Below are 57,671 nucleotides of genomic sequence, written 5' to 3' on the forward strand. Positions count from 1 at the left end.
CCTCGGCACCCGCCCTTGGACTCGCCACTGGCCTGATCACCGGCCCGTACCCGTCCTGGCGCGCAAGTCGAATCCAGCCCGTCGAGGCACTACTGCGCTGAGCTACCTGCTCCCCTCTCCCACTCCGACTGGCGGCCACAACCGATCGAAAGGATGCTCATGGCAGACGAAATGGTGCTTCGCGCACAGAAGTTCATCAACACGACCTACAACAACGGCGCAACACTCGGCATATCCAAGCTTGACGAGAACGGGCAGACCGGGTGGCCCGTGATGTACGCCCTGACCAGAGCCCTTCAGTACGAGATGGGCATCACAGCGCTGTCCGATGCCTTCGGCCCGACCACTCTCGGCAAGATCGGCGAGCTGTACGGGAAGATCGACGACACTACCGTCCCATCAGCGAATTTCTGCCGGATCGTCCAGTCCGCCCTGTATTGCAAGGGATACGACGGCGGTGAGATCGACGGCACGTACAACGACCGGGTCAAGGCCGCAGTCGCCAAGCTTCACCAGAACATGGGCGTCTCCACGATCTATCCGGGCGGCTCACTGTGGCCGAAGACGACCAAAGGGCTGTTCAACATGGACGCCTACGTCACTGTGAACGGTGGCTCGGACACCATCCGCTCCATCCAGCAGTGGCTGAACGGACGGTATTTGCTGCGCAAGGACTTCTACGTCATCCCCTGCGACGGCCACCACTCTCGAGACGTCGCCAAGTCGATGCTCTTCGCCATCCAGTACGAGTTGGGCATGGCGGACGGCACCGCCAACGGTGTCTTCGGCCCCGGCACCCAGTCCGGCCTGAAGTCGCACACAGTCTCCCTCGGCACCACCGGTGTCTGGGCGCAGCTCTTCACCGCCGCCATGATCCTGAACAAGCGGAGCGTCCCCTTCGGTGACTTCACCGCCACCGTGAAGAGCGGCGTGGAGACCTTCCAGTCCTTCTCCAAACTGTCAGTCACCGGCCAGGGCGACTTCCCGACCTGGGCCTCACTGCTCGTCTCCTACGGCGACCAGTCCCGCAAGGGCACCGCCTGTGACGGCGTCACCATGGTCACACCGCCCCGGGCCGCGGCCCTGAAATCGGCGGGCTACCAGTACATCGGGCGCTATCTCTTCAACCCTTCCAGCACCTCCCTGCCGGAAAAGCAGATCCAGCCGGGTGAGTTGGCCACCATCAAGGAGGCCGGGCTGCGCTGCTTCCCGATCTACCAGACCTGGAGCCGATCCGCCGACTACTTCAGCTACTCCCAGGGCTGCATCGACGCCACCAACGCCATCGAGTGGGCCAAGATGCACGGCTTCAAGGCCGGCGCCATCATCTACTTCGCGGTCGACTACGACGCCATGGACGGCGAGGTTACCGCCTACGTCATCCCGCACTTCCGCGGCGTGATGCGCACAATCGGCGAGAACTCGGCCTACGGAGTCGGGGTTTACGGCCCGCGCAACGTCTGTCAGCGGGTCGCCGATGCCGGCTACGCGGCGACCAGCTTCGTGTCCGACATGTCCTCCGGTTTCTCCGGCAACCTCGGCTACCCGCTTCCCACCAACTGGGCGTTCGATCAGATCTCCACCGTCACGGTCGGCTCCGGCAGCGGAGCCATCGAGATCGACAACAACATCGCCTCCGGGCGCGACACCGGGCAGGGCGACTTCGACCCTGGCATCCCGTTGGAGAGCAACCTGGACACCGACTTCGACAAGGCCGCCTACAAGTCGGCGATGCTCGGCGACGTCCAGACGTACCTGGAGTCCATCGGCGTCCCGGAGACCGGCGGAGAGGGCTGGACCGCGGACGACGACTGGGTCACGTATGACGTCATCTCCACGACCGAGGCGTTCAACATGGTCATGGACGCCGACTGGCTCTTCACCAACCTCGCCCGCACCCTCAAGATGCGCAAGGCGCTCATCCAGGCCCCGGTCCTGTGGGAGCTGCGCAAGTTGAACCCGCTGGACGCGATCGCCGACGAGGCCGTGAAGAACGGCCTGCGGGAGGACAGCAGCACCGGTTGGGGGCAGATCTTCGCCTGGGTGACCATCGAGGCCCGCAACTACTGCATTCAGCAGGGCATCATCAACGGCACCACGCTGACGAGCGGCGACAGGCGTGCGGTATGGGACAACCTCCAGGAGCCCGAGTACAACATCCCCTCCGTTGCCTACCTGACCCTCTACAACGCCCACCAGCTCGGCATCACCCGCCCCAACCTGACCACCGGCTCGGCCGACACGCAGGCCCTGCTGGCTCGCTACAACGGAACCGGCGATGACGCCGAACAGTACGGCCGTGAGCTGATCGGTCTGTACAACGTCCTGGAGAACTACAACAAGCTCAGCCGCGCCAGCTGAGACACGGAGCCCCATGAAGAACACACAGCCGCGGAAGTCGTTCGTCCCGGTGGCGGTCAACCTCCTGCTCGGCATCCCGGCGATCGTGCCGATCTTCCTGGTCTGGTATGTCCTGTCCAATGGCCCCCTGGCCCAGCTCGGCTGGACCAGCCGGGACCCGAACGAGGACGACGGGATGCTGCTCTGGCTGGTCGTCGTCGTCCCCGTAGTGGCCTGCTTCGGCGGACTCTGGGCACTGGTCAACATCTGGCTGCGACGCAAGATGCTCGACGCCCCGCCGCCGTACCCGTACTGGCTGGTGTGTGCAACGGCGACCCTTGCACCCTTCTTCGTGGGAATCGGAATCGGCTGAACGCTTACCCAGCGAGGACTACATGAACATCACCAGTGGAGAGGGAAGAAGCGTGGAGAACGGAATCGCACGGCGGACAGTCGTCAGGGGCGCAGCCATACTGGGCACGATGGCCTCCATCAGCCTCGCGGGCCCGACGGCGGCGTGGGCCGCTGACAAGGAGAGGGCCGCAGGAAAGAAGAGCACTGCGAAGCCGCGCAAGACCACGGCCAACGGCTGGCCAGTGCAGGACAACACCGACCACAACTCCCAGGTGTGGACCCGTGCGGTGGCCGGCTCCGGACTCAGCGTGCCGGTCTGGATCGGCGACCCTGAGACGATACTGCTCCACGTCGTGCGCCGCTTCCACTACGAGGTCGAACAGCTCCACAGTCCCGACCTGACCGGCTGGCAGACGGCCAACGGTCTGGGCATGGCGAAGCCGGAGTCGAATCTCGCCTCCGGCACCGCGGTCCGCATCCGCCCCGGTGCGGCAGCCCAGGGCAGTCTCTTCCCGCTCCAGGAGGTCGTAGTGCGCGACATACTCGCGGACTGCGAGGGAGTGGTCCGCTGGGGCGGCGACGACAAGCCGGTGGACGAGTCCCTGTTCTACCTCGACCGCGGACCTGATGACGCGCAGATCCGCGAGGTCGCAGCCAAGTTGCGAACAGAGGAAGCCACGCCTGGTCGCGGACCTGGTGCCGTCAACGTATGGGCCCGTTCGCGGCGCCCTCTGTGACAGCGTGGCGTGAGCCTAGGTGAGAGGCTGTTGTCCTTCCGTACTTGATCGCTGACTTTCTGCTGGTCAGGCGTGGTGTGGCGGGTTCTGTGGCGGACAGGACACGTCGTGTCGCAGCGTGTGCCGGCGAAGATCGAGGGGTGCGGTCGAAGGTGGCTCGGCCTCACCAGGCGACCGGCGTCACCGGAGAGGAGCGCCCGCCTGGGCGAGATCACAGTGGGTGATCGAGAACCGGCCGCACTTCATCCGCGATGTCACCTTCCACGAGGACCACTGGCAAGTCCGTACCGGACACGGCCCGGAGAACATGGCCACCCTGCGCAACCTCGGAGGAGAGAAGGGCGGCATGCTCGCGGGATCGGTGTTCTGGCGGGCCTGGACGAAGGCGCGTGAAGCGGTGCTCTCGGAGAGAGCGGAAGGCTCCGACCGGCAAGCGGGTGTACGACCTGCGTCATGCCAGTCTCATGGCCTGGCTCAACCGCGGCACTCCGCCGGCGCAGGTGGCGGAGTCGGCGGGCAATAGCAGGAGGGTGTGGCGGTGGCGCCCCCGGCAGGACTCGAACCTGCGGCCAAGCGCTTAGAAGGCGCCTGCTCTATCCACTGAGCTACGGGGGCCTGTGGTGACCGCCGTCGCGACCGCCCTCGGGCGGGGCTGATCCGCGACGCCGCCGGGACAAGGATAGGGCTCCGGGATCCCTGCCCCTGTCGCTTCACCTCCGTGGTTCTGTGTGGAGGTTCGGTGAAGCGGTCCCGATAATCGCAGGCAGGTGCGAATCACGCACTGATTTTCGTGCCGTGCGCATCGGGTGTTGTGCACTCGTTATCCCTCCACTCGAATCCCGTCCCACTCGCCCCGAGTGTCCCCATCTGTCAGATCGGCGCGCAGGGCGAGCCGACATGCTTCAGGATTCCCCAGAAATTGGGCATTCTTCGCATGTGGTGACCATGGACGTACGGCCTCAGCTGCTCGACGCACTCTCCGCCCTGCGCGACCGTGTATCGGCCGCACGCTTCCCCCTGCCCCTCGCCGGGGCCCCGCGCGCGCGTGCCAATCGCGACGAACTCCTGGCCCAGCTCGACGACTACCTGTTGCCCAGATTGCGGTCGCCCGAGGCACCGCTGCTCGCCGTCGTGGCCGGATCGACCGGGGCCGGCAAGTCCACGCTGGTGAACTCCCTGGTGGGACGTCGGGTGAGCGAGGCGGGCATTCTCCGCCCCACCACGCGTACGCCCGTGCTCGTCTGCAACCCGGGGGACCACCACTGGTTCAGCGGCAAGAGGGTCCTTCCCGACCTCACACGCGTCCGGGTGCCCCGTCAGGAACCCGGCGGCGACGACCCGGCACACCGCGAATCCCGGCCGGGACGGGTGATCCGGGTCGAGACGGCCGACAACCTGCCTCCCGGCCTCGCCCTCCTGGACGCCCCCGACATCGACTCGCTGGTCGCGGAGAACCGGGTCCTCGCCGCCGAACTGGTCTGCGCGGCGGACGTCTGGGTGATGGTGACCACCGCCGCCCGCTACGCCGACGCCGTGCCCTGGCACCTGCTGCGCACCGCGAAGGAGTACCGGGCCGGCCTGATCACCGTCCTCGACCGGGTGCCCCATCAGGTGCTCGCGGAGGTGTCCCGGCAGTACGAGGCGCTGCTCACCCGGGCCGGGCTCGGCGACGTCCCCCGCTTCACCGTGCCCGAACTGCCCGAGTCGGCCTGGGGTGGCGGACTGCTGCCGGCGACGGCGGTCGCTCCGCTGCGGAACTGGCTGACGCACCGGGCACAGGACCAGGTCGCACGGGAACGCGCCGTGGAGCGCACCGCGCGGGGCGCTCTCGACTCGCTTCGCTCGCGGATGCCCGAACTGGCCGGAGCCGCGGCCGCGCAGTACGCGGCGGTGCTGCGGCTCACCGCCGCCGTCGACCGGGCCTACGACGAGGCGGAGGCACGGGTGCGCGACCGGCTGCGCGCCGGGGCGGTACTGACCGGCGGCGCGTTGCGGCGATGGCGCGCCTTTCCGATGGACTGTGCCGCCGAGGAACTCCTCGACGCGCTGGTGGAGAGCCTGACCTCGGTGCTGCTGTGCGCGGTGGACGCCGCCGAGGAGAGGGTCGACGACGACTGGCGGCGCGACCCCGCCGGAGCCGCGCCGGCGCTCACGGAATCCGACGCCGGGGCGGACGGGGCGGAGCACGCCGCACACCGGGTCGGTATGGCGGTGCGGCGCTGGCGGCGCGAGATCGAGGAGTGCGCCGAGGACGAGGTACGCGAGCTGGACGGGCATCGGGCGCCGGACCCGGAGGCGGTCGCCGCGCTGGTCGCCGCCGCCCTGCTCGGCGGGCGCCGCGGGAGGTCCGCCGGGGAACGCCTCGCGGAGGAGGTCGGAGCCCGGCGCGCCCTGCGCCTGCGCGACGGGGCGGGACGCATGCTGACGGCGTGTGTGGAGCGGATCGTGCACCGGGAGCGGGAGCGCAGGCTGGCGCCGCTCGACAGGCTGGACCTGCGGCCCGAATCCCAGGCGGAACTCATCGCCGCCCTGTCCCTGTTGCGGAAGGAAGAGGTGAGCGGTGACCACCGTCACTGACGAGGACCCCGCCGAGTACCCGACGCGCGGCGGGTCGGTTCCTGCCGATCGTGTCCCGGGCGACCGCCGTGGGGAGGCCGAGGGTTCCTCGCGCGGGTCCGCCGCGCGGAGTCCGGCGTCGGAAGCGCCGCGCCGGGACCGCGAGGAGGGGCAGGGGTGCTCGGGGCGGGCGTCGGGGCGTGGCCACGACACCGTCCCGGCGGCCGGCTCGGGGAGCGGGGACACCGGTGCGGCCTGGAACGACGGGCTGATCGCCCGGCGGATGAGCGAGCCGTGCCCGGTGGACACCGTCGGCGCGCCCGAGGGGGGATCGGCCGACGGTGCTCGTGGCGCTCTCCCGGCGGCGGCGCCCGCGTCGTACTCGGGGCCGCTCGGGGTGCGGCTGGAGGCGTTGCGCGAGCTGGTCGGTCTCTCGCGGACCCGTCTGGACGCCGAGACCCTCGCCGAGGCGGGTCGGGTGCTCGACGAGGCGTCCGCGCGGCGCGGGCTGTCCGGCGAGCACACCGTCGTGGCCATCGCCGGTGCCACCGGCAGTGGCAAGTCCCAGTTGTTCAACGCGCTGGTCGGGGCGAGTGTTTCGGAGACGGGCGTTCGTCGCCCCACCACCGCCGCTCCTGTCGCGTGCGGTTGGAGTGACGGGGCGGCGGGCCTGCTGGACCGACTCGGCGTCCCCGGACGGCTGAGACGTCGGCCCGTCCCGCACCCGGACGCGGACTCCCGGCTTCGCGGGCTCGTGCTGGTGGATCTGCCCGACCACGACTCGGCGGCGGTGCGCCATCGCGAGCAGGTGGACCGTGTCCTGGCGTTGGTGGACGCCGTCATCTGGGTCGTCGACCCGGAGAAGTACGCCGACGCGGCCCTTCACGAGCGATATCTGCGGCCGATGGCCGATCACGCCGAGGTCACCTTCGTGGTCCTCAACCAGGTCGACAGGCTGCCAGGCGAGGCCGCCGAGCAGGTGCTGGACGATTTGCGGCGCCTCCTGGACGAGGACGGCGTCGCCTTGGGGGAGCACGGCGAGCGGGGGGCGACGGTGCTCGCGCTGTCCGCGCTCACCGGTGAGGGGCTGGGGGAGTTGCGCGAGGCGCTGGGGCAGTTCGTCGCCGAGCGAGGGGCGTCGGAACGTCGGCTCGCGGCCGACGTGGACGCCGCCGCCCGCGGGCTGCGACCGGCCTACGTCACGGGGCGCGGGACCGGCCTGACCGAGGAGGCGCGGGAGGAGTTCGCCGAGCGGCTTGCCGAGGCCGTGGGTGCCGAGGCGGTGGGTGTCGCGGCGGAGCGAGCGTGGCGGCGCCGGGCGAACCGGGCGTGCGGCACCCCGTGGCTTCGGTTCCGGCACGCGCGCGACGCCCACTGCGAAGAGCCGGCCGGGGAGCCGTCGGCGACAGCCGGTGTGGCCGGGGTGTCAACCGCCCGCCAGGGAGTGGAACAGGCGGTCCGTCGGGTGGTCGACAGGGCCGTCGTCGGGCTGCCCCCTCCCTGGGAGCGGGCGGTCCGCGACGCGGCGGCCCGGGGCGCGGAAGGGCTGCCCGAGGCACTGGACGAGATCGCCGATCGTGCGGAGACACCGGTGGCGCGACCACCTCGACCGGGGTGGTGGCCGTTGGCGGTCACGGCACAGGCGGCGACGACGCTGCTCCAGGTGGTCGGAGCGGTGTGGTTGTCGGGGTGGATTCTCGGAGTGTTCCCGCCCGGTCCCATGGCTCCGGTGCTCCTGATGGCGGTGGGTCTGCTCGGCGGGCCGCTGGTCGAGTGGGGGTGTCGGCTGGCGGCCCGCGGACCGGCCCGGCGTTACGGTGAGGCGGCCGAACGCCTGGTGCGGGACGCCGCGGCGGGCTGTGGCAGGGCTCGCGTCCTCGATCCGGTGGCGGCCGAGCTGTTGAGGTACCGGGAAGTCCGTGAGCGCTACGCGCGAGTCGTCGGTCAGGGGCCGGGGTGACGGTGAGCGGGGTCGTGACCGGGGCGCCGGTCCGCGGGATCGGAGAGTGACGGGGTTCTCCACGATCGGCGGCGCGTCCGCAGCGTCCGTCGGGACCGTGCGAGAACGGGCGGTCTCTGCGTGCGCCGCCGAGACGGAGGCGGGGCGCGCGCGGCGGCGGCCACGCGTGCGCTCGGTCGGTGGCACCGGCTCCGGGGAGTCCTCCCGGGCGGCGGCCCACTCGGAGCCCGCCGAGTCGCACAGGGCGGCACCTGCCCCGGTCGGGTGAGGCGAGTCGGTGTGTCGGGGCGGGCCCAGGTGGGGACGCGGATCGAAAACGTCCCGGGACACGGGGCTTTCCCCTCGTCCGTGCGGGTCCGTCCCATGGGAGACGTGTCGACAAGGCCACTTGTCACGCAGCCGCCGCGATAACGATTCCGATTCGGATCGAGCTGTGTCCGGTATCCCCCACAAGGCGGGTGCGGGGGATACCTAGGATGCCGGACAGGCTCTTGAGGCCGCTGATTCCGCCGGTGGGGCCGTGCCCCCGGCGCACGCCAACAGGCTTTGCCCGAAAGGGAAAAGGGTGTTCCTCTCGTTCTCCGTACGTTCCGCCGCCCGGCGGGCCGTGGTGCGGCTCGCGTCGGCCACGACCGTCTCCGTCCTGACCGTGACGGCGGTGGGGGCCGCCGGTGGCAAGGCCGTCGCCGACGGCGGGCCCGGCGGCGCCACCGCCGGGGGCGGGGCGACCGCCACGCTGGACGGCCTCAAGACGCACGGACGGGCGGTGATCCATGGGGAGTCGGGGGACCGGCGGGTGTCCGCGGGGCTGTTCGAGATGTCCGTCGCCGGAGGCGGGACGCTGCGGACGTACTGCGTCGACGCGCACAACCCCACCCAACAGGGGGCCGAATACCACGAGACTCCGTGGAGCGGTACCTCGCTCGGTGTCAACGAGCGAGCGGGGCGTGTCCGGTGGATCCTCCTGAACTCCTACCCGCAGGTCGACGATCTCGCCGCGCTCGCCGAGAAGGCGGGAGTCCGCGGTGCCTTCACCGAGGAGGACGCCGCCGCCGGGACCCAGGTGGCGCTCTGGCGACTCTCGGACGCGATCGACGTGGAGGCGGTCGACCCCCAGGCCGAGCGACTCGCCGACTATCTGGTGGGCGAGGCCCGCGACTCCGGCGAGCCGCGTGCGTCTCTCACCCTCGACCCACCCGCGGTGTCCGGGCGCGCCGGCGCGCCGATCGGCCCGGTCACCGTGCGCACGGACGCCGACCGCGTCACGGTCGCTCCGCCCTCCGACGCGGCCACGAGCGGCGTTCGCGTGGTGGACGAGGCCGGCGAACCGGTCACCTCCGCCGCCGATGGCAGTCGGCTCTTCTTCGACGTGCCCGAGGACGCGGTGGACGGGAGGACCACGCTCACGGTGCGGGCCTCCACCACGGTGCCCGTCGGTCGTGCCTTCGCCTCGGAGAGCGGCAGCCAGACCCAGATCCTGGCCGGCTCCAGCGAGTCGGCGGTCTCCGCCGCGGCCGAGGCGACCTGGGCCGGCGAGGGTGCGGTGCCCGCGATCTCCGCCACCGAGAACTGCGCGGAAGAGGGACTGGAGGTCACGGTGGCCAACGGGGGAGACGAGACGTTCTCCTTCGAACTGTCGGGGACGGAGTACAGCGTCGAGGCGGGCGCCGCCCGGACCGTTTCGGTGCCGCTCGCGGAGGACTCCTCCTACGACGTCACCGTGTACGGGCCCGACGGGTCGGAGCGACGCTTCACCGGCGTCCTCGACTGTCGGACCCAGGGCGACCCGACCGAGAGCGACCCGACCGACGGCGAGATGACGCGTACGCTCGGCGAGCCCGGCCCGGCCGCCGCCGGCGGCGGAGCGCTCCCCGACGCCGACCTCGCCGCGACGGGCGGTTCCGAGGTCACCCCGCTGATCGGTGCCATCGCCCTGGTCCTCCTGGTGCTCGGGGGCGGCACGCTCTTGGTCGTGCGGCGCCGAGGGCCGGCCGTCCGGGACTGATCGGCCCGGTCGTGGCTCCCGGGGCCTTTCGGCCGGTGGGTGTGGGTGACGTGCGTCGTCGCGGAGCCCGAGGGAGGCGCCCCGCGTGGCGGCGGAGCCGGACCGGTGGGCGCGATCCCGTCCGTGCGTCGGACGGGTCAGGACCGGGGCGTCTCGTGGTGTCCGTCCCCTCGGCGGACCGATCGTGGGGTGGGCGTCCGTCACGTCCCGTTCCCGTGGGGCCGGACGGCGACGGTCGGGTCGGAGCGCGATCCCGAAGGGAAGGGTGGGGCCGTCCGTGCGCGGAGGGGGAGCGCTTGACCTGAAGGTGAGTTGAGGTCGGAGGCTGCTCTTGTTCACGAAGAGCGCGTCACCTTCCTGGAGGAGAGATCATGTCGGAGAACCGGCTCCGTCTTGTCGTCATCGTGGGGAGCGTCCGTGAGGGACGCTTCGGTCTGCCCCTGTCCCGTTGGTTCGCCGGGCGGGCGCGTCGGCTGGGCCGGTTCGAGGTGGACGTCCTGGACCTGGCCGAGCACTCGCTGCCCATGGCGATGCCCGGTTTCGGCGATCGGCCGGATACCGCCACGGCCGACGTCCAGGCGGAGGTCGGCCGGCGGCTGGCGGCGGCCGACGCCTTCGTCCTCGTCACCCCCGAGTACAACCACAGCTACCCCGCCGCGCTGAAGAACGTCCTGGACTGGTTCCGCTCCGAGTGGGTCGCCAAGGCGTTCGGTCTCGTCTCGTACGGGGGGCAGGGCGGCGGCGTTCGGGCTGCCGAGCATCTGCGGCAGGTGGTCGCGGAACTGCACTCGGTGACCGTCCGGGACGCGATGAGCTTCCACAACGCCTTCGACCTCTTCGACGAGCGGGAGGAGATCGCCGACGAGGGCGAGTGCGCGGCGGCGGCGACGCGCATGCTGACCCAGCTCGAATGGTGGGCCACGGTGTTGCGGGAGGGGCGCGAGCGTCACGCCTACCCGGGCTAGGGTTCCAGTACCCGGGCAAGGGTTCTGGCGCGTCGCGAATCCGTCGGCCACGACGCCCCGCTCCGGAGCGCGGGCGTTGATGAGCATCGGATCCGCAGGTCAGCGGGTCGAGGGCGGACGGGTTTCCCCCGGGGGGCGGTGATCCGGCAAGATGGGGTGTATCTGCCCACTGCCAGATTCAAGCTGCCGGACGGTTTCTCTTGGCTGAGTTCATTTACACCATGCGCAAGGCGCGCAAAGCGCACGGCGACAAGGTGATCCTCGACGACGTCACCCTGAACTTCCTCCCCGGGGCGAAGATCGGCGTCGTCGGCCCGAACGGGGCCGGCAAGTCGACCGTTCTGAAGATCATGGCCGGGCTGGAGCAGCCCTCGAACGGCGACGCCTTTCTGAGCCCGGGCTACACGGTGGGCATCCTGCTGCAGGAGCCCCCGCTGAACGAGGAGAAGACGGTCCTGGAGAACGTCCAGGAGGGCGTCGCCGAGATCAAGGGCAAGCTCGACCGGTTCAACGAGATCGCCGAGCTGATGGCGACCGACTACTCCGACGCGCTCATGGACGAGATGGGCAAGCTCCAGGAGCAGCTCGACCACGCCAACGCCTGGGATCTGGAAGCCCAGTTGGATCAGGCGATGGACGCCCTGGGCTGCCCGCCCGGCGACTGGCCCGTCACCCGCCTCTCCGGCGGCGAGCGTCGTCGGGTCGCCCTGTGCAAGCTGTTGCTGGAACAGCCCGACCTGCTGCTGCTCGACGAGCCCACCAACCACCTCGACGCCGAGTCGGTGAACTGGCTGGAACAGCACCTGGCCAAGTACCCCGGCACCGTCGTCGCCGTCACCCACGACCGGTACTTCCTCGACAACGTCGCCGGTTGGATCTGCGAGGTGGACCGGGGCCGCTTGCACGGCTACGAGGGCAACTACTCCAAGTACCTGGAGACCAAGCAGACCCGGCTCAAGGTCGAGGGGCAGAAGGACGCCAAGCGCGCCAAACGCCTCAAGGACGAGTTGGAGTGGGTGCGCTCCAACGCCAAGGGTCGTCAGGCCAAGTCCAAGGCCCGACTCGCCCGTTACGAGGAGATGGCCGCCGAGGCCGACAAGATGCGGAAGCTGGACTTCGAGGAGATCCAGATCCCGCCGGGTCCGCGACTGGGCAACGTCGTCGTCGAGGTGAACAACCTCAGCAAGGCGTTCGGCGAGAAGGTGCTCATCGACGACCTCAGCTTCACTCTGCCGCGCAACGGCATCGTGGGTGTGATCGGTCCCAACGGCGCGGGCAAGACCACCCTGTTCAAGATGATCCAGGGGCTGGAGCATCCGGACGGCGGCAGCATCAAGGTCGGGGACACCGTCAAGATCTCCTACGTCGACCAGAGCCGCGAGAACATCGACCCGAAGAAGACGCTGTGGGCCGTCGTCTCCGACGAAATGGACTACATCAACGTCGGTCAGGTCGAGATGCCGTCGCGGGCGTACGTCTCCGCCTTCGGCTTCAAGGGCCCGGACCAGCAGAAGCCGGCCGGCGTCCTCTCGGGCGGCGAGCGCAACCGACTCAACCTCGCGCTCACCCTCAAGCAGGGCGGCAATCTCCTCCTCCTCGACGAGCCCACCAACGACCTCGACGTCGAGACGCTCTCCAGCCTGGAGAACGCGCTGCTGGAATTCCCGGGGTGCGCGGTGGTCGTCTCCCACGACCGGTGGTTCCTCGACCGCGTCGCCACGCACATCCTCGCCTACGAGGGCGAGTCGAAGTGGTTCTGGTTCGAGGGCAACTTCGAGTCCTACGAGAAGAACAAGATCGAGCGGCTGGGCCCGGACGCCGCCCGTCCGCACCGCGCCACCTACAAGAAGCTCACCCGAGGCTGAACGATCGTGCGCCACCTCTACCGCTGCCCGCTGCGCTGGGCGGACATGGACGCCTACGGGCACGTCAACAACGTCGTCTTCCTCCGCTACCTGGAGGAGGCGCGGATCGATTTCCTGTTCCGTCCGGACAAGGAGTTCCGGCAGGGGTCGGTGGTCGCACGCCACGAGATCGACTACAAGCGCCAGTTGGTGCACCGGCACGAACCGGTCGACATCGAGATGTGGGTCACGGAGATCAGGGCCGCCTCCTTCACCCTCGCCTACGAGGTGAAGGACGAAGCGGCGGTCTACGCGCGGGCCCTCACGGTCATCGTCCCCTTCGACTTCGAGGCCGGACGACCCCGCCGGATCACCGAGGAGGAGCGGGAGTTCCTCCAGGACTACCTGCGAGTCCCGGAGCCCGGGGGCACGCGGGACGAGGAGGGGGCCGTCACGGTATGACGGCGCTCCACCTCGCCGACGCGGGGGAGGCGGCGGATCTCGGCGCCTTCCTCTCGCGATTGCTGCACTACGACCGGGGGGCCGCCGTCCGTCTTCAGGCCACCGGCGTCGCGGTCGCGGTCTTCGGCCGGCCGCCCTCCTTCGAGGTGCTGGCGGTGCGGGGGGCGCGGCTCGCCCAACCCCACGGGGACGGTGGGGGCGTGACGCTGGACGTGACCGTATCGGCGGGCGAGTTGCTCGAATCCCTGGACGAGGCGGGTGCCACGGCGCCGGTGCCGGCCGGGGTGACCGGGCCACCGTGGGTGGGGGTGTTGCCGCCTCGTGGCGGATGGCGTCCCGAGCCGGGGCTGCCCGCCTCGGAGTCGCTGCGCGAGCTGGTCGCCGCAGGGGTCGCCGAGTTCCGTCGCCGCACGGGGGAGTTGGACGCCGAAGAGCGGAGCGGCCCCATGCCCGACGCGATCGGGCGGGAGATCTGGTCGCGGCCGGTCGGCTCGACCGCACTTCCGGTGCGTGCCGTGCACGCCGCGCAGTCGATGGGCTTCCTGGGCCGCGGAGGGGAAACCCCGCGAGGGGCGGAGGGGCCCGTCGGCCCCGTGCTCCTCGCCGCCGGGGCCTGGCTGAGGCTGCGCACGTCCCATGGCTCCGTCGCCGTCCGCCGGACCGGGCTGGGGCCGCCGGCCACCGTCTGACGGCGAGCGCCGGGACGGGTGACCGGGGCCGCCGGCCGACTTCGAAGGCTCGCCACCGCCGGACCCGAGACGCTTCCGCCGCTGTCGGGTCGCGCGCTCGGGCCCCGTCGAGCGGGCGGTGAGGCCACGCGCTCTCGCGCCGAGCCGCGGTCGTTTCGGGCCGACCCTCCCGGCGGGTGTGGAGGCCTGCCGGGCGGGACGTGGTCAGCCGGGGGTGTTCACCATCGATGCCGCGGCGTAGGTGAGGTACTTCCAGAGCGTCCGCTCGTGTTCCTCGGACAGGCCCAGCTCGTCGACGGCCGCCCGCATGTGCCGAAGCCAGGCGTCGTGCGCCGCCTGGTCCACGGTGAACGGTGCGTGACGCATCCGCAGCCGAGGGTGGCCCCGGTTGGTGCTGTAGGTGTTCGGACCGCCCCAGTACTGGATCAGGAACAGGGTCAGGCGCTCCTCCGCCGGGCCCAGATCCTCCTCCGGGTACATGGGCCGCAGCAGTGGATCCTCGGCCACACCCCGGTAGAAGTGGTGGACGAGCCGGCGGAAGGTCTCCTCCCCGCCGACCTGCTCGTAGAACGTCTGCTCCCGCAGTGTGCCGCGCCGAATCTCATTCACCCCTCCATGGTCTCAGACGGTGGAAGAGCGGAGTCGAGTCCGGCGGATCGTCGCTCCCGACGCCCGACGCCCGACGCCCGACGCCCGACGGCAGCGAGGCGCCCCCCGGCAGCCCGACCGCGCGGGCCGGGCGCCCGGGACCGCGAGCGGTCCCCGGTCCGGATCGCCGGCCGGGAAGGGCGAGGCCGCCACGGCGCTCCGGGCGTCGGTCGGTCAGCCCCGGCGTACCGTGATCGTCGTCCAGGCTCCGACGTGCACGCGGTCGCCGTCGCGCAACGGCACCGGCACGTACGGCTGGATCGGCTCCTCGCCGCCGTTGACCGTGGTGCCGTTGGTGGAGTTCTGGTCGACGACGGCCCACCCCCCGCCCGGCTGAGGGATCAGGAGCGCGTGCTGGTGGGAGACGCCCGGGTCCTCCGGAGGCACGGACAGGTCGATGTCGGGGGTGTCGCCGGTGGAGTGGCGCCGCCGTCCGATGGTCACCTGGTCGCCGGAGAGCGTGCGGTGTTGTTCCGGGGAGTACGCGGGGAGGTCGAGACCGGCGGCCTCGGGTCCCGAACGTCGCATCATCGCGACGAAGTAGTCGCGGTCCGGACCGATGGTCGCCGTCCACGTCGCCGTCCGCCCCATGGCGTGCGGGGGCTGGGAGTAGCCGTACCCGTCGGGCTCGCCCGGGGCGAGGCCCGGCGAGGTGGGAGGGGGGAGCGTCCAGTCGTCGCCCCGGTGGGGGGCGCCCGAGGGCGCGCCTCCGTCCGCCGGCCGGGGGAAACCCGGCGCCGGCGGGCTCTGGTGGTGTGGTCCCCGAGGCACCCGATCCGCCGGCTCGAACCCGTACGGTCCGCCGCCGGGGCCCTCGGGAGGCGGGGGCGAGGTGTAGAGGGACGGCCCGTCGTCGAAGCCGGTCCGGCCCGGGGGTATCGGCTCGGCGGGACGGTTCGTGCGTGAGGGGCGGGAGCCGGGATAGTCGTAGCCGTCGCCGTAGTGGGACGCGGGGTCGGGCGTCGGCTCGTAGTGGGACGACGGTCCCGGGGCGGGCCGGTGGTCGGCGGCGGGGGCGTAGGGGATGGCGCCCTCGGCGGGGAAGTTCCACCGGCAACCCTGGCAGAAGGGCGCGGCTCCCTCACGGGGCGTGCCGCACCGCGGGCACGCCCCGGAGGGCGCGCCGTGTCCTTCGGGGCCGTCTCCCGCCGGGGGTGGGAAGCCGTAGCCTCCGACGACCGGGGGCGGCGGTGGCGGCGGTGGGACGGAACCGGCCATGCGGTGACCGCAGACCTCGCACCAGTCGTCGGAACCCGACTGGTGTCCGTTCGGGCAGGTCGGCATGTCCGTGCTTCCCCCTCATGCGGCGCTGATCGCGGATGGGTGTCCGTGTCACTTCCTGACCCGGACCGTCTTGGTCGAGCGGGTTTCGAGAGCCATCTCGTCCGCCTGCCCGACCGTCGTCTTCAGTCGCACAGTACCTGCCGCGGCGTCGACCACGTCCACCACCTTCACGAGCAGGCGCGCGGTGTCCTCGTTCCCCGACGCGTCGGCGAGGCGCACCGCGTGTCCCAGCATGACGGTGGCGCCGTCGACATCTCCCCTTCTGCGGAGTTCCAGTCCCTGTCGGACGACTTGTGCCAGTTCCGCCTGTCCGTCGTAGTGCGCGACGTGGGGGTCCGACGCGGTGGCGGCGGCGAGGTCGTCGGTCCACAGCGCGCGCACCAGGCCCTGGGCGCCGAGGTCCCGCGACGCTTCTCCGGGGCGCGGCACGACCAGCGAGACGCGCGCGGCGAGCATCTCCCGGCCGATGCCCGCGGCCGGCACCTCGAGGCGCAGGTGGTAGACGCGGGACTCCTCGCCCCAGGACCCGGTGGGGTAGTCCGTGTGTCGCGTGTCGACCGGTGTGTGTCGGTCGGTCAGGTCCACCACGGAAGGGGCCACTTGTGCGACGCGGGTCACGCTGGTGCCGACCGGGGTCCACAGGCGCATCGACACCGTCCCCAACTCCTTGCCCATGGCCGTCGCCATCAGCCGCGCGAAGTCCGCCGCCAGGTCGGCCGGGTCCGCCACGATGTCGGCGTTCCCCAGAAGCGCGGAGGCCACCCCGGTGAGCTCCGCGACGTCCCAGTCGGTGCCCACGCCCCGCACGTCGCAGGTGAACCGTCCCGCGCAGGCGGCCAGGGCGTCCCGGAGGGCCCCCGGGGTCTCGTGCTCGTTGCGGCCGTCGGTGAGCAGGATGCCGTGGCGGACGCGGACGTCCTCGGAGGACAGCAGGCGGTCCGCGAGCCGCAGCCAGGTGCCGAGGGCGGTGCCACCGCCCGCCTTCATACCCCGCAGAGCCCGCTTGGCCAAGGCCCGGCTGTGGGCGTCGGCCGTCGCGAGCCGGCCGGCGCCGGGGTAGACCTCCGCGGCCTCGTGGGTACCGGCGATCACCGCGAAGCGCACCCCGTCGCGGAGCGTGTCGATCGCGGCGGCCGTCGCCTGGCGGGCCTCGCGCATCTTGAGCGGTGGGTGGGCCATGGAGCCCGAACAGTCGACCATGAGCGCCACGGCCGCGGAGGCGCCCGACCCGGCAGGGCGTCGGGCGCGGCCCGCGTCACCGGGGATCCGTCCGCCGACGGTCCCCCCACCCGACGCGGTCACCGCGGCGATCGCGTCGACCTGTCGACCGCCCTCGGGCAGGTACGGGTTCTGATGGATTTCCACCGAGAACCGCGGCTCGTTCGGCTTGGTGAAAACGACCATGGCGATCGGCTCCCCCTCCGCTCCCCGCCGCCGGGACGACGGTGACGCGGGCCGCCCCCTGCGGCCCACGAGGCGCGCGCCCCCGGGCACACGACCTCAGGCCCGCATACCTACCCCCACGGCGTGGCGGGGAACGGCACGACGGCCACTGTTACGTTGTCGTGCCCCCCACCGTCCAGTGCGTGGCCCACCAGTACCCGGGCCGCGTGCAGGGGGCGTTCGGCCGCGTCGTGGGGGACGATGGCGGCCATCTCCCCGGCCGTCTCGGCGTAGTTCCACAGACCGTCGGTGCAGACCACGACCACACCGGGGCGATCCGGGGCGAAGGACGCGGTGTGCGGCTCCAGTTCGTAGGCGTCCGCACCCAGCCAGCCGGTGATGGCGTGGGCGCGCTCGTCGGCGAACGCCTCCGCCTCGTCCATCAGACCGGCGGCGACCATCTGTGCCGCCCAGGAGTCGTCCTCGGTCAGGCGCGCCGCCGGTGCCGCGCGGTCCTGGGGCACCCAGTAGACGCGACTGTCGCCCACCCATCCCACGACGAGCGCCGTGGCGGTCACCACGGCGCCGACCAGGGTGCACGCGGGGGCGTTGCGGTGCGGGTCCCCGCCGGCCACGTCGGGCCCGGCGGCGAGGGCGTCGACGGCCCGCGCGGCGGCGACGACGGCGTCGTGCATGGCCCCTTGCGGAGGGGCGCCGTGCGCGAGGGCCGCCAGCAGCGTCCGGCCGGCGGTGTCCGACGCGGTGAGCGAGGCCTCGTCGGGTCGGGTGGCCGACGAGACCCCGTCGCACACCACGGCCACCCGGGCGGCGGAGCCGTCCGGCAGTGCCGTCCGACCGATCGCGAAGGCGTCCTCGTTGCGGCGGTGACGCAGACCCCGGTCGCTGACCGCCGCGAGGGAGCCGGACTCCTGTTCCACACGGTCTCGTTCGCGGGGCTGGGCGTGGCCGCAGGTCTCGCAGTGGCCGTCGTGGTCCACGCGTCCCGCCCGGCAGGCGACGCACGCCCGCTCGCCCGCGCGGGGTGTGGACGCCGAGTGTCCGGGGGGTGTGGGGGGCGGCGCGGGGTCCAGGCGGGGATCCGGGGGCCGGGGAGGGTGGGCCTCCGCCCCCCGGGGGCGGTCGAACCGGACCCCGGGGCCGCCGACATCGGGCCGCGCGGCCGGCTGGGGTGGTACGGCCGGGTGCGGCGCCGCCTCGGGAAGCGGCCCGGCCCCCGGGTGCGGCGCCGCACCCGGCCCCGCCGGGTCGCCGGGGGGGAACGGGCCCGCCGCGTCGGAGAGCGTGGGGGAGGGGCCGCCGGGCCACGGCCGCGCGGTCCCCGGGTGTGGGCCGCCGGCCGGAGGGGTCGGGAGGGGCGAACCCTCCGGTACGGCGGACTCCCCGGCCGGCGCGGGCCACGCGGGCGCCGACGGACCGAGGCGGCCGGGCGCGGGCGCGCCGGGCGGGATTCCCTCACCGGTGTACTCGGACCAGGGGGGAGGGGGGGCGGGGGACGCCGACTCGACGCGGCCCGACGGCCCGTCGGGCCGCCAGGGGGACGGGCCCGGCCCGTCCAGGGCGATCGTCGGTTCGTCCCTCGGGCGCGCGGGAACGACCGACAGGTCGTAGCCGCACGCTCCGCAGAATCGGTCACCCGACGAGAGGGCCTCCGCGCAGTTCGGGCAGGCGGACAACCGGGGCTGCTGCGACATCGATTACACCCACGTCCGAGGGCGATAGCGGTTGGCACGTTCCACCAGGTCGTTCCTCTCCTCGCCGCCCTCGGCCGGCCGGGCCGGCGCGCGGTGCGCGCGCTCCGGTCCGAAGCGCGAGCCCCGCTCGCCCAGCGTGCTGCCGAGCGACGTCCTTGCCCCGGCGGCGGAGGCGGTGGAGGCCCGGCCCCCGGACAGTATCCAGTCCAGGGCGGATACGAGGACCTCGGTGGCCGACCGCTCGCGTCGGGCCGGGTCCAGACCGTACTCCGTCAGGGCTTCCACCTGCTCCGCCGCCGCCTTCAGGTCCTCCGCGAAGCCTACGTCGGTCCGCGTCGCCGCGTCTCGCCGGATACCCGCCCGCACCGCCACCACACGTGCCGCCGCATGCCGGAGCGGATCGCGCGGCACCGACGTCAGGGTGGCCCCGGCGCCCCGACGGGTGCTTTCGGACACCTGGACCCGGGCGAGGACGCCCTGGGCCGTCATCGCCGGCCGGCACAACGCCTGTCTTCGGGTTCGTGACTTGGCCGGTCCGGTCGGCGACGACGTGCTCCCTCGGGGCACCGCCGGCACCCCTCTCGTCGGTCAACCGCCGGGTCGGGACCCGCCGTACTGCTCGGCCGCGGCCTGTCGATAGCGCAGTACGGCCCGCGCCGCCACCCGCAGGTCGCAGGGGGCGCTCCACAGCATCCGCCGGGCCCTCTCGTATCGTTCGACCAACTCGGGGTCCTCCGCCCACCCGTGCCGGGCGACCTCGGCGCGGCAGGCGTCGAGGCGGCCTCGTAGCTCGGCCCGCACGGCGAGCGGCGCGGTCACCGCCGTCAGCGAGGCGCGGGCCCGCCGCAACTCGTCCTCCGCGCGACGTTCCAGTGACTCCAGCAGCGGGGACAGCAGGTGCCACCGTCCGTGCGCGCGATGCTCGGCGGCCTGCGTCAACTCCTCACGCAGACGGGTGGGAGACCCGCCGACCACGGGCACCTCGGTCGCCGCGATCTTCGCCAGCACCTCCCCGCGCGCGGTCCGCGCCTCCGCCAGGGTGCGCTCCGCCCGCGAGAGCACGTCCCGCAGCCGGATGAGCCGCCGCTCGGCGTCCTGTCGGACCGTCAGCACGGCCTCGACCTCCCGGCGCGCGTCCTCCAGACGGCGCGCCTGGCGGTCGTACTCGGTGGTGTCCGGCCGGCCGCAGCCGGGGGCCGAACTCCCCTCGTTCGCGGTCCAGAAGGCGAGCGGGTCGGACACGATCCGCTCGCGCAGCCGGTCCAACGCCCGGGTGATCCGCTCCAGGTCGTCGCCGGTCGGGTGCTCGCCGGGGCGGACTCGGGCGGAGTGGGCCAGTTGCCGGGTACGCCGCAGCTCGGCCGCCAGCAGATCCACGCGCGCGGGCAGTGTCGACCAGACCGCGTCGGCGGCCACCACCGTGTCCAGCGCCACGGCGTGGAGTTCGTTCATCCGGTCCACCACAGCGGCCAGCGTGTACCGTTCGCCGACCGACGGTCCAGGGGCGGCCACCTCGTGTGGCGGCGTCCCTCCGTTGGCGTTGCCCCCGGCCACCGTCACGCACGGCCCGCGGAGCAGCTCGGTCAGCTCGGCGAGATCCTCCGGGCTGGACCGGCGGCGACGGGCGCGGATCTGACGCGCGGTCCGCACCGCCTCGCCGTACGCGTCGAAGCACGCCCACAGCAGGGAGATCGACTCCTCCGCGACGGCCCGGCGTTCCGCGGTGGTGCCGGTGAGGCGCGCTCCCTCCAGGAGCCTGCGGCCCGCGTGGTCCTGGAGGGCCAGGAGGGAGGTCTCGACGGCCTCGTGCTCGGCGTCCAGCCGGTTCAGCGCACGGTCCACCGCGTCCCGGTCCATCACCTGCCCGGCAATTCCCACGCTGCCCATCGATCGCCTCTCGCCGTGTCGGACGTGTGTCGCCGCCGTGCCGCTCGTCGCGCCCGCCGTCGTGTCCGGACGGACGCCCGTCCACGCCCGCCCCATCAGCGGACGGTCGCCGTGCCGATAGTCGTACCCATCGGAGGCCGTCGCCAACGGCGCTCAGGCGCAGTGCCGTCGGCCGCCTCGGGGGCGGGTGCGCAGGCGCGGGCGGCGCGTCCCGTCCGCCACGCCCCCTGCCCGCCCCCGTACCTGCCCGCCCGTCGTTCCCCGCGCTTGCTCTCGGCGGGACTCCGACAACCCGCGCCCGGCGACGACCACCGTGCCGTCCGCGCCCACCGTGCCGAGGACGGCGGTGCCTTCGGGGAGGCCCGCCGGGGCTTCCCGACATGTGAGCGTCCGCGTGGCCGCGAGCCCCGGAGCCGCCCGGCGCCGGGCGCGACCGAGCGGGTCCGCCGGCTCCCGCGGGTCCTCGGCCCGGGGACCGGGGCTACGCGCCGCCGCCGGCGTGGGCCGAGGGCGCGGCCACCTCGACCGCCGGATCGGAGCCCTCCGCCTCCGGCGCGGGTGCCCCTCCCGTCATGCTGATGCCCTCGGCGTCGAACCGGCGTTTGACGCGCCACCGCAGCTCGCGTTCGACGCCGAGCGCCGCGCCCGGCATCGTCCGCGCCGAGACCCGCAGGACCATCGAGTCGGGAAGCACGCTGTCCAGACCGAGGACCTCCACCGGCCCCCAGAGCTGTTCGTTCCAGGGACTCTCCCGAGCCAGGACCGCGCCGACCTCGGTGAGGACGTCCCTCACCCGGTCCAGGTCCTCCGAGGGGTGCACGGTGACGTCGACGCCCGCCGTGGCCCAGCCCTGGGAGTGGTTGCCGATCCGCTTGACCTCACCGTTGCGCACGTACCAGATGGCGCCGTTCTCGCCGCGCAGCTTGGTCACGCGCAGCCCCACCTCGACGACCTCGCCGCGCGCCACGCCCGCGTCGACGCTGTCGCCCACCCCGTACTGGTCCTCCAGGATCATGAACACGCCGGAGAGGAAGTCCGTCACCAGGTTGCGCGCGCCGAAGCCGATCGCCACGCCGGCGACGCCGGCCGAGGCGAGCAGCGGGGCCAGGTTGATCTGGAACGTGCCGAGGACCATCAACGCGGCGGTGCCGACGATCAGGAAACTCGCCACCGAGCGCAGTACCGAGCCGATCGCCGCCGATCGCTGCCGGCGGCGTTCGGCGTTGACCAACAAGCCGCCCAGGGTGCCGCCCGTGGCTGGCGCGGTCCGGTTCATCCGGTCTATCAGCTGGGTGATCGCCCGCCGCACCAGGGCTCGGAGCACCGTCGCCACCACGACGATCAGCAGCACCCGCAGGCCGATCGCCAGCCAGGTCGACCAGTTCTCCTCGATCCAGCCGGCCGCGTTCGCCGCGCCCTCCTGTGCGTCGCGCACCGAGGGCACCGCCGGAACCGGCGGCTCCGTCGGCTCCGGCGGGGGAGTGGTCGGCGAAGGCGTGGGGGAGGGGTCGGAGTCGGCGGCCGGCAGGAGCGCGGCGGACGGGGACACGGCGGTTACCTCCAGGTGCGACGCCCTCCGGCACGGCGGGGACGGCCCCCCGAGGCTCGAACGCGATCCAAGGTCACGAAAAGGTCACCGGAGTGCGGAGGCACCACACTAACGGGGCACACGGCCGCCATCGGCGCGAACTCCCGGCCAGATGGGGCACCGGCCGGCGCCTGACCAGCGCGCGCTCCCCCGAACGCCCCGGGTGTGGTCGAAAACACCCCCGGCCCGTTACTCGGACATGGTGGCGTTTCCACCAGCCATGAGGGGAGACTGGCGGTGAATCGTCCCGGCGCGAGCCACGCGCCGCCGGCGTACAAGGAGGCATCGGTGCCGCACGTCCTGGTCCTCAACGCGTCGTACGAGCCACTCGGCGTCGTACCGCTCCGCCGCGCGCTCGTCCTCGTACTGGAGAACAAGGCCGTGTGCCTTGAGGAATCCGGCGCCCACCTGCACAGTGCCGCCCTCACCGTCCCCGCGCCCAGCGTGGTGCGCCTCAAGCGTTTCGTGCGGGTCCCCTATCGAGGCCCCGTCCCGCTCACCCGGCGGGCGCTCTTCGCCCGGGACGGGGGCCGCTGCATGTACTGCGGTGGGGTCGCGACCAGCGTCGACCACGTCGTTCCGCGAAGCCGGGGCGGCCGGCACGTCTGGGACAACGTGGTCGCCTCCTGCCGTCGCTGCAACCACGTGAAGGCCGACCGCCACCTCGGCGAGATCGGTTGGCGCCTCAGACACAAACCCGCCCCGCCCTCCGGCCTGGCCTGGCGCATCATCGGCACCGGGCACCGAGACCCTCGCTGGCTGCCCTACTTGCAGCCCTACGGCGCGGACGACGCCCTGGCCCGGATCGACGGCATCTCCGCCTGAGGTCCGGGCCTTCGCATGGCCGGGAGTGCGGGGCGGTCCCGGGGAACCCACTCCGCGTACACCACCTTCCCCACCGTTCGAGGCTCCCAGCCCCACCGGTCCGTCAGGGCGCCCACCAGGAGCAGGCCGCGACCGAACCGCCCGCTGTCCTCCCCGGGCGGTCGCGGGCGGGGCAGGCGCTTGCCTCGGGGGTCGCCGACCTCCAGGCGCAGCACGCCGCCGTCGCGGAGGCTGAGGTGCACCCGGACGAGCCGACCGCTCGGGGTTCCGTGCAGCAGGGCGTTGGTCATCAGCTCCGACACGACCAGGGCGATGTCGCCGGCGAGTTCCGGCGCCCCCCAGTCGACGACGAGCCGGGCCACTCTGCGTCGGGCCGACGGCACGCTCCGGGAGACGGGTGTGTAGTCCAACCTGTCCTCCCTGAGCACGACGGGCGCGGGGGTGAGCGTGGGGGCCGGGGCGGGGGAGCCGGCGGTTTCGGCCATGGGCTGTCGCTCTCTCGTGTGGGGGTGCGGGGCGGCCACGTCGGGCCGGTGCCCGCGGCGGGTGGGGTGTCGGGGGGCGTCCCCGCACGGCCCGCGGAGCCGACGGGAGTAACGATCGAGGACCGAGGGTGGACATCGGCGAAGGGCAGGGGCACCCGCCTCACGTGGGACCCTCGCCCGAGGAGTTCTCCCCCTTTCGGGCGATATCCGTTCATCCCCTCGTCTTCACCGGGCGGGGGAGGCGCGGGGCCGCGTCGCCAGGTCACCCTGTAATCGGCACGAGGGCCGCGGCGACTGGGCCGGCCGATGTTCGGGCCGGGCCTTGGACCCCGGTGAGTCCCTCGCTTGGCTGTGCTTCCACATCGCACCGGAGGAGTGGGCATGAAACGCGTGGAAAGGGCTGACGTGGCGGATGTGTTCGACGCCCCGCTGACCGAGGATCAGGCCGGATGGCCGGGCGGCGACAAGGGGCCCGTCGCGGCGGCCCTGACGGTCGGCCTGGCCTTCGTGTCGGGCCTGGGCATCAGCTGCGTCGGAGTCGTCGGTGCCGCCACGACCTTCGGGTGAGGACGGACTCCGAGATGCCCGAGATCGCCACCGGACGGTCGGTGGCCGGCGGCCCGGGGACGGGCGTAGGAAGAGAGCGGAACATGGAAGACGTACGGGCGTCGCTGTCGGCCCAAGGCCCCCTGGACGAGGGGAGCCGCGGAGACATCCTTCCCGAACAGCACGGGCCGGTCACTCTCGCCGCCGCGGCGGTGGCGTTCACGGTGGGGATCTGTGTCTCCGCCGTGGTCTCGGGGGTGGTGGAAATCGCCGTCGGCGGCTGAGCCGGGCTGCCCGCGGAGGAGTCGGGGCGTGGAGAGCCGCGGCCCCGGCCTGGCACACGCCGGCCGGTACGAGGGAATCGAGGTGACCATGTCCCTCCTGGCGAGAATCGACGAGGAGGTTCGGGAGCGACTGACGGAGCGCGCCGAGGGCACGCACCGGCGGCACGCGCTGCCCGTGGCGCTGGCCCATCCGGCGGCCGCCGCCGCCGTCATCACGACCCAGGTGGTGCTCTTGGCTATCACCGCCGCCCTGGGCTGACGGCCCCCCGACGGCGCGGGGGACGACCGTCTCGGCGGTCGCCTCGCGGGCGCGTTCCGGACAGGCCGGGCGTGCCCGGACCGAAAAAGACCAAGAGCAGGAAGCCCCAGCAGAACAACGCCGGCGACAATCCGCCGTTCTCCAAGGGGAACAGCCCGTCCGGCTGATGCTCGGTGAAGTAGGCGAAGGCCATGATCCCGGAGCTCAGGAACGCCGCCGGGCGTGTCGCCGCGCCCAGCAGGACGAGAACGCCGCAGACCAGTTCGATCACCCCCGCGTACCAGTACGGCCAGTCCCCGACGGGGCTGCTGTCGCGGCCCAGAACCCCGAACACGGTGGCCGCGCCCTCGCTGGCGAACAGCAGTCCGAGGACGATGCGGAACAGTCCGAGGACGATCGGCCTGCCGGCCGTCAACCGGTCGTCCAGCGTCGGCTTGGCGCTCATCGGGGCTCCTTCGTGGCGTCTGTCGGCTCCGGCGGGAGGCGGCTCGGGAGTGGGTCGACGATCGCCGAGCCGCTCCACGCACCTCATGACGTGTCGCGTGCGCGGATGGTTCAACGCCCCGCCGATCCGACGGGCCGGGAGCCTCGGGTGGTATGGCGCGCGTGTCGGCTCGATGGCTAGGCTGCGGGTGTGAGACACGACGCGGTCCGCGGCCACCTGGACGGACTTCTCCTCGCCGCCCTCGAGACCGGGCCCCTGCACGGCTACGCGATCATCACCGCCGTGCAGCGTCGCAGCGGCGGCGTCCTGGAACTGCGCACCGGGACGATCTATCCCGCGCTGGATCGTCTGGAGCGGCTGGGGTTGTTGCGCAGCAGTTGGCAGACCTCCGGCGAGCGCCGAAGGCGCTGCTACGAGTTGACGGAGGCCGGGCGGCGGTCGTTGGCCGGTGAACGGACGGCCTGGCAGGAGTTCACGGCCGCCATCGGCGCGGTTCTCGATCCGGCGCCGCCGGAGGCGGCCACATGAGCGAGGGCGCTCCCTCGGTCGACCCGATCGGGGACCACGCCCGCGCTCTGGCGTCCGCCGTGCGTGGCCCGGCCGGGGTGAAGGCCCGCATGATCGAGGCGCTGCGGCTCGATCTGGAGGACGCGGCGTCGGACCACGGTCGGGAAGGGGTGCCGTATCGGACGGCGGCCCGGCGGGCGGTGCGGGAATCGGGGACGGTGGCGGAGCTGGCGGACAGCTGGCAGCGGGAGTTGACGATCGCCCAGACCCGGCGCACCGCGCGTGCCGTGGCCGCCACCGTGCCGCTGCTTGTCGCCTGTCGATACCTCGTTCACCGGACCGATTCGGGCCGTGGCCCGGAACTGGCTTTCTTCGCACAGGCCTTGGCCTCGCACCTGACCTGTCTGGCGGGGGTCGCCGCCGTTCTCGCCGGGGCGGCGCTGATCGTCACCGGGCCGGTCGCCCGGCGGTTTCCCACTCCGGGCGGGCTTCCGTCGGGCGTGGCCTGGTCGGCCACCGTGGCGGGCGCGTCCACGGCACTCGCCGCCCTGGCGCTCGCGGTCGCCGTCGTGTCGGGGGCGGATCGGCCGCCGCTCTTCGCGGCGGGCGTCTTCGCCGCCGCCTCCCACGCCGTCGTGGCCGGCTCGGCCCGCGCCTGTCGGCGCTGCCGCGCCGTTCCGGCCTCCTGATTCGGCTCGGCCCGGCCGGTGGCGGCCCGCGCGCCGTGCTCCGTGGGGTGCCGCACTCACGCGCCGGTGGTGGAGCCCGGTCGGACGATCATCAGGACCACGACGGTCGCCCACAGCAGGTTGAAGACCCCGGTGGTCATGGCGAGTCGTGCCGACGAATGGGTCGCCGCCCTCGATGAGAGCGCCGCGCCCGTCGTCGCGTCGTCCCCCGACGCGTCCGCGTCCGTCACCGCGAGGAGGCGTTCCTGGGCGGGGAGGATCGAGAGGAGCAGCAGGGCCGCCGCGACGGCCGTGAGGACGATCGACGCGATGAGCCAGGCGTCGCCGAGCACGCCCATCCGCGCGCCGGTGGCCACGCCGAGAACGGGCACGGCGGCGGCGACGACCGTGTACCCGCGGCAGATCCGATGCAGCAACGCGGCCCCGGCGGCAGTGCGCGCCCCGCCCTCCCGGGGGGCCGGTCGGACGAAGCGGGGGAACATCGACGCCGCGACCGTGATCGGGCCGATCGCCACGATCGACGCCAGGACGTGGAGCGAGAGCAGGAGTTTGGTCACGACCGAACCCTTCCGAGGATGAATAGTTGGCAGCCAATGCATTGGCTGCCAAGGCAGTCGTATCATCCGCGAGCACGGGGCGCCAGGGCCCGTTCGGCGCACCCCTCCCGAACGCGTCGCGCCGAAGCGGGAGTTCGTGGCGACGGAGGCGACCGGCCGAAGTGCCGGGACCGGAGGGCGGCGAGCGCCCGTGCGGACCGGGCCCCCGCCCCGGTGGCGGCGTCCGAGGATCACCTCAGGTGTTCCAGTGCATCGGCAAAGAACGTTTGAGCGGTCACCGACTTCTGACGAACAGTGGGGCCAGGTGATCCGGACGAGTCCCCCGTGCCGCTGTGAGGAAGAGATATGTCAGCCGAGGCCAGTTCACGCAGCATCCACGAGATCAGGGACTTCACGCTCGCCCGGCTCCAGGAGCTGCTGGACGTCTCCCGTCACGAGGTGGACCGCCGCGCGCCGCTCCACCGGTACGGGCTGGACTCCGCCAAGGCCGTGCGCCTGGTCGCCGCCCTGTCCGAGTACCTGGGTCGTCCGATCCCGTTCACCCTGGTCTGGGACCATCCCACCGTGGAGGGCCTGAGCGTCGCCCTCGCCCGGGGAACGGGGGGTGGGCCCACCGCGCCGCGCTCCCTCCCCGGGAGGTCGCGGACCACGCGCGGCGCCCCCGAGCCGGTCGCGCTGGTCGGCATCGGATGCCGACTGCCCGGAGCCCCCGACCCCGCGTCCTTCTGGCGGCTGCTGACGGAGGGCCGGGAGGCGGTCGGCCCGACCCCGCCCTCCCGCCGGGACCTGGCGGGGGACGGAGGCGCGCCTCGGTGGGGAGGTCACCTGGACGACATCGATCTCTTCGACCCGCTCTTCTTCGGCATCTCGCCCCGCGAGGCCACCGCCATGGACCCGCAACAGCGGCTGATCCTCGAATTGGCCTGGGAGGCCCTGGAGGACGCCGGGGTGCCGCCGCGCGGACTCGTCGGGAGCGACACCGGCGTCTTCATGGGCGCCAGTTGGAGCGACTACATGGGGCTGGCGCACCGCGCCGGCACCCGGGGGCCGATCGGCCCCCACACCGCGACCGGCACCCACGACAGCGTCATCGCCAACCGCGTCTCCTACGTCCTGGGACTCCAGGGACCCAGCATGGCGCTGGACACGGCCTGCTCCTCCTCGCTCGTCGCCGTCCACCTCGCCTGCCAGTCCATCCGGTCCGGCGAAAGCGATCTGGCCCTGGCCGGCGGGGTCAACCTTGCCTTCCTGGGCGATCACTTCGCGGCCATGGACCAGTTGGGCGCGCTCTCCCCGGACGGCCGTTGCAAGACCTTCGACGCCCGCGCCGACGGGTACGTCCGGGGCGAGGGCGCGGCGGTGGTCGTCCTGGCGCCGTTGCGCACCGCGCTGGAGCGAGGGCTCCCCGTGTACTGCGTGATCCGCGGCGGCGCGGTCAACAACGACGGCCACAGCAACGGCCTCACCGCCCCCAACCCGCTGGCCCAGGAAGCCCTGCTGCGGACCGCCTACGACCGTGCCGGCGTGTCCCCCTCGCGGGTGGACTACGTGGAGTGCCACGGCACCGGGACGCCGCTGGGCGACCCCATCGAGGCGAAGGCGCTGGCCGCCGTCCTGGGCCCCGACCGCGACCCCGGGGACCCGCTGCGGATCGGTTCGGTGAAGACCAACATCGGCCACCTGGAACCGGCCGCGGGCATCGCCGGCCTCGTGAAGGTGGCGCTCTCGCTGCGCAACGGCGTCCTGCCGGCCAGCCTGCACTACGACATCCCCAACCCTCGGATTCCCTTCGAGAGCGCCGGGCTGCGGGTGCAGGACCGCACCACGCCGTGGCCGCGCCGTCCGGAGGGGCGGTCGGCCGGCGTCAGCGCGTTCGGTTTCGGCGGCACCAGTTGCCACGTGGTCGCCGAGGAACTGCCGCATCCCGAACACGCGCTGCTGCTGCTGGCCGAGGACTCGCGGGAGGCGCTCGATCGACGCGTCTCGGAACTGCGGACCCTCCTCGTGGAGGACCCCGGGGCGGCGCTCCCGGCCCTCTGCTCCCAGGCGCTGCGCGCGCTGGGGAACGGCCCGCACCGGCTCGCGGCGGTCGCTCGCGACCGTGCCGAACTCCTCTCCGAACTCACGGCGTTCGAGGAGGGACGCCCTCACGACGGGCTGACGGTCGGGGAATCGGGCCGGCGGAGGCCGCGGGTGGCGTTCCTCTGCTCCGGCACCGGCTCGCAGTGGCTCGGAATGGGACGCCGACTGGCCGTCGGGTCGCCCGCGTTCCGCCGGTCCCTGACGCGGGTCGACGAACGCGTGCGGGAGCTGTCCGGCCTCTCCGTGGCGGACCTGCTCTTCGCGGCGGAGGAGGACGCCCGGCTCGACGACATGGAGGCCGCCCAGCCGCTGCTCTTCGCAGTCCAGGTCGCACTGGCGGACACCTGGCGGTCCCTGGGGGTGGAGCCGGACGTCGTCCTCGGCCAGAGTGTCGGGGAGTTCACCGCCGCGTACCTGTCGGGCGCGCTCGGCTTCGACGACGCCACACTGTTGGCCACGCACCACGCCCGCCTGGTGCAACAGTTGGCCGTGGGCGGCGGCGACAGCGTGGTGGCGGCCTGTGCCGCGGAGCGCGTCCTGCCCCTGATCGCCGCGGAGGGCGACCGTGTGACCCTGTCGGGCCGGCTGGGCCCGGAGTCCACGCTGCTCTCCGGTGCGACGGACGACCTGGACGCGCTGACCGGACGTCTCGCCGCCGAGGGCGTCGCCGTGCACCGTGTGCGGATGGGGTACGCCGCGCACTCCCCGCAGGTGGAGCCGGTCCTGGCGCCGCTGACCACCGCCCTGCGCCCGATCGCGCCCACCGCGAGCCGCATCCCGATGATCTCCACGGTCACCGGTGCGGAGATCGCCGGGGAGGAGCTGGGGCCGGCCTACTGGGCGGACAACGTGCGCCGGGAGAGCAGGCTGACCGATGCCGTGGCGACCCTCGGCGAGCGCGGGGTCGACGCGGTGATCGAACTCAGCCCGCACCCGGTGCTGCTCAGGCCGGTTGCGGAGACCCTGGCCGGACGGGGTGTGACCTGCCTGCCCTCCCTGCGGCGCGGGGTCGACGACGATCGGAGCCTGCTCGCCGCGCTGGGCGCGCTGCACGTGGCGGGGCACCCGGTCGCGGCGGACGCCCTCGTGACCGGCGCCCGGGGCCGCCACGCGCCCCCCGGCCCCCGGGGGGCGACCGGCCCGGCCGTCACCGACCCGGTCGAGGGAGACGACACGTGTCGCCCCCGGCCCTGGCCCACCCTGGTGCCGGTCACCGCGCACTCCCCCGAGGCCCTTCGGGACACCTGCCGCGAGTTGGCCGGTCACGTCGAGCGCGATCCCGACCTGCGCACGTCCGACCTCGGCCACACGCTCGCCACCCGGCGGACGCCGCTCGCCCACCGCGCCGTCCTGTTGGCGAGCGACCGGCGGGAGGTCCTGCGGTGCCTGGCGCGCGCGGGCGCCGAGGAGCCCCACCCGGACGTGGTGCGCGGACGGGACACCGGGGGAGGCGACCGGCGCGTCGCGTTCGTCTTCTCCGGAAGTGGCGCCCACTGGGTCGGCATGGGCCGTGAGTTGCTCCGGTGGCACGAGGGCTTTCGGGAGTGGATGGCGGAGTGCGACCGGGCGGTGGCCGAGGTGGCCGGCTGGTCGGTGCTCGACGCGCTGGCGGCGCCGCTCGAGTCCTCCCGGCTGGACGAGATGGACATCCAGCAGCCGGTGCTCTTCGCCCTCCAGGTCTGTCTGGCGCGCCTGTGGAGGAGCCTTGGCGTGGAGCCGTCGGCGGTGGTGGGGCACAGCATCGGCGAGGTGGCCGCGGCCGTCGCGGGCGGGGCGCTGTCGCTCGCCGACGGGGCCAGGGTCACCGTCGTCCGTTCCCACCTGATGCAGCACAAGGCCGTCGAGGGCGCCATGATCGCCGTGGAGGCGTCCGAGGAGGAGTTGGCACCCCACCTCGCGGGCCACGAGGCCCGGTTGGGTGTCGCGGCGCTCAACAGCCCGACCAGCACGGTGGTCTCCGGTGCCCCCGACGCCGTCCGCGTCCTCACCGCGGACCTGGAGCGGGCCGGTGTCCCGGTCCGGACCGTCCGGGTCGAGCGGCCGGCGCACAGCGTGCTGATGGACCCCGTACTCCCGCCGCTCCGGGAGGAGCTGAGGGACGTCGAACCCCGACCGTTCGCCATCCCCTTCCACTCCACGGCCGTCCCGGACGCGGTGAGCCCGCGGGTCGATGCCGACTACTGGGTGAGCAACTTCCGCCGAGCCGTCCGGTTGGCCCCCGCCATCTCGGCACTGGTCGCCGACGGCATCGACACCTTCGTCGAGATCGGCCCGCACGGCGTGCTGCGCGGCGCCGTCGAGGAGACGGCGCTCGCCCACGGCGTCCAGGCGCGCGTCGTGGAGTCGCTGCGACGGGGCGAGAGCGACACGCGCAGCCTGCTGGGGTCCGTCGCCATCCTCTACGCCGACGGCGTGCCCATGGACCTGGAGTCGCTCTTCCCCCGTGACGCGCGCGTCGTGGAGACGCCCCTCGTTCGGTGGCAGAAGGACCGCTACTGGCTGGACGCCCCGCCGCCGGCGCCCGATTCGAGGGATGCCGGCGCGGAGACGGCCTCCCGGCGGTCGGCGGAGCCGGTGCGCGACACCCCGGAGGCGGGCGCCCCGGTGCCCGACGCGGCCGACGAGTCGACTCCGACCCGCGAGGCTCTCCTCGGCGAGATCGCCGAGACGCTCGGGCTGGCCCCCGCCGTCCTGTCCGCCGGATCCCGACTGGTCGACTTCGGGCTGGACTCCATGCTGGCCATCCGGCTGAGCAACCGGATGCAGACGCTTGTGGGCCATCGGATGTCACCGGTGGAGTTCGTCGGGGAACGGACCGTGGGCGAGCTGCTCGACCACCTGCTCGGTCTCGTGGTCGGGCCCCGGCCGACGGCGGTCGCGGCGCCCCCGGCGCGGGCCGGAACGGACCGGCGCACCCCGTTCGTCGAGACGTTGACGGAGCCCGACGCCGAGGAGCTGCTCGACGAGCTGGTGGCCCGGGGGCTTCTGCCCGCCCCCGACGACACCACCCCGGCCCTGGACGCCCTGCGGGCCGCCGGCGAGGACGACGACGCGGCCTTCCGCGTGGCGCCCGCCGGGCACGGACAGTCCGCGCTGTGGTTCATGCAGCAACTGTCGCCCGACGGCGTCGCCTACAACCTGATGTTCGGAGCCCGCGTCACCACACCTCTCGACCCGCGCGTGCTGGAGCGGGCGGTGCGTGCCCTGGTGGAGCGCCACCCGGCGCTGCGCACGGTCTTCGTGGAAGCCGGAGGACGGCCCTACCAGCTCGTCCTGGAGGAACCCGTCCACGAGTTCCTGGCCGTCGACGCCTCCGGCCTCGACGACGACGAGGTCCGCCGGGCGCTCATCGAGCACGGACACCGCCCGCTCGACCTGGACGAGGGGCCCATTCTCCGTGCCGTGTTGATGTCACGGGGTCCGCGGGACCATCATCTGCTGCTGGTCGTCCACCACGTCGCCTCCGACGCCGAGACCATCGACATCGTCGTCCGCGACCTCCAGGAGCTCTACGGTCTGATGGCCGGGGGGGCTTCCACCCTCCTGGGACCCGCCCCCGCGTACACGGACTTCGTGGAGTGGGAGAGGGACTGGCTGGAGGGCCCCGAGGCGAAGGCCGCGCTCGACTGGTGGGCGGGACGGCTGGAGAACCCGCCGCCCCACCTCGACCTGCCCCGCGCGGACGGGTCCACGCGCGCCGGGCCCCGCGCCGGCGGAGTCGGCTACACCGGGGAGGACCTGACGTTCCGCTGGGACGCGGAGGCCGGTCGCGCGCTGAAGGACTTCGCGGTCCGCGAAGGGGTCTCGATGAGCACCCTGCTGCTGGCGGGCTTCTTCGCGGCGCTGAATCGCCTCGCCGGCGTCGAGGACGCCGTGGTCGCGACCGCCGTGGCCCAGCGCGGCGCGGCGGGAAGGGAATCGGCGGTCGGGTACTACCTCAACACCGTCCCGGTACGGGCCAGGCCGTCCGCCGACCGGGACTTCCGCGAGCTGCTGGCCGAGGTGCACGCCTACGCGCTCGGTCTGCTGGAGCACATGGACTACCCGTTCGACCTGCTGGTGTCGGAGCTCAACCCGCCGCGCCCGGAGGGTCGTCCGCCGTGGTTCGACTTCGCCGTCAACTGGCTGTCCGGAGACGCCTTCACGAGCGTCAACACCCTCTTCCACGGAATCGGCGACCCGGTGGGGCCCACCGGCGCGCTGCCCCTCGTTCCGCTGCCGTTGGAACGCCACTTCGCCAAGTTCGACCTGGAGATCACGATGACCGACGTCGCCGGCGAGGTGATCGGCCAGGTCCAGTACAAGCCCGACTTCCTGGAAAGGGAGACCGTGACGACACTCCTGGAGCACTTCCGCTCCGTCCTGCTGGAGGCGATCGACTCGCCGGACGGGCCGCTCGCGCGTCCGGCCGCCGCACCGCCGAAGGAGGAGAACCGATGAACCCCACGAACGGCACCCTGCACGGAGGGTTCCTGGAGCACGCGGCCGACCACCCGGACGCACCGGCCGTCCTCTTCGACGAGGGGGTCGTGACCTACGGCGAACTCGACCGGCGATCGGCCCTCCTGGCCGAACGGCTCACCTCCGAGGGGGCGCGACCGGGTGTCCCCGTCGGCGTCTGCGCCGAGCGTTCCCCGGAACTGCTCGTCGCCATCCTGGGCATCCTGCGCTCGGGAGCCTGCTACGTGCCGCTGGATCCGAAGTACCCCGCCGAGCGCCTGCGCTTCATGGTGGAGGACAGCGGTGTCCGACTGACCGTCACCACTACTGCCTCCAAGGGAAGCTGCCCGCCCGGCTCGGCCGTCCTGATGGCCGACGGCACGGCCGACGCCGCGTCCGCCGGCGCCCCGGTCCCGTGCGTGCCGGCGGACACCGCGTACGTGATCTACACCTCCGGATCGACCGGCAGGCCGAAGGGGGTGCCGATCCGGCACGCCAGTTGCGCGGCGATGCTGGAGGAGACCGACCGGATCTTCGCGGGCTGCGACATGAGCGGCGTGGCCGCCGTCAGCTCCGTCTGCTTCGACCTGTCCGTCATGGAGATCTTCGCGCCCCTCACCCGGGGCGGGGCGGTGGTCCTGCTGGAGAGCGCGGTCCACCTCCCCGAGAGCCCGCATCTGGATCGGGTCACCCACCTGAACACCGTGCCCTCCGTGATGACCGGGCTGCTGGACGCCGGCGGGGCCCCGCCCAATCTGCGCACCGTGGTCCTGGGGGGCGAGGCGGTGCGACGCGGACTCGTCGACCGCGTCTACCGCGAGACCGGCGCGGACCGGGTGTTCAACGGATACGGTCCCACCGAGGGGACGGTGTTCTGCGCCTTCAAGCTGGTCGCCCGGGACGGGACGGGAGAGCCCTCGATCGGCGTCCCCTCCTCGACGGCGCGCCTGTACGTCCTGGACGGCCTGCTGCGCCCGGTGCCGATCGGCACGGCCGGCGAACTCTACCTCGGGGGTGCCGGTTTGGCCCGGGGCTATCTGAACCGCCCGCGCACCACCGCGGAGCGGTTCGTTCCCGATCCGCACCTCACCGGCGAGCGCATGTACCGGACGGGCGACCTCGCCCGCTACACCGCCGACGGGGAACTGGAGTTCGTCGGCCGGGTCGACCACCAGGTCAAGGTGCGGGGCCACCGCATCGAGCCCGAGGAGGTGGAGGCACGGCTGGCGGAGTGCCCCGAGGTGCGTGAGGCCGCGGCCGTGGTGCGCCCGGACGGCGGGGGACGGGGCGCCGGGACGCTGGTCGCCTACGTGGTTCCCAAGGACGGCGGGTCCCGCGCGGGAGCGGACGGCGGCGAGCCCTGGCTCGACGCAGACCTCCAGACGCGGATCACCGACCGGCTGGCGGGCGTCCTGCCCGACCACATGGTCCCGGAGACCGTCGTCTTCCTCGCCGCGCTCCCGCTCTCCCCGAACGCCAAGACCGATCGGGCCGCCCTGCCGGAACCCCCGAGCCCCGCGGCCTCCCCGGTCTCGGAGCCGGCGGGCACCCCCACGGAGACGGCGCTGACCGAGATCTGGGGAGACCTCCTGAAGCGGGACCCCGCGACGATCGGAGTGCGGGACGCCTTCTACGACCTCGGCGGCAACTCCCTGCTGTTGGTCCGGCTGGCCAAGCAGATGACCCGCCGGTTCGGCCGGCGAGTGGGGGTCTCCGACCTCTTCCGGTTCCGCGACATCGCCTCGCTCGGCCGCTGGCTGGACGACGACGGCGACACCGTCCCCGACGCCATCGAGGAGGCGCGGCGGCGGGCCGCCGCCCGACGGTCCGCGGTACGGGGCCGAGGCCGCCCGGCCGCCGACTGACACCCTCCCGTACCCCACCGTCCTCGCCCGATGGAGGCCCTGAGGCAGATGAGCGACAACCCCGAGCAGGAATACGATCCGAGCGACATCGCGGTCATCGGCATGGCGTGCCGCTTCCCCGGCGCGCGGAACAAGGAGCGGTACTGGGACAACCTCGTCCACGGGCGGGAGTCCATCACCTTCCTCCGCCCGGAGGAGATCGAGGTCGACCAGGCGATCGTCAACAACCCCGCGTACGTGCGGGCCTGCGCCAGTCTCGACGGCTACGACGAGTTCGACCCCGAGGTCTTCGGGATCTCCGATCGCACGGCACGGCTGATGACGCCGGAACACCGGATCTACCTGGAGAGCGTCTGGGAGGCGCTGGAGGACGCCGGTTACGACCCCGAGCGCGTCCGGGGCGAGGTCGGCGTCTACGCGGGGGCCAACCCGATGACCCCGGCGCAGTACATCTCCCCACCGGACTGGGCCTCCGTCGGCCCCGAGGTGATGGACCGCAGCAACGCCTGGTTCACCGACACGATGACCTCCAACGCCCTCTTCTACACCGGCCTGACCGGCGAGGCGATCACCGTGACGGCGGTGTGCTCCGGGTTCCACTACTCCGTGCACCTGGCCTGCCAGTCCCTGTTGCTCGGTCAGACCGACATGGCCCTGGCCAGCGGCGTCATGGTCCGGTTGCCACACCGACGCGGCTACCTCTGGGAGGAGGGCCGCATCATGTCCCGGGACGGGCGCTGCCGCCCGTTCGACGCCAACGGCACCGGGACCAGGCTGGCCAGCGGCGTCGCCACGTTCCTGCTCAAGCCCCTCCAGGAGGCCGTCGCCGACCGCGACCACGTCTACGCCACCGTGAAGGGCACCGCCATCAACAACAACGGCGCCAGCGCCGTGTCGTACGGATTCGCCCAGCCCGAGCGCCTCAGCGCCTGCGTCGCCGGTGCCATGCACGCCGGCGGGGTGACCCCCGACACCGTCTCCATGTACGAGGCGAACGGTTTCGGCCTGCCCATCACCGACGGTCTGGAGGTCCGGGCGGCGCAGATGGCCTTCGGCAAGCAGACCGCCACCTGCTCCATCGGCTCGGTCAAGGGGAACATCGGTCACGCGGGCGTGGCCGCCGGTGGATCCGGCGCCGTCAAGGCGGCGTTGGCCCTGTACCACCGCACCCTGGCCCCCACGATCAACCTCACCGAGGTCAACGAGGACCTGGACTTCCCCAGCACCCCGTTCGTCCCGCAGATCGAGGCCGCCGACTGGGAGCCGGAGTCCGGAATCCGCAGGGCCGGTGTCACCGCCCTGGGCGGCGGCGGATACAACGCGCATCTCGTCCTGGAGGAGCCGCCCGCCCCGCCCGTCCGGGAACCGGAGTCCGGCGCCCCGCGCCTGGCGACCCTCTCGGCCCTCGACGACCGGGCCCTGGCCGAACGGCGGGCCGCGCTGCGTGAGTGGATCCTCGACCGCCCCGACGCGCGGCTCGACGACATCTGCTTCAGCCTCAACCTCGGCCGCAAGGTCATGCCCCGACGCTGGGCGGCCGTGGTCAGCGACGTGGCCGAGCTGGTCACGGCGCTCGCCGAAGGTCCCGGCGTCGAACCCGCCGACGGCGAGGGTGCCGCGGCCGGGTTCCGCCAGACCGACGACGGCTTCGCGCCCGCCACCACCGGTGAGACCCGCGACCGGGAGACGTTGCGCCGGCTGGCCGCCGTCTGGACCGGCGGCCGGCGCGTCGACTTCGCCGCCCTGCACCGTGGCGAGCGCAGCCATCGCGTCCCCCTGCCCGGCTACCCGTTCCGCCGACGACGGTTCTGGCGGACCGACTGGTGAACGCCGACCGGACCGCCCCCGCCCCCGCCCCGACCGCCGGAGCCCCGCGATGAACCCCACCGAGACCGCCCCGACCGGCCCCGCGAAGGTCGACTCCGCCCGCCCCGCCCCCGACCCGAACGACCCGGACACCATCGATCTCGCCGACCCCGCCACGTTCGCCGAGCACGACCTGAACGGCTTCTGGCGGACGTTGCGCGACACCCGGCCCGTCCACTGGAACCATCCGACCCGAGACCACCCCGGCTTCTGGGTGCTGTCCCGCCACGCGGACATCATGGACGTCTACCGCGACGACGAGAACTTCACCTCCGAGCGTGGGAACGTGCTGGTGACCCTGTTGGAAGGCGGAGACGCGGGCGCCGGTCGGATGCTCGCCGTCACCGACGGGCCACGCCACGAGCAGCTGCGCAAGATCCTGCTGCGGTCGTTGGGGCCGCGGGTCCTGCGTCCCGTCGCCGCCGCCGTCCGGGCCAACACCCGGGCGCTGGTGAGGGAAGCCGTCGCCCGAGACAGCTGCGACTTCGCCCTGGACATCGCCAGCCGCATCCCCATGACCACCATCTCGGACCTGCTCGCCGTCCCGAAGTCCGACCGTGACTTCCTGCTGACCCAGACCAAGCTGGCACTGAGCGCGGACGAACCGGACACCGACGAGACGGAGTCGGCGATGGCGCGCAACGAGATCCTGCTCTACTTCCAGGACCTGGTGGAACAGCGCCGCGAGACGCCGGGCGAGGACCTGGTGAGCGTCCTCGCGGGCAGCACCGTCGACGACGCGCCCCTCACCGACGAGGACATCGTCCTCAACTGCTACAGCCTGATCATCGGCGGGGACGAGACCAGCCGACTCACCATGATCGACAGCGTGTACACCCTCGCCGCCCACCCGGACCAGTGGCGCCGGCTGAAGGGCGGCGACTGCGAGATCGCCACCGCCGTCGACGAGGTGCTGCGCTGGGCCTCCCCCTCGATGCACTTCGGCCGGAGCGCGGTGCGCGACACCGAGATCCACGGAGTCCGTGTCGGCGAGGGCGACATCGTGACGCTCTGGCACGCCTCCGCCAACCGCGACGAGCGCGTCTTCGACCGACCGGACACCTTCGACCTGGGGCGCGCCCCCAACAAGCAGATCTCCTTCGGATACGGGCCGCACTTTTGTGTCGGCTCCTACCTCGCCAAGGTGGAGATATCCGAACTGCTCATGGCGCTAAGGGACTTCACCACGGGCTTCGAGCGCACCGGGGACGCCCCCCGAGTGCGGTCCAACCTGCTCACCGGGTTCTCCAGCCTGCCGGTGCGGTTCTTCCCCGATCACGCGGGGCTCGCCCGCGACGACAGCTGACCCCCAGACGGCGATACGAGGAAAGGTGACGAGATGTCCGCGAACAGCGGCAGTGGCGCGACGGCGGCGGTGGCCTCCGACACGGTGTCGGGCAGCCCCTTCGAGGAAGGCGAGGGGGACTGGCTGGTCGTGACCGACGGGGAGGGGCAGCACGCGTTGTGGCGGCCGTTCCTGCCGTCGCCCGCCGGGTGGCGCACCGTCTTCTCCGGGCCCGACCGGGAGGGCGCCCTGGACTACGTCGAGTCGCACGCGGCCCGTCTGGGGCCCGCCGGGGCCGGGCGCTGATGCCGTTCGTCACCGTCGACGGGGTACGTCTGCGCTGGGAGCGGCACGGCTCGGGCGAACCGGTCTTCCTCGTCGGCGGGGCGGGCACCTCCGGCCGAGCCTGGCTCATGCACCAGGTGCCGGCCCTGGTGGAGGCCGGCTACACGGCCTACGTCTACGACAGCAGGGGCATCCCGCCGAGCGACGAGTGCGCCGAGGGCTTCGGCGTCGACGACCTCGTGGCCGACCTGGCGGGGCTGATCGAGCGTCTGGAGCCCGGCCCGGTGCGGCTGGTGGGCACGTCCATGGGCGCCTACGTGGTGCAGGAACTCGCCCTGGCCCGACCCGAACTGGTGCGAAGCGCCGTGCTCATGGCGAGCCGCGCCCACCCCGACGTGCTCCGGGCGCGGTTGGCGATGGCCGAGGTCGAACTCGGCTACTCGGAGCCGGCGTTGCCGGCGCACTACCGGGCGACGGTCCGGGCGATGCAGATGCTCTCGCCCGCCACTCTGGACGACGAGGAGGCGATCACCGACTGGCTCGCGCTGCTCGAACTCGCCGGCCCCGACGGCCCGGGCGTCCGCGCCCAACTCGCTCTCCAGCCGATGCCCGACCGCCGCGCCGCCTACGCGGGCGTCACCGCGCCCTGCCACGTGATCGCCTTCGCGGACGACCTGATCACACCGCCGCGACACGGCCGGGCCCTCGCCGACTCCATCCCCGGCGCCGGTTTCGATCTCGTGGAGGACGCCGGGCACTTCGGCTACCTGGAGCGCCCGGACGTCGTCAACGCCATCATCCTGCGCCACCTCGCGGGCGCCGGCGGCTCGGCGGACACGGCTCCCGCCACCACGGCGGCGCGACGCGTGTAACGCCGGCGACCCCCGCGGCACCGCCCCCGTCACCGACCGGGCAGGCGGTCCGGCGGTGGCACGCGTCCTCCGCCGCACCCGCACGCCGGGACCCGGGAGGGCGCGGCGTCAGGTGTACCGCAGCTCCGCCGGTCGCACCGATCGTCCCAGCGCCGGCAGGGTCGTCGCGGCGGCCGACACGCAGGCCACGTACACCGCCGCCGGCACCAGGAGGGACTCGGCGGGCACCGAGAGGACCCCCGTCACCGAGCTGTACCAGGCGCCGATCGCCACGCCCCCGAGCCCGGCCGACAGCAGCGTCGGGGCGAGGGGGAGGGCGGTCTCCAGGAACCCCGTCCCATGTCGCGCTCGCATGGCCCCTCCCCGCCCTCTCGCTCTCCGTCCCCCGGGTCAAGGCCGGATAACAGCCTCATCACAATGGCGTCCAGCCCACCGCTTCCCGGACGGGCGTGTCACCGGTGCTGGTCCGTTCGACGGAATCGCACCGGTCCGTCCGGCGCTTTGGGAGGCACAATGTGAAGAGGAGCACGTCGCCCCCTCCGGGGCGTCTGTCCGGGCGTCGGCTGGGTAGGGCTGCACTGGACCGCAGAAGCCGTGCTCGACAAGGAGACCCCGTGGCCGCAACGGCATACAGTCCGCTTCACGCTCCGTCCAAACCCCTGGCGGAGCCGTCCGCCGACACCTGCACCCACCCGGACACGGACGGCCTCGACCCGTGCGCCTTCGGTTCCGAGGCCCTCTGCGTGGAGGCCCCGCTGACCAGCGAACCGCCCCTCCCCGAGGCCGAGCCGCTCACCAGCGAGTCGCCCTTCGCCGACGCGATGCCGCTGACCAGCGAATCCTCGCCCGAACTGACCGCGGTGGTGCCCGAGCAAGGCGTCCCCTCCTTCGAGGTCCCGGAAGTTCCGAGGTCGTAGATGACAGCCGCCGGGTCGGCCGAGCCGGAAGCCGGGGACCTGTCCCGGCTCGCCGCCCTGTACGGCGTCGACACCTCCTACCGACCCGCTCCCGACCGCACGGTGCCCGCCTCGGCGACCGCCGTCGCCTCGGCCCTGGCGGCCCTCGGCGTCGACGCCGGCGATCCGGACGCGATCCGCGCCTCGATCGCCGCCCGCGAGGCGGAGCTGGCGGCCCGACTCCTGCCTCCCACCCTGGTCCGTTGGGGCGGCGGCGAGACGCCGACGCCGCTGAAGGCCCTGCCCGAGGGCACCCGCCTGCGGGTCGACACCGAGCAGGGCGACATCCGCACCGGAGTCCGCGCCGGCCCCCGCGCCGACATCGGCGACCTGCCCCCCGGCGTACACCGACTCACCGCCACGGCGCCCGACGGCCGAACCGCGCGCTGCCACCTCGTCGTCGCCCCGTCGCGACTCCCCACCCCGACCGGACGGACCTACGGACTGTTGGTGCAGCTCTACTCGCTGCTCTCGGCCAACTCCTGGGGCATGGGGGACCTAGGCGACCTCGCCGAGCTGGCATCCTGGGCCGGACGGACCCTCGGCGCCGGATTCGTGCAGGTCAATCCCCTTCACGCGATGGTCCCGGGCAGCCCCTCCGATCATTCCCCCTACCGCCCCTCCTCCCGGCGCTTCCCCGACCCCGTCCATCTGCGGATCGAGTACGTCCCCGAGTTCGCCCACCTCGAAGAGTCCGGCCGCGCCAGACTGCGCCCCCTGCTGGAGCAGGCCGAGCGGCTGCGCGCCTCGGTTCTGGAGGGCGGCGCCCTGATCGACCGGGACTCGGTGTGGGCGCTGAAACGCCAGGCGCTGGAAGTGCTGCGACCCGTGCCGCTCGGCCCCGGTCGCAACGCCGCCTACCACGACTACCTCGCCGACCGAGGCAGGGATCTGGAGGACCACGCCACCTGGTGCGCCCTCGCCGAGGCCCACGGCCCCGACTGGCGTCGCTGGCCCGAGGCCCTGCGCGACCCGCGCTCGCGGGCCACGGCCCGGGCCAGGGCCCGGCTCATGGAGCGCGTCGACTTCCATTCCTGGCTCGCCTGGCTCACCGAGTGCCAGCTCGCGGAAGCCCAGCTCACCGCGCGTGCCGCCGGGATGTCGGTCGGCGTCGTGCACGACCTCGCCGTCGGTGTCCACCCGGGTGGCTCCGACGTCTGGGCACACCCGGAGCGGTACGCCACCGGGATGGCGGCGGGCGCCCCACCGGACGCCTTCGACTCCCGAGGCCAGGACTGGGGACTGCCACCCTTGCGACCGGACCGGCTCGCCGAGTCGGGGTACGCGCCCTTCCGTGACCTGTTGCGCGGCCTCTTCCGTCACGCGGGCGCCGTACGCGTGGACCACGTGATGGGCCTCTTCCGCCTCTGGTGGGTCCCCCGCGGCCGTCCGCCCTCCGAAGGTGTCTACGTCCGCTACGACGCCGAGGCCATGCTGGCCGTCCTGGTGCTGGAGGCGGCCCGCGCGGGGGTCGTGGTGATCGGCGAGGACCTCGGCACCGTGGAACCCCACATGCGCGAGGCGCTGCGCGAACGCGGAGTGCTCGGCACGTCGGTGCTGTGGTTCGAGCGGGATCACGAGGGCGACGGCGGACCACTTCACCCGGTCCGCTGGCGCGCGGACACGCTGGCCGCCGCCACCACGCACGATCTGCCTCCGGTCGCCTCCCGCCTCACCGGCGGCCATGTCGAGCTGCGTGCGGGGCTCGGGCTGCTGGACCGCTCGGTCGAGACGGAACGGGCGGCGGCGGAGGCCGACACCCGGGAGTGGGTCGCGCTCTTCTCCGAACTCGGCCTCCTGCCCGAGGCGGAGAGCGGCTCCCTCTCGGAGGAGGCCGCCATCCGGGCCGTCTACCGGTGCCTGTTGGCCACCCCCGCCCGTTTGGTCGGCATCTGGCTGCCCGACGCGATCGGCGACCGCCGGCCGCAGAACCTGCCCGGCACCCGCGACCAGTACCCGAACTGGCGGCTCCCGATCGCCGACGCCTCGGGCCGGCCGGTCACCTTGGAGGAGCTGGCCGAATCGCCTCGGTTGCACGCGCTGCTGGAGGCGGTCCGGGCCGGCACGGGCCGCTGACCGGGGCGCGTCGGCGTGGATCGGCGTCGACCGCGTGGCGGCGCGGGCGGCCCGCCGCGCGGTCGGGGTGCCCCACCGCCCCGGCGGGAGGTGTGGCGGTGGGGCACCCCGAGCGCGCGCGGCCCCCGAGCGTTCGCTACCTTGTGGACCGTGGACAACTTGTGGACCGTGGAGAAGAAGAACGCCCTGCGCGCCGGCGTCCTGGGCGCCGGTACGACGCTGATGCTGCTGCTCGTGTCGTCCCCCGCGTCGGCACTGACCCGCGACGACGGCGACGACCCCGGCCCCGGCCTGAGCGTCGTCGAGACGCTGGGGTTGTTCGTCTTCACCCCGATCGTCCTCTTCCTGGTCATCGCCGGCATCACCATGGCCCTGGACCGGTCCAAGCCCGAGCACCTGGTCAAGGCCCGCCCCTCCGGGGCCGAGGCCGCCGCGGCGGACACCAAGTCCTGACGGCGCGCGTCGCACCGTCTGGTCCCGTTCGCGTCGTGGCAGGCGCCGGTGACCGTGCCGACCGGCAGGGGCGGGTACGTGGCGATGGGTCGGTGCCTCCCTCGCTGTCGGGGCGGGACGCGGCCGCGGAAGTCGCCGATCGGGGCGTTTCGGTGTAGCGGCCCGGACGACGTGTGGTCGCGGTGCCGGTGCCTTCGGTGGAAGGCGGGCGGGTCCCCTCCGGGGGCCTGGCGGGCAGGGGACGGCGGCGGGGGCGTGGCTCGGACCCGGCACGAGCCGGTGTCCCGGCCCGGTCAGGGGCTCGGCGCCGTTAGATAGCGCTGGAGCGTGGGGGCCAGCCACGCCACGATCTCCTCGGGGGGCATGGCCGCGGCCGGCGGAAGACGCAGCACATACCGGGTCAGGGCGAGCCCGAGCAGTTGGGAGGCGGCCAACGCGGCCCGCGTCGGTACCTGCTCGGGGTCCGGGCAGATCCGGGCGACCAGGGGCAGCAGTTGGTCTCTGAACACGCCCTGGGTGCGCTCGGCCCCCGCCTGATTCGCGGCGGCGACCCTCAGGAGGGCCGTCGGGACCTCGTTCTCCTCCCAGAGGTCGAGGAAGTGGCGCACCAGGGCCTCTCCGACGGTGTCGCGGGGCAGGGTCGAGGGGTCGGGGAGACCGAGGTCCACGGTGGCCGCCGCCGCGAACAGGCCCTCCTTGCTGCCGTAGTAGCGCATCACCATCGAGGGGTCGATGCGGGCGTCCCGGGCGACGGCCCTGATGGTGGTCCGTTCGTATCCGTCCAAGGCGAAGCGCTCGCGCGCGGCTTCGAGAATGGCGGCTCGGGTGGTGTCCGAGCGCCGAGAGGTCGGTGGGGGCATGCCGCCAGAATATGTCAACGTTCGTTGGCCGGAATTCGTCGGTGAGTCCCCTCGGTGTCTGCTTTCCGGCCTCCGGTCCGCGATGTCAACACGCGTTTGCCAACACATGTTGACGTCCCTTCGTGCCCGCCCTAGCCTGGCAACAGGCTCCGGCTCGACTGTCGCCCCGTGTGGGCGGTCGGACGAGGCGGACGGGTCCGCCGGCCCACGCTTGTCGTTCCACGCTCGTCGGCCCACCGTTCTCCGCTCCGGCGCGGGCCCCGCCGGTGCGACCGACCCACCGGAGGAGACCCATGAACGAGACGCTCGACGACGGCCCTCGCCCCTCCGTCGTTGTCGTGGGCTCCGGCCCGACCGGTCTGTTGCTGGCGGGAGACCTGGCCGACGCCGGCATCCCCGTCACCGTCGTCGAGAAGCGCCCGCCGGGGATCGACAACCTCACCCGTGCCTTCGCCGTGCACGCCCGCACCCTGGAACAGTTCGACGTCCGCGGCCTCCTCGACGAACTGGAGCCGATGGGGCGTCCGCTGGAGCGGCTGCGCGTCTTCGGCCGACTCACCCTCGATCTGGGCGAGCTGCCCTCCCGCCACCGCCACCTCCTCGTGGTCCCGCAGTACGAAGTGGAGCGCGCCCTGGAGCGGCGAGCCGTCGCCCGCGGAGCGGCATTCCGGTACGAGACGGAGGTGACCGGTGTCCGCCAGGACCGGGACGGCGTCACCGTCGACGTCCGTGACCCCGACGGATCCCCGGGGACGCTGCGGGCCGCCTACGTCGTCGGCGCCGACGGCCTCCGCAGTACCGTGCGCGGCTCGCTCGGCCTGCCCTTCCCCGGGCACACCGTCATCCGGTCCGTCGTCCTGGCCGACGTGCGCCTCGGCGAGGACCCCGAAGCCCTGCTGACGGTCGACGGCTCTCGTGGTGCCTTCGCGCTCCTCGTGCCGTTCGGAGACGGCTACCACCGGGTCGTGTGCTGGCACCGGGAGCGGAACGAGCCCGACGGCCGGCCGGTGAGCCTGGCCGAGGTCAGGGAGATCACCCGCCTGGCCCTCGGCCGTGACCTCGGGATACGCGACGCCCGCTGGATGTCGCGGTTCCACAGCGACGAGCGTCAGGCGCCCGCCTACCGTGTCGGTCGGGTCTTCCTCGCGGGCGACGCGGCCCACGTCCACACTCCGGCGGGGGGACAGGGCATGAACACCGGGCTCCAGGACGCGGCCAACCTGTCCTGGAAGCTGGCCGCCGTGCTTCGCGGACACGCCGCGCCCGAACTCCTCGACACCTACCAGGCCGAACGACACCCGGTGGGGCGTGCGGCGCTGCGCAGCAGCGGGGCCATCGTGCGGCTGGTGACCGCCGACCGCCCCTGGACTCGGACGGCGCGGGCCGTCGCCACCGCCGTCCTCTCTCGGGTGGGTCCCGTCCGCCGGCGGGTGATCGGTCAGATCTCCGGGATCGGCTACCGCTACCCCGCGCCCCGAGGCGCCCACCCTCTGGTCGGCGTGCGCGTCCCCGACGTGGCCCTCGCCGGTGGCGGTCGGCTCTTCGAGGCGCTGCGCGGCGGCAGGTTCGTGCTCGTCACGCCGGACGGTGGCGCGACCCCGGACCGCCCGGACGAGGGCCGACTCGCCGTGACCCGCTGGGCGGGCGACCGCCGGACGACGCTGCTGGTCAGGCCCGACGGGTACGTGGCGTGGGCCGCGACCGAGGCCGGCCCGCGCGAGATCGAGTCCGCCCTCGCCGCGCACGTCGGCTGAGCCTCGGCGGGCAGGGCGTCAAGGGTGCGTCGGTCAGGCGACCGCGGCCTCCACCGCCAGGACGGTGACGATGGCCACCCACGCGCACACACCGAGGGCGGCCGAGAGGGCGGCGCCTACGGGCATGCCCCGCTCAGGCGTCTTCCCCGTGTCGGTCTCCCGCAGGAACGGGTCGGCGGAGGCGTCGGCGACGCCGAGGAGCGCGTACTCGGTCATGATGGACGTTCTCCCTGGTCAAGAGATGGGCCTCGACCATCGAGCCTCGCAGAGTGGCCGGCGACGTCGCGTCCCCCCGCCGGCCCGAGAGTCGGGGGGACGCGCCTCCGCCACTCGGTGGAGGGGGCCACCCGGCGAACTCCGCGCGTGGCCACCGGGCGCCCGGCGGTTCGCCGGACGCCCGCGCTCGGTCGGTCAGTGGGCCGCCGCGTCCGCGGCGCGGGCCCGCAGCGCCCGCTCGACGCCGGACCGGGACTCCGACACCAGGCGCCGCAGGGCCGCGCTCGGCTCGGCCTCCGAAAGCCAGGCGTCCGTCCGCTCCAGGGTGTCCCGGGACACCTGGACCGCGGGGTAGAGGCCGATGGCGATCTGCTGGGCCATCTCGTGCGAGCGGGTCTCCCACGCGCCCTTGAGCACCTCGAAGTACCGCTCGGTGTAGGGGGCGAGCAGCTCCCGCTGGTCGGTCTGGACAAACCCCGCGATCACCGCCGCCTGCACGGCGTTCGGCAGCTTGTCCGACTCGACCACCGAGGCCCAGGCCTCCGCCTTCGCTTCCGCCGTCGGCCGCGCCGCGCGCGCGGTGGCGGCGTGCCGGTCGCCCGCCGCGGTCCGGTCCCGGGCGTGCTCGGCGTCGATCTCCGTCTCGGCGAACCGACCCGTCGCCGCCAGCCGTTGGACGAACGCCCAGCGCAGCTCGGTGTCGACGGCCAGACCCTCGATCTCCCCAGAGCCGTCCAACAGACCCCGCAGGAGGTCGAGCTGCTCCGACGTCCGGGCGGTCTCGGCGAACGCGCGCGCCCAGGCCAGTTGGTGGTCGCCGCCCGGGGTCGCCGTGTGGAGGTGGTCTAGCGTGGCCTCCGTCCAGCGGGTGAGCAGTTCCTCCCGGGCGGTCGGGGCCGCGTAGAGGTCGATCGCGAGTTTCACCTGGCGTTGCAGCGACTGCACCACGCCGATGTCCGACTCCTTGGCGATGCCGGACAGCACCAGGGAGAGGTAGTCCCGAGCGGGTAGCTCCGCGTCGCGCGTCATGTCCCAGGCGGACGCCCAGCACAGGGCACGGGGCAGGGACTGCTCGAAGTCGCCCAGGCGCGCGGTGACGAAGGCCAGGGACTCCTCGTCGAGCCGGACCTTGGCGTAGGAGAGGTCGTCGTCGTTCAGCAGCACGACCGCCGGGCGCTTGGCGCCGACGAGCTGAGGCACGTCCGTCAACTCGCCGTCCACGTCCAGCTCCACGCGCTCGCCACGCACCAGCTTTCCTGACGCGTCCGGCTCGTAGCAGCCGATGGCGATGCGATGCGGGCGCAACGTCGGCTCGCCCGTGGCGCCCGCCGGCAGCGCGGGGGCCTCCTGCCGGACGGCGAAGGAGACGATGCGTCCCTCGGCGTCGACATCGACGACGGGCCGAAGGACGTTGATCCCGGCCGTCTCCAACCAGGCCCGGGACCAGGCCGACAGGTCCCGGCCAGAGGTCTCCTCCAGCGCGCCGAGCAGGTCCGTCAATCGGGTGTTGCCGAACGCGTGGCGCTCGAAGTAGGCCTGCACGCCCCGGAAGAACTCGTCCTCGCCGACGTAGGCGACCAGTTGCTTCAGGACGGAGGCGCCCTTGGCGTAGGTGATGCCGTCGAAGTTGACGAGAACGTCGTCCAGGTCGCCGATGTCCGCCATGATCGGGTGGGTGGAGGGCAACTGGTCCTGTCGGTAGGCCCAGGTCTTCATCGAGTTGGCGAACGTCGTCCAGGAGTGCGGCCACCGGGATCCGGGCGCCGCGGCCTGGCAGGCGATCGAGGTGTAGGTGGCGAACGACTCGTTCAACCAGAGGTCGTTCCACCACTCCATGGTGACCAGGTCGCCGAACCACATGTGGGCCAGCTCGTGCAGGATGGTCTCGGCGCGCACCTCGTACGCGGCGTCCGTCACCTTCGACCGGAAGATGTACTGGTCGCGGATGGTGACCGCGCCCGCGTTCTCCATCGCCCCCGCGTTGAACTCCGGCACGAACAACTGGTCGTACTTCTCGAACGGGTAGGGGTAGTGGAACTTCTCCTGGAACCAGTCGAAGCCCTGTCGGGTGACCTCGAAGATGGCGTCGGAGTCGAGGTGTTCGGCGAGCGAGGGCCGGCAGTAGATGCCGAGCGGCACGCTCTGGCCGTCCTTCTCGTAGACGCTGTGCACCGAGTGGTAGGGGCCGACGACGAGGGCGGTGATGTAGGTCGAGATCCGCGGGGTCGGCGCGAAGGCCCACACGTTGTCCCGAGGTTCCGGCGTGGGGGAGTTGGAGACGACCGTCCAGCCCTCGGGTGCCTTCACGGTGAAGCGGAAGGTCGCCTTGAGGTCGGGCTGCTCGAAGCTCGCGAACACCCGGCGGGCGTCCGGCACCTCGAACTGGGTGTACAAGTAAACCTGTTCGTCCACCGGATCGACGAACTTGTGCAGTCCCTCACCCGTGTTGGTGTACGCGCAGTCGGCGACCACCCTCAGGACGTTGCGGCCGGGCAACAGGCCCGGCAGGGCGATCCGCGCGTTGGCGAACACCTCGCCCGGCACCAGCGCGTCGCCGTTCAGAGTGACCTCGTGGACGGTGGGGGCCACCAGGTCGATGAACGACGCCGCCTCCCCGTCCGCGTCGGCGGCGACGTCGAAGCGCACCGTGGTAACGGACCGGAAGGTGTCGTCTCCCTGGGCCCCGGACAGATCCAGGTCGATCTCGTAGGAGTCGACGGTGAGCAGCTTCGCCCGCCGCCGTGCCTCTTCGCGAGTCAGGTTTGTGCCAGGCACGCGGTCATCTCCTCGTTTCGTGTGCGTCGCGTCATCCTTCCACGCCCGACGCGCCGGGCGCGATGTCCGGTTCTCGTCGGTCGGAGCCTGCCCGCTCCGAGTGCCGCCCTGGCCTCGACGGGTGGACGCGGGGAGGCCCGCCGGCCCCCGGTGACACCGGGAACGGCGGGCCTCTCACCCGAGGGTGCCGGTGCGCCGGAGGGCTAGCCGGCGCGCTCGGCCGCCACCAGCTCGGCCACCTGCACCGCGTTCAGGGCCGCCCCCTTGCGCAGGTTGTCCCCGGAGACGAAGAGGGCCAGGCCGTTGTCCACGGTCTCGTCCACGCGGATGCGGCCCACGTAGGAGGAGTCCCGACCCGCGGCGCGCAGCGGGGTGGGCACGTCGGTGACGACGACGCCCGGTGCCCCGGCGAGCAGCTCGGTGGCGCGCTCCACGCCGAGAGGTCGGGCGAAACGGGCGTGGATCTGCAGCGAGTGGCCCGTGAAGACGGGGACGCGGACGCAGGTGCCGGAGACCTTCAACTCGGGGATCCCCAGGATCTTGCGGGACTCGTGGCGGAGCTTCTGCTCCTCGTCGGTCTCGCGCAGACCGTCGTCCACCAGGGAGCCGGCCATCGGCAGCACGTTGTAGGCGATGGGCGCGACGTAGGTCTCGGGCTTGGGGAAGACGGCCGCGGATCCGTCGTGGGTGAGCTTGGGCGCGTCCTCACCGACCTTCCTGACCTGGTCGTACAGCTCGTCGACGCCGGCGAGGCCGGAACCGGAGACGGCCTGGTAGGTGGCGACGACCAGGGCTTCGAGGCCCGCCTCGGCGTGCAGCGGGCGCAGTACCGGCATCGCGGCCATCGTGGTGCAGTTCGGGTTGGCGATGATGCCCTTGGGGCGATCGGCGACCGCGTGCGGGTTCACCTCGGAGACCACCAGCGGCACCTCCGGGTGGCGCCGCCAGGCCGAGGAGTTGTCGATGACGACGGCGCCCTGGGCCGCCACCTTCTCGGCGAGGGCGCGGGAGGTGGCCCCGCCCGCGGAGAACAACACGATGTCCAGTCCGGAGTAGTCGGCCGTCGCGGCGTCCTCCACCGTCACCCCGTCCAGCACGCGGCCGGCGCTCCGCGCGGACGCGAACAGCCGCAGCTCGTCGAGCGGGAAGGAACGCTCGACGAGAATCCCGCGCATGACCGTGCCGACCTGACCGGTGGCTCCGACGATTCCGACCCTCACGACGACTCCCTTTCGTGACACGCGTGCGCCCGCCGGTACCGCGCGGGCCTCTCCATCATGCGACCATCCCCGGTCCGCCTTCCACTCCTCCGCCCGGTGGGTCCGGATACCGGACGGCGCCGATCCGCCCGCACGGGCGGGTGGCGACGGTCCCGCCCGGCGGCTGTCGGAGGGACGGGGCGGCCGGTGACCCCGATCCGGGGCCGCCGCCCTGCTCTTCCGCCCGCCTGCCCCCGGGACGCCGGTCCACACCGGGTGTGAGATAAGACTCGCCCGGCGCTCCGGAGCGCACGAAGGGCGGGCCCTGTCGGCCCCGAGGGGCGGAGAGGGCCCGCCCGAGGCGGAGCGGGTCCCGACGCCCCGGCGCAACGGCCGCCGGGGCGTCGGGTAGGTCGCCGTCGATCAGGGCGACGACCTATTCGACGACCTTCTCGATGGCCACGCTGCCGGAGCCCGCGACCGTGCCGTTCTCGTTCTCCAGCCGGACCTGGCCGAAGAAGGCCCGGCCCTCCGGAGCGGCGGCCCGGACCGTGACGCCGGCCGAGACCGTCGCGGACGCGCCCGTCTCCAGCCGGAGCGGAGCGGAGTCGGCGACGGTGACCGCCCCGAGGGCCTCGGAGAAGTACACGTCCCGGTAGTCGTACTCGGTGGAGCCGGACGGCACCGAGTAGCCGTAGACCTCGACGCGGTAGGTGCCGGCGGCGGGTTCGGAGACGGAGACGGACTCCTCCGAGTCACCGTCGGCGGACTGCCCGACGACCGCGCCGTCCTGGTCGTACACCGTGAGGTCCAGGTCGGCGGCGGTGTCCGAGACGCCGCCGATGGCGACGTCCAGCGACTCGGCGCCCTCGGGAACCTCGACGGTCGTCGTCAGGGCCTCGCCCTGGGCGATCGACGGACGGTCCGACGCGGCGGAACCGAGGGGGCCGCCGGCGAGCAGGGCGTCGATGGCGTCCAGGTCGTTGGTCACCGTCCAGGACGCCTCCACGGGCGTGCCCACCCGGGCCTCGGGCACCGTGACGGACTCGGGCTCGAAGGTGGCACCGAAGACGGCCATGTCCAGGGTGTACGGGTTGTTCAGCACCGGCGAGGTGCGCCGGGCCTCGACCTCGATCTCCCAGACACCGGGCTGCGGGTCGGCGTACGAGCGCACGTCGGGGCGGCAACCGTTCCCGTCGAGGTAGTTGTTGTAGCAGTAGGGCGTGGAGGTGGTGTCCACCGGCACGCCGTACGGGTGAATGGAGATGAACCGGGTCTGGCTCGCGTCGGTCAGACCCCCCATCGCCACCTCCAGCGCCTTCGTGCCCTCGGGCACGGTCACGAAGTGCGACTCGGGGGCGTTGCGCTGGACGGAGCCGGAGACGGACAGGCCGCCCTCCAGCGGCTGGGCGACCACGACCGTGGCGAGCATCAGCGTGTCGGTGCCCTGGGTGCGAGGGTCGTCGATCTCCAGGATGGCGCTCTTGATGCCCTCCGTGCGGGGCCTGGCCTCCACGGTGACGGTCACCGGCTCGTCCAGCGGCAGACGCACCTCGTCGGAGCCGACGACGCGGAAGGTCCGCTCCTCGTTGTTCGCGAAGCGCAGCTCGTGCCGGATCGCCCGGTCCTCGCCCGAGGTCCTGGTCAGGGTGATGTCGTACGTCCTGCGCTCGCCGGCCTCCAGACCGCCCTCGCGGTCGTACAGGCCCGTGCCGTACCCCGGCGTTTCGAGGTACTCGTCGATGGCGGTGTCGACCGGGGCCTGGACCGTGTACGTGTGGGCCGTCGCGCCCGCGCGGATGGAGCGCCAGGCGTCGGGCACGTTGATCAGGCCCGCGCCCTCCTCGTACGCCTGCACCCCGCGGATGTGGTCCGCGGTCGAGGTGAGTGCCGTGCGCAGGGTCGCGGGCGTCAGCTCGACGCCGTCCCGCTTCGCCGCCGACAGCAGCAGTGCCGCCGCGCCGGCGGCCTGCGGGGAGGCCATCGAGGTGCCCTGCAACATGCCGTAGCCCGCGGGCAGCTCGTAGCCGGCCTCGGCGACTGAGGAACCGGGCGACCAGGTCTGGATCGTGTTGATCGAGGCGCCGGGCGCGACCAGGGTCGGGGTGAATCCGCCGTCCTCGCGCGGACCGCGCGAGGAGAACGGCATCATCTGGTACTTGGTGCGCACCTCGGAGCCGTAGTTCGCGGCCCACGTCTCGCGGGAGACCGAAGCACCCACGGAGATCACCTTGTCGGCGACGCTCGGGTCCCCGATGGTGTTGGCCCCGGGGCCGGAGTTGCCGGCGGAGATCACCAGCTGGACGCCGTAGGTGTCGATCAGTCGGGTGTACAGCTCGGCACGCGCGTTGTTGCCGTCGTTGAGGGCCGGGAGGCCGCCGATCGACATGTTGACGATGTCGACGCCGCGATCGACGACGAGGTCGATCATGCCCTCGGTCAGCGCGACGTTGGTGCAGCCTCCGCTCCAGGTGCAGGCACGAGAGGAGACGATCTTCGCGCCGGGCGCCGCACCGTCCATTCGACCGCCGAAGAGGCCGTTGGCGGCGGCGATGCCCGCGACGTGCGAACCGTGCGATCCCTCGATCACGCCGATGTTGACGAAGTCGGCGGTGTCCCCGTCGCCGTTGTAGACGACGTCCTCGCGGATCTCGATCACGAACGGCTGGCGCTCGGCCACGTCGGTGGACGGGTCGTCGGTGCCGAAGTACCCGATCTGGAAGTCGTCCTTGTACGGCTTCATCGGAGTGTCGTCGGTGAAGTCGTTGTTCCCGTTCAGGTCGACGCGGACCGTGCCGGCGTCGTCGTCGTAGAGCATCCCCCAGGAGTCGGTGGTGTCGCCGTCCCGGTTCGCGTCGCCGTCCGCGTCGCCGCCGATGGTGTAGGACTCGCGGAAGGAGCTGATCCGGTAGGAGCCCTCCGGGGCCTTCCAGGTCTCGCCGCCGTAGGTGAAGGCGGGGCCGGTGACGGTGCTGACCATCGGCCGCCAGGTGCGGTCGCCGTCGACGACGGGGTCGGTGGCGGTGACCCAGTCGACGATCTTCCGTTCGCCGGTGGTGGTCTTCTGGAGCGCCGGATGGGCCAGGTCGACCCCGGAGTCCAGGATGCCGATCGTGATGCCGCGACCGTCCGCCTCCGGGTTCTGGCGCACGAAGTCGACGGCGCCCGTCTCGAAGGACGGGTTGTAGGGGTTCTTGGCGGGCGTACGACGGTCGGGACCGTCGTACTTGCCCTTGGCGCCCTTGGGCGCGCCCTTCGCGGTGTCCCCGCCCGGCGTCGGGTCGTCCAGCGGGATCTCCTCGCGCAGGTCGATGCCGTGCACGGAGGAGAGCTTCACGGCGGCGGCGATGGCCGCGTCCGCCCGCTCGGTGGGGACGGTGGCGCGTACGTAGCCGAGCTTGTCGTGGGTGAGGCCGACGGCGCCGCCGGGCACGGCGTCGAGTTCCTCGGCGACGCGCTCGGTGTCGCCCGGCGCGGTCGCGATCATCATCGTGACGTTCTTCTCGCCCTCGGCCTTGGCCTCGGCGAGCCGTTCGGCGTCGTCCGAACCGAGCTTCTCGTGGGCGGACTTCGCCGTTTCGTCGGCCCGCGAGACGGGGACGGTCGGAGCGGGCCCGTCCGAACCGTCGGCGGCGAGGGCCACGGGCACCGGTCCGGCGGCGGCCAGCGCCGCGACGAGCCCGGCGGCCACCGCGACGCGTGCGGCGCGTCTCGCTCCCGGTATCGGTTCGTTCTGGGGGGTGTGGGTCATCGGCATCCCTTGTGCGTAGGGGGACGAGTGAGGCGGTCGGGGCCCGCCGGCCCCGGTCGCGGTCCGGAATCCGGTCCCGGACGACCGCTCAGCCTGACGCAGATTCGGGGGGTTTGGGGAGTGGTGATCGCGGCCGTTCGGGCGCATGGCGTACTTCCGCCATGCGCCACCGAGGATCTTCCGGGCAGCCTGTGACATTCCTGTGTGTGCCGGGGTGCCCTCGCGTGGGGCGGGTGTGTCGGATGCCGCCGGCCGTCCTCCGCGAGGGGGAAGCCCGTGTCACCCGCGGCGGCGGCCGACTGGGCGACCCGGGGGGACGCCGGGCGGTGAACCGCGAACGACGGATTCCGGACGTTCTTGGGGCCCGCCCGCCCGAGGAAGACGATCGTCCGGGGCTTCTCCGCGGGAGGGCGAGCGGAGCCGACCCGCGCGGGGACGGGGGATGCCCGGCGGGGGCCCCGCGCACGGGTTCGCCGCTCCGCGTGCCCGCTCGGTCGGCGGTGGTCCCGAAGCCGCGACGGCGCTCGCGCGGGCGGGCTGTCGAAAGGGCAGTCCGGCGGGGGTGGGAGCCCCGAGGCGCCGCCCGCGTGCGGTCGGTGGCCCCTCGCGAGCGAGGGCGCTGCCGGCGTTCGTGGTCCGGGTCGGGGCGTCCCGAGAAAGGCCGGAATCCGCTCGACCCCGATCGTTCCTGGCAACTCCGTCGAGCGCGCGGAGGTCTTGTCCCCCGACCGTGCCGGTGGAGTGAGAAGGGGATGGGACATGGGCGGGAAGAGGATGGTCGGGGTCGCCTGTCGGCTCGTCGCGGCCGCCGCGGCGCTGTCGCTGGCGCTCACGGGGTCGGCTCTGGCCGCGACACCGACCGCCGGGCGGGACGGCGACCGGTCGACCGGGGTCGCGGAGGTCGAGCGGAACGGGGGCCACCGGGGCACTGTCGAGGCGCTGCGGACGCTCGTCCGTCAGGGGGTGCCCGGTGCCACCGCCGAGGTCCGGGAGGGCCGACGGGTCCGGACGGTCACCGTCGGTGTGGGGAACCTGCGCACGGCGGAGCCCAGGTCGACACGTGACCGCTACCGGGTCGGCAGCATCACCAAGACCTTCGTCGCCACCGTGCTGTCACAGTTGGAGGCCGAGGGCAGGCTCTCGCTGGACGACACGGTGGACCGCTGGTTGCCGGGGGTGGTCCAGGGCAACGGTCACGACGGAAGCGGGATCACCGTCCGCGCCCTCCTCGACCACACCAGCGGCGTGTACGACTACACCTCCGACGAGGAGTTCGCCCGCGCCCACCTCCTCGAGGACGGCTTCCTTCGCCACCGGTACGACACGCTGCCTCCCGAGCGCCTGGTGGCCGTCGCCATGGGACACGAACCGCTCTTCGCCCCGGGCACGTCCTGGGGGTACTCGAACACCAACTACATCCTCGCCGGGATGGTGATCGAGGAGGTCACCGGCGCCTCCTACGCCGACGAGATCCGGCGTCGCGTCATCGACCCGCTGGACCTGGAGGCGACGTCCGTACCGGGTACCCGCGTCACCATGCCGCGTCCCTCCGGTCGCGCCTACTCCAAGCTCGATCCCACCGGGACGGGGCGGACCCACGACGTCACCCGACTCAATCCGTCCATCGCCGGCGCCGCCGGAGAGATGATCTCCAGTTCGGCGGACCTGAACCGCTTCTACTCGGCGCTGCTGGGCGGCCGGATCCTCCCGGCCGAACAGTTGGCCCGGATGAAGAGCGTCATCGAGGCCCGGGACGGTCTCGGGTACGGACTCGGCCTGACCCGGACCGAGTTGAGCTGCGGTGTGGTGGTCTGGGGTCACGGCGGCGGTGTCCACGGCTCCGTGTCGCAAGCCGTGACCACCGAGGACGGGAAACACTCGCTGGCCTACAACCTCAACAGCGACTGGGTCGGGGACGGTCAGGGCGTCGTGGAGGCCGAGTTCTGCCGGGGGTGAGGTCGAACGACCGGAGGTCGCGGGCCCCTCGCCCGGCCACCCGCTCGTCCCCCGGGTGGGGGACGAGCGGGTCACCCGCCGCGGGGCCCGGGCGGGGGACCGACTCCCGGCGCCGGACGGGCGACGTTGGTGGGGTGCGCCATGACCGGCGTGTCACCCGCAGAGTGAGGAAGCGAATGATCACGCAGAGGGAGATCGTCCGAAAGATCTCCGCCGAGACGCCCACCCGACTCGACGAAATGGACGGCGAGCGCTACCGGCCGCATGTGGTCCCGATCTCGACCACCGCAGTACCCGTCGTGGCCACCGCCGTGCTGGTCATCGGCGCGGCGTCGGCCTTGGCGTCGGCCTTGGGATGAGCCCGCCGCGGCTCGCGGCGGGGGCCGGGCCACCGGGCCGGTGATCTCGGCCTCCGCTACGCGAGCGGGTCCGCGCCCCCGAGGGCGGTCCGGAGTGCTCACGGAGGCGACACCCGACCCGCCGGGACCGGCGTCCCCGCCTACGCCGCCCTTGCCCCGTCCGCGTGGCCGGAGGCCCTTCGACGACCGCCCCCGCCCGTTCGCGGACGAGTCCGGGCGAGGCCCCGCCTTGGCGACGACGCCCGGCCCGGTCCCACCCCTCCCGGGTTCAGTTCCACCCGGCCGCCGCGTCGCGCCGTTGCGCGCGCAGCGCGCGGGCCAGGTCGTCGCGGGCCTCCAGCACCAGTCGACGCAGCGCGGGCGCCGCGTCCGGGCGCGCGCTCAGCCAGGCGTCCGTCGCCTCCAACGTGGCCGGGTTGTCCAGGAGACGCGGATAGAGGCCGGCGACGACGTCCATGCCGATCTGGATGGAGCGCTCGTCCCACACCCGCTCGATCGCCGCGAAGTAGCGATCGGCGTAAGGGGCCAGCAGCTCCCGCTGGGAGGCTTGCGCGAATCCCTCGATGGTCGCCGCCACCAGGGCGTTGGACAGCGTGTCGGACTCCACGACGTCCTCCCAGGCCCGAGCCTTCACGGCCGCCGAGGGACGGGCCGCCAGGCAGCGCACCTGGTGTCGCCGGCCCGAGGCCGTGTCGTCGCGCGCCAGTTCCGTCGCGAGCATCGCCTCGTCGGCGACCCCGTGCGCGGCCAGCGGCCCCAGGAAGGCCCAGCGCAGCTCGCGGTCCACCTCCAGCCCCTCGATCCGCTCGGAGCCCGACAGCAGGTCGCCCAGCACCGTCAGGTCCGCCTCCCGGGACGCCACACCGGCGAAGAACCGGGCCCAGGCCAACTGGTGTTCGCTCCCGGGCCGCGCCTGCCGCAACTCCCGCACCGCGCCGTCGGCCAGTCGTCGCTCCCCGGTCTCCCGCCACTCCGGGGCGGCATAGTGCGTCACGGCCGACCCGGCCCACGCGTGCAGCATCTGCAGGACGCCGATATCGGACTCGCGGCCGGCGAAACGGAGCACCAGATCCACGAAGTCCCGTGCGGGCAGCAGGGCGTCGCGGGTCAGATTCCACAGGGCGGACCAGCACAGGGCGCGGGCCAGCGGATCCGTCAGATCACCGAGGTGGCAACGGAGGGTGTCGAGGGACGCGGTGTCGAACCGCATCTTGCAGTACGTCAGATCGTCGTCGTTGACCAGGACCAGGTCCGGCGTGGCGTTCCCGGCCAGTTCCTCGACGATCGTCCGCGCCCCCGAGACGTCGACCTCGGCCCGCGCGTACCGCTCCAGGGCGCCCGCCTCCGTCCTTCGGTACAGACCGACGGCGACGCGGTGAGGACGCAGTTCGGGGTGATCCTCCGACGCCTCCTGAAGGATGGTCAGCTCGTCTACGGAGCCGTCGTGGGCCGACACCACACGCGGGGTCAGGGTGTTGACGCCCGTGGTCTGCAACCAGGATCGGGCCCAGCCCCTCATGTCCCGCCCGCCGGTCTCTTCCAGTACCGAGAGGAGGTCACCGAGCCGGGTGTTCCCGTAGGCGTGGCGTTTGAAGTAGCGCCTGGCCCCC

Annotated in this window: 45 protein-coding genes and 1 tRNA gene (1 of these 46 only partly in view); 28 read left to right on the forward strand and 18 right to left on the reverse strand. The window is 72.8% G+C overall.

The window, feature by feature from the left end; all coding sequences use genetic code 11:
- Positions 1–159: 159 nt before the first annotated feature.
- From JEK78_RS15225 to JEK78_RS15235, 3 genes are all read left to right on the forward strand, one after another.
- Entirely contained in the window at positions 160–2,361 is a 2,202-nt protein-coding gene (locus tag JEK78_RS15225; protein WP_200259460.1) for a glycoside hydrolase domain-containing protein, read from the forward strand.
- Between the two features lie 13 nt (positions 2,362–2,374).
- Positions 2,375–2,713 (forward strand): hypothetical protein, encoded by a 339-nt coding sequence (locus JEK78_RS15230; protein WP_200259462.1) that lies wholly within the window; start codon positions 2,375–2,377, stop codon positions 2,711–2,713.
- Positions 2,714–2,822: 109 nt separating this feature from the next.
- Positions 2,823–3,431 (forward strand): hypothetical protein, encoded by a 609-nt coding sequence (locus tag JEK78_RS15235; RefSeq protein WP_242483090.1) that lies wholly within the window; start codon positions 2,823–2,825, stop codon positions 3,429–3,431.
- 539 nt (positions 3,432–3,970) lie between these two features.
- Here JEK78_RS15235 and JEK78_RS15240 read toward each other — a convergent pair.
- Positions 3,971–4,046 (reverse strand) — tRNA-Arg (locus JEK78_RS15240).
- A gap of 330 nt (positions 4,047–4,376) precedes the next feature.
- Between JEK78_RS15240 and JEK78_RS15245 the strand changes: the two genes are divergently transcribed.
- The 7 genes from JEK78_RS15245 to JEK78_RS15275 all read left to right on the forward strand — a co-directional run bounded on the left by JEK78_RS15245 (position 4,377) and on the right by JEK78_RS15275 (position 13,912).
- Complete coding sequence (locus tag JEK78_RS15245) at positions 4,377–6,008, forward strand: dynamin family protein (protein WP_200264193.1); 1,632 nt, start codon at positions 4,377–4,379, stop codon at positions 6,006–6,008.
- A complete protein-coding gene (locus JEK78_RS15250; RefSeq protein WP_242483091.1) occupies positions 5,992–7,947 on the forward strand; it encodes a YfjP family GTPase in 1,956 nt (651 codons plus the stop codon). The genes JEK78_RS15245 and JEK78_RS15250 overlap by 17 nt, the downstream gene beginning before the upstream one ends.
- A gap of 565 nt (positions 7,948–8,512) precedes the next feature.
- Entirely contained in the window at positions 8,513–9,952 is a 1,440-nt protein-coding gene (locus JEK78_RS15255; RefSeq protein WP_200259468.1) for a Cys-Gln thioester bond-forming surface protein, read from the forward strand.
- A gap of 371 nt (positions 9,953–10,323) precedes the next feature.
- Positions 10,324–10,917, forward strand: a complete 594-nt coding sequence (locus JEK78_RS15260) for an NAD(P)H-dependent oxidoreductase (protein WP_200259473.1) — start codon at positions 10,324–10,326, stop codon at positions 10,915–10,917.
- Between the two features lie 200 nt (positions 10,918–11,117).
- Positions 11,118–12,782, forward strand: a complete 1,665-nt coding sequence (gene ettA, locus JEK78_RS15265; protein ID WP_200259476.1) for an energy-dependent translational throttle protein EttA — start codon at positions 11,118–11,120, stop codon at positions 12,780–12,782.
- Between the two features lie 6 nt (positions 12,783–12,788).
- Positions 12,789–13,223, forward strand: coding sequence for a thioesterase family protein (locus JEK78_RS15270; protein ID WP_200259479.1), 435 nt, complete (start codon positions 12,789–12,791; stop codon positions 13,221–13,223).
- Positions 13,220–13,912 carry a hypothetical protein gene (locus JEK78_RS15275; protein WP_200259481.1) on the forward strand — a complete coding sequence of 231 codons (693 nt, stop codon included), beginning with the start codon at positions 13,220–13,222 and terminating at the stop codon, positions 13,910–13,912. Before JEK78_RS15270 ends, JEK78_RS15275 begins: the two co-directional genes overlap by 4 nt.
- Before the next feature lie 204 nt (positions 13,913–14,116).
- Here JEK78_RS15275 and JEK78_RS15280 read toward each other — a convergent pair whose 3' ends face one another.
- The 7 genes from JEK78_RS15280 to JEK78_RS15310 form a co-directional block, all read right to left on the reverse strand.
- Entirely contained in the window at positions 14,117–14,521 is a 405-nt protein-coding gene (locus tag JEK78_RS15280) for a globin (protein ID WP_200259484.1), read from the reverse strand.
- 213 nt (positions 14,522–14,734) lie between these two features.
- Positions 14,735–15,844 (reverse strand): FHA domain-containing protein, encoded by a 1,110-nt coding sequence (locus JEK78_RS15285; protein WP_200259487.1) that lies wholly within the window; start codon positions 15,842–15,844, stop codon positions 14,735–14,737.
- A 48-nt stretch (positions 15,845–15,892) separates the two neighbouring features.
- Positions 15,893–17,248 (reverse strand): VWA domain-containing protein, encoded by a 1,356-nt coding sequence (locus JEK78_RS15290; protein WP_200259490.1) that lies wholly within the window; start codon positions 17,246–17,248, stop codon positions 15,893–15,895.
- A 110-nt stretch (positions 17,249–17,358) separates the two neighbouring features.
- A complete protein-coding gene (locus tag JEK78_RS15295) occupies positions 17,359–18,939 on the reverse strand; it encodes a protein phosphatase 2C domain-containing protein (protein ID WP_200259493.1) in 1,581 nt (526 codons plus the stop codon).
- Between the two features lie 3 nt (positions 18,940–18,942).
- Positions 18,943–19,428, reverse strand: a complete 486-nt coding sequence (locus JEK78_RS15300) for a tetratricopeptide repeat protein (protein ID WP_200259496.1) — start codon at positions 19,426–19,428, stop codon at positions 18,943–18,945.
- Positions 19,429–19,527: 99 nt separating this feature from the next.
- Positions 19,528–20,826, reverse strand: a complete 1,299-nt coding sequence (locus JEK78_RS15305; RefSeq protein WP_200259499.1) for a hypothetical protein — start codon at positions 20,824–20,826, stop codon at positions 19,528–19,530.
- 481 nt (positions 20,827–21,307) lie between these two features.
- A complete protein-coding gene (locus JEK78_RS15310) occupies positions 21,308–22,375 on the reverse strand; it encodes a mechanosensitive ion channel family protein (protein WP_200259502.1) in 1,068 nt (355 codons plus the stop codon).
- A gap of 327 nt (positions 22,376–22,702) precedes the next feature.
- Here JEK78_RS15310 and JEK78_RS15315 point away from each other — a divergent pair, with 327 nt between their 5' ends.
- Positions 22,703–23,239, forward strand: coding sequence for an HNH endonuclease (locus JEK78_RS15315; RefSeq protein ID WP_200259505.1), 537 nt, complete (start codon positions 22,703–22,705; stop codon positions 23,237–23,239).
- On the opposite strand, the gene JEK78_RS15320 is transcribed toward JEK78_RS15315, so the two are convergent.
- Positions 23,191–23,724 (reverse strand): ATP-binding protein, encoded by a 534-nt coding sequence (locus tag JEK78_RS15320; RefSeq protein ID WP_200259508.1) that lies wholly within the window; start codon positions 23,722–23,724, stop codon positions 23,191–23,193. The genes JEK78_RS15315 and JEK78_RS15320 overlap by 49 nt on opposite strands.
- A 381-nt stretch (positions 23,725–24,105) precedes the next feature.
- Between JEK78_RS15320 and JEK78_RS15325 the strand changes: the two genes are divergently transcribed.
- The 3 genes from JEK78_RS15325 (at position 24,106) to JEK78_RS15335 (ending at position 24,813) form a co-directional block, all read left to right on the forward strand.
- Positions 24,106–24,291, forward strand: a complete 186-nt coding sequence (locus JEK78_RS15325; RefSeq protein WP_200259511.1) for a hypothetical protein — start codon at positions 24,106–24,108, stop codon at positions 24,289–24,291.
- Between the two features lie 83 nt (positions 24,292–24,374).
- On the forward strand, positions 24,375–24,554 hold the full coding sequence (locus JEK78_RS15330) for a hypothetical protein (protein WP_200259513.1): 180 nt from the start codon (positions 24,375–24,377) through the stop codon (positions 24,552–24,554).
- Between the two features lie 28 nt (positions 24,555–24,582).
- The gene (locus tag JEK78_RS15335) at positions 24,583–24,813 is read left to right on the forward strand and encodes a hypothetical protein (RefSeq protein ID WP_200259516.1); all 231 of its coding nucleotides are present in this window, start codon (positions 24,583–24,585) and stop codon (positions 24,811–24,813) included.
- Here JEK78_RS15335 and JEK78_RS15340 read toward each other — a convergent pair.
- Positions 24,794–25,258 (reverse strand): DoxX family protein, encoded by a 465-nt coding sequence (locus JEK78_RS15340; RefSeq protein ID WP_200259518.1) that lies wholly within the window; start codon positions 25,256–25,258, stop codon positions 24,794–24,796. The two genes, JEK78_RS15335 and JEK78_RS15340, sit on opposite strands and share 20 nt — an antisense overlap.
- A 189-nt stretch (positions 25,259–25,447) precedes the next feature.
- Between JEK78_RS15340 and JEK78_RS15345 the strand changes: the two genes are divergently transcribed.
- Positions 25,448–25,786: a PadR family transcriptional regulator gene (locus tag JEK78_RS15345; RefSeq protein ID WP_200259521.1), complete on the forward strand. Its 339-nt coding sequence runs from the start codon at positions 25,448–25,450 to the stop codon at positions 25,784–25,786.
- On the forward strand, positions 25,783–26,454 hold the full coding sequence (locus tag JEK78_RS15350; protein WP_200259523.1) for a hypothetical protein: 672 nt from the start codon (positions 25,783–25,785) through the stop codon (positions 26,452–26,454). Before JEK78_RS15345 ends, JEK78_RS15350 begins: the two co-directional genes overlap by 4 nt.
- A 56-nt stretch (positions 26,455–26,510) precedes the next feature.
- Here JEK78_RS15350 and JEK78_RS15355 read toward each other — a convergent pair whose 3' ends face one another.
- Positions 26,511–27,011, reverse strand: a complete 501-nt coding sequence (locus JEK78_RS15355) for a DUF2269 family protein (protein WP_200259527.1) — start codon at positions 27,009–27,011, stop codon at positions 26,511–26,513.
- 345 nt (positions 27,012–27,356) lie between these two features.
- On the opposite strand from JEK78_RS15355, the gene JEK78_RS15360 reads away from it, so the two are divergent.
- The 6 genes from JEK78_RS15360 to JEK78_RS15385 are packed head-to-tail and all read left to right on the forward strand — an operon-like array spanning position 27,357 to position 39,706.
- Positions 27,357–33,533, forward strand: coding sequence for a type I polyketide synthase (locus tag JEK78_RS15360; RefSeq protein WP_200259530.1), 6,177 nt, complete (start codon positions 27,357–27,359; stop codon positions 33,531–33,533).
- On the forward strand, positions 33,530–35,398 hold the full coding sequence (locus tag JEK78_RS15365) for a non-ribosomal peptide synthetase (RefSeq protein WP_200259533.1): 1,869 nt from the start codon (positions 33,530–33,532) through the stop codon (positions 35,396–35,398). Before JEK78_RS15360 ends, JEK78_RS15365 begins: the two co-directional genes overlap by 4 nt.
- A gap of 48 nt (positions 35,399–35,446) precedes the next feature.
- Positions 35,447–37,225, forward strand: a complete 1,779-nt coding sequence (locus JEK78_RS15370) for a type I polyketide synthase (RefSeq protein WP_200259536.1) — start codon at positions 35,447–35,449, stop codon at positions 37,223–37,225.
- A 49-nt stretch (positions 37,226–37,274) separates the two neighbouring features.
- On the forward strand, positions 37,275–38,570 hold the full coding sequence (locus JEK78_RS15375) for a cytochrome P450 (protein WP_200259539.1): 1,296 nt from the start codon (positions 37,275–37,277) through the stop codon (positions 38,568–38,570).
- A 33-nt stretch (positions 38,571–38,603) separates the two neighbouring features.
- On the forward strand, positions 38,604–38,855 hold the full coding sequence (locus tag JEK78_RS15380; RefSeq protein WP_242483092.1) for an MbtH family NRPS accessory protein: 252 nt from the start codon (positions 38,604–38,606) through the stop codon (positions 38,853–38,855).
- The gene (locus tag JEK78_RS15385; protein WP_200259542.1) at positions 38,855–39,706 is read left to right on the forward strand and encodes an alpha/beta hydrolase; all 852 of its coding nucleotides are present in this window, start codon (positions 38,855–38,857) and stop codon (positions 39,704–39,706) included. The genes JEK78_RS15380 and JEK78_RS15385 overlap by 1 nt, the downstream gene beginning before the upstream one ends.
- Positions 39,707–39,814: 108 nt before the next feature.
- Here the strand turns inward: JEK78_RS15385 and JEK78_RS15390 are convergent, their stop codons facing one another.
- Positions 39,815–40,060, reverse strand: a complete 246-nt coding sequence (locus JEK78_RS15390) for a hypothetical protein (protein ID WP_200259545.1) — start codon at positions 40,058–40,060, stop codon at positions 39,815–39,817.
- 260 nt (positions 40,061–40,320) lie between these two features.
- Here JEK78_RS15390 and JEK78_RS15395 point away from each other — a divergent pair, with 260 nt between their 5' ends.
- The 3 genes from JEK78_RS15395 (at position 40,321) to JEK78_RS15405 (ending at position 43,191) form a co-directional block, all read left to right on the forward strand.
- Positions 40,321–40,623 (forward strand): hypothetical protein, encoded by a 303-nt coding sequence (locus JEK78_RS15395; RefSeq protein ID WP_200259548.1) that lies wholly within the window; start codon positions 40,321–40,323, stop codon positions 40,621–40,623.
- Positions 40,624–42,738, forward strand: a complete 2,115-nt coding sequence (malQ, locus tag JEK78_RS15400; protein WP_200259551.1) for a 4-alpha-glucanotransferase — start codon at positions 40,624–40,626, stop codon at positions 42,736–42,738.
- Between the two features lie 168 nt (positions 42,739–42,906).
- Entirely contained in the window at positions 42,907–43,191 is a 285-nt protein-coding gene (locus tag JEK78_RS15405) for a hypothetical protein (RefSeq protein ID WP_200264196.1), read from the forward strand.
- A 293-nt stretch (positions 43,192–43,484) separates the two neighbouring features.
- On the opposite strand, the gene JEK78_RS15410 is transcribed toward JEK78_RS15405, so the two are convergent.
- Positions 43,485–44,051: a TetR family transcriptional regulator gene (locus JEK78_RS15410; protein WP_200259554.1), complete on the reverse strand. Its 567-nt coding sequence runs from the start codon at positions 44,049–44,051 to the stop codon at positions 43,485–43,487.
- Positions 44,052–44,344: 293 nt separating this feature from the next.
- Here JEK78_RS15410 and JEK78_RS15415 point away from each other — a divergent pair, with 293 nt between their 5' ends.
- Positions 44,345–45,805, forward strand: a complete 1,461-nt coding sequence (locus JEK78_RS15415) for an FAD-dependent monooxygenase (protein ID WP_200259557.1) — start codon at positions 44,345–44,347, stop codon at positions 45,803–45,805.
- A 33-nt stretch (positions 45,806–45,838) separates the two neighbouring features.
- On the opposite strand, the gene JEK78_RS15420 is transcribed toward JEK78_RS15415, so the two are convergent.
- The 4 genes from JEK78_RS15420 to JEK78_RS15435 all read right to left on the reverse strand — a co-directional run bounded on the left by JEK78_RS15420 (position 45,839) and on the right by JEK78_RS15435 (position 53,746).
- Positions 45,839–46,021 carry a hypothetical protein gene (locus JEK78_RS15420; protein ID WP_200259560.1) on the reverse strand — a complete coding sequence of 61 codons (183 nt, stop codon included), beginning with the start codon at positions 46,019–46,021 and terminating at the stop codon, positions 45,839–45,841.
- 195 nt (positions 46,022–46,216) lie between these two features.
- Entirely contained in the window at positions 46,217–48,796 is a 2,580-nt protein-coding gene (pepN, locus tag JEK78_RS15425; RefSeq protein WP_200259563.1) for an aminopeptidase N, read from the reverse strand.
- Positions 48,797–48,999: 203 nt separating this feature from the next.
- A complete protein-coding gene (locus JEK78_RS15430) occupies positions 49,000–50,016 on the reverse strand; it encodes an aspartate-semialdehyde dehydrogenase (RefSeq protein ID WP_200259566.1) in 1,017 nt (338 codons plus the stop codon).
- A gap of 415 nt (positions 50,017–50,431) precedes the next feature.
- Positions 50,432–53,746 (reverse strand): S8 family serine peptidase, encoded by a 3,315-nt coding sequence (locus tag JEK78_RS15435; protein WP_200259569.1) that lies wholly within the window; start codon positions 53,744–53,746, stop codon positions 50,432–50,434.
- A gap of 759 nt (positions 53,747–54,505) precedes the next feature.
- On the opposite strand from JEK78_RS15435, the gene JEK78_RS15440 reads away from it, so the two are divergent.
- Together JEK78_RS15440 and JEK78_RS15445 are read left to right on the forward strand one after the other, a co-directional pair.
- A complete protein-coding gene (locus JEK78_RS15440) occupies positions 54,506–55,702 on the forward strand; it encodes a serine hydrolase domain-containing protein (protein WP_242483093.1) in 1,197 nt (398 codons plus the stop codon).
- Positions 55,703–55,878: 176 nt separating this feature from the next.
- Complete coding sequence (locus tag JEK78_RS15445; protein WP_200259572.1) at positions 55,879–56,061, forward strand: hypothetical protein; 183 nt, start codon at positions 55,879–55,881, stop codon at positions 56,059–56,061.
- 268 nt (positions 56,062–56,329) lie between these two features.
- On the opposite strand, the gene pepN (JEK78_RS15450) is transcribed toward JEK78_RS15445, so the two are convergent.
- Positions 56,330–57,671 carry the 3' portion of an aminopeptidase N gene (pepN, locus tag JEK78_RS15450; RefSeq protein ID WP_200259575.1) on the reverse strand. 1,238 nt of this gene lie beyond the right edge of the window, so 1,342 of the gene's 2,580 nt are visible here — the last part of the coding sequence; its start codon lies beyond the right edge, outside the window — the gene reads right to left on this strand; its stop codon occupies positions 56,330–56,332.

This window comes from Streptomyces sp. HSG2 (assembly GCF_016598575.1).
GTDB lineage: Bacteria > Actinomycetota > Actinomycetes > Streptomycetales > Streptomycetaceae > Streptomyces.

Excerpts from the sequence above, each read along its gene's own strand:
- JEK78_RS15225 (WP_200259460.1), top strand. The coding sequence starts at position 160 with ATGGCAGACGAAATGGTGCTTCGCGCACAGAAGTTCATCAACACGACC.
- JEK78_RS15230 (WP_200259462.1), top strand. The coding sequence starts at position 2,375 with ATGAAGAACACACAGCCGCGGAAGTCGTTCGTCCCGGTGGCGGTCAAC.
- JEK78_RS15235 (WP_242483090.1), top strand. The coding sequence starts at position 2,823 with ATGGCCTCCATCAGCCTCGCGGGCCCGACGGCGGCGTGGGCCGCTGAC.
- JEK78_RS15245 (WP_200264193.1), top strand. The coding sequence starts at position 4,377 with ATGGACGTACGGCCTCAGCTGCTCGACGCACTCTCCGCCCTGCGCGAC.
- JEK78_RS15260 (WP_200259473.1), top strand. The coding sequence starts at position 10,324 with ATGTCGGAGAACCGGCTCCGTCTTGTCGTCATCGTGGGGAGCGTCCGT.
- JEK78_RS15275 (WP_200259481.1), top strand. The coding sequence starts at position 13,220 with ATGACGGCGCTCCACCTCGCCGACGCGGGGGAGGCGGCGGATCTCGGC.
- JEK78_RS15285 (WP_200259487.1), bottom strand. The coding sequence starts at position 15,844 with ATGCCGACCTGCCCGAACGGACACCAGTCGGGTTCCGACGACTGGTGC.
- JEK78_RS15290 (WP_200259490.1), bottom strand. The coding sequence starts at position 17,248 with ATGGTCGTTTTCACCAAGCCGAACGAGCCGCGGTTCTCGGTGGAAATC.
- JEK78_RS15295 (WP_200259493.1), bottom strand. The coding sequence starts at position 18,939 with ATGTCGCAGCAGCCCCGGTTGTCCGCCTGCCCGAACTGCGCGGAGGCC.
- JEK78_RS15300 (WP_200259496.1), bottom strand. The coding sequence starts at position 19,428 with ATGACGGCCCAGGGCGTCCTCGCCCGGGTCCAGGTGTCCGAAAGCACC.
- JEK78_RS15305 (WP_200259499.1), bottom strand. The coding sequence starts at position 20,826 with ATGGGCAGCGTGGGAATTGCCGGGCAGGTGATGGACCGGGACGCGGTG.
- JEK78_RS15320 (WP_200259508.1), bottom strand. The coding sequence starts at position 23,724 with ATGGCCGAAACCGCCGGCTCCCCCGCCCCGGCCCCCACGCTCACCCCC.
- JEK78_RS15325 (WP_200259511.1), top strand. The coding sequence starts at position 24,106 with ATGAAACGCGTGGAAAGGGCTGACGTGGCGGATGTGTTCGACGCCCCG.
- JEK78_RS15330 (WP_200259513.1), top strand. The coding sequence starts at position 24,375 with ATGGAAGACGTACGGGCGTCGCTGTCGGCCCAAGGCCCCCTGGACGAG.
- JEK78_RS15340 (WP_200259518.1), bottom strand. The coding sequence starts at position 25,258 with ATGAGCGCCAAGCCGACGCTGGACGACCGGTTGACGGCCGGCAGGCCG.
- JEK78_RS15350 (WP_200259523.1), top strand. The coding sequence starts at position 25,783 with ATGAGCGAGGGCGCTCCCTCGGTCGACCCGATCGGGGACCACGCCCGC.
- JEK78_RS15360 (WP_200259530.1), top strand. The coding sequence starts at position 27,357 with ATGTCAGCCGAGGCCAGTTCACGCAGCATCCACGAGATCAGGGACTTC.
- JEK78_RS15365 (WP_200259533.1), top strand. The coding sequence starts at position 33,530 with ATGAACCCCACGAACGGCACCCTGCACGGAGGGTTCCTGGAGCACGCG.
- JEK78_RS15370 (WP_200259536.1), top strand. The coding sequence starts at position 35,447 with ATGAGCGACAACCCCGAGCAGGAATACGATCCGAGCGACATCGCGGTC.
- JEK78_RS15375 (WP_200259539.1), top strand. The coding sequence starts at position 37,275 with ATGAACCCCACCGAGACCGCCCCGACCGGCCCCGCGAAGGTCGACTCC.
- JEK78_RS15380 (WP_242483092.1), top strand. The coding sequence starts at position 38,604 with ATGTCCGCGAACAGCGGCAGTGGCGCGACGGCGGCGGTGGCCTCCGAC.
- JEK78_RS15385 (WP_200259542.1), top strand. The coding sequence starts at position 38,855 with ATGCCGTTCGTCACCGTCGACGGGGTACGTCTGCGCTGGGAGCGGCAC.
- JEK78_RS15390 (WP_200259545.1), bottom strand. The coding sequence starts at position 40,060 with ATGCGAGCGCGACATGGGACGGGGTTCCTGGAGACCGCCCTCCCCCTC.
- malQ (WP_200259551.1), top strand. The coding sequence starts at position 40,624 with ATGACAGCCGCCGGGTCGGCCGAGCCGGAAGCCGGGGACCTGTCCCGG.
- JEK78_RS15410 (WP_200259554.1), bottom strand. The coding sequence starts at position 44,051 with ATGCCCCCACCGACCTCTCGGCGCTCGGACACCACCCGAGCCGCCATT.
- JEK78_RS15415 (WP_200259557.1), top strand. The coding sequence starts at position 44,345 with ATGAACGAGACGCTCGACGACGGCCCTCGCCCCTCCGTCGTTGTCGTG.
- JEK78_RS15420 (WP_200259560.1), bottom strand. The coding sequence starts at position 46,021 with ATGACCGAGTACGCGCTCCTCGGCGTCGCCGACGCCTCCGCCGACCCG.
- JEK78_RS15435 (WP_200259569.1), bottom strand. The coding sequence starts at position 53,746 with ATGACCCACACCCCCCAGAACGAACCGATACCGGGAGCGAGACGCGCC.
- JEK78_RS15440 (WP_242483093.1), top strand. The coding sequence starts at position 54,506 with ATGGGCGGGAAGAGGATGGTCGGGGTCGCCTGTCGGCTCGTCGCGGCC.
- JEK78_RS15445 (WP_200259572.1), top strand. The coding sequence starts at position 55,879 with ATGATCACGCAGAGGGAGATCGTCCGAAAGATCTCCGCCGAGACGCCC.